This window comes from Autumnicola aciditolerans (assembly GCF_041679265.1).
Lineage (GTDB): Bacteria > Bacteroidota > Bacteroidia > Flavobacteriales > Flavobacteriaceae > Autumnicola.
In genome coordinates, this window is record NZ_JBGFSM010000009.1 from 1 (window position 1) to 57,671 (window position 57,671).

52 protein-coding genes and 1 tRNA gene (1 of these 53 running past the window's edge) are annotated in these 57,671 nt (G+C 40.6%); 19 read left to right on the forward strand and 34 right to left on the reverse strand.

What is annotated here, in order from left to right; translation table 11 throughout:
* Positions 1 to 120: 120 nt before the first annotated feature.
* Positions 121 to 933: a Rossmann-fold NAD(P)-binding domain-containing protein gene (locus AB8M93_RS11080; protein ID WP_373057653.1), complete on the reverse strand. Its 813-nt coding sequence runs from the start codon at positions 931 to 933 to the stop codon at positions 121 to 123.
* A 9-nt stretch (positions 934 to 942) separates the two neighbouring features.
* The gene (locus tag AB8M93_RS11085; protein WP_373057654.1) at positions 943 to 3,270 is read right to left on the reverse strand and encodes a M28 family peptidase; all 2,328 of its coding nucleotides are present in this window, start codon (positions 3,268 to 3,270) and stop codon (positions 943 to 945) included.
* Positions 3,271 to 3,408: 138 nt separating this feature from the next.
* Between AB8M93_RS11085 and AB8M93_RS11090 the strand changes: the two genes are divergently transcribed.
* Complete coding sequence (locus tag AB8M93_RS11090) at positions 3,409 to 3,876, forward strand: CBS domain-containing protein (RefSeq protein ID WP_373057655.1); 468 nt, start codon at positions 3,409 to 3,411, stop codon at positions 3,874 to 3,876.
* On the opposite strand, the gene AB8M93_RS11095 is transcribed toward AB8M93_RS11090, so the two are convergent.
* Positions 3,873 to 4,220, reverse strand: a complete 348-nt coding sequence (locus AB8M93_RS11095) for a hypothetical protein (RefSeq protein WP_373057656.1) — start codon at positions 4,218 to 4,220, stop codon at positions 3,873 to 3,875. The two genes, AB8M93_RS11090 and AB8M93_RS11095, sit on opposite strands and share 4 nt — an antisense overlap.
* 59 nt (positions 4,221 to 4,279) lie before the next feature.
* Positions 4,280 to 4,672, reverse strand: coding sequence for a DUF4174 domain-containing protein (locus AB8M93_RS11100; RefSeq protein WP_373057657.1), 393 nt, complete (start codon positions 4,670 to 4,672; stop codon positions 4,280 to 4,282).
* Positions 4,673 to 4,886: 214 nt separating this feature from the next.
* Between AB8M93_RS11100 and AB8M93_RS11105 the strand changes: the two genes are divergently transcribed.
* On the forward strand, positions 4,887 to 6,713 hold the full coding sequence (locus tag AB8M93_RS11105; protein ID WP_373057658.1) for a glycoside hydrolase family 2 protein: 1,827 nt from the start codon (positions 4,887 to 4,889) through the stop codon (positions 6,711 to 6,713).
* A 54-nt stretch (positions 6,714 to 6,767) separates the two neighbouring features.
* Here the strand turns inward: AB8M93_RS11105 and AB8M93_RS11110 are convergent, their stop codons facing one another.
* From AB8M93_RS11110 to AB8M93_RS11140, 7 genes are all read right to left on the reverse strand, one after another.
* Positions 6,768 to 8,099, reverse strand: coding sequence for a glucuronyl esterase domain-containing protein (locus tag AB8M93_RS11110; RefSeq protein WP_373057659.1), 1,332 nt, complete (start codon positions 8,097 to 8,099; stop codon positions 6,768 to 6,770).
* The gene (locus tag AB8M93_RS11115) at positions 8,092 to 10,620 is read right to left on the reverse strand and encodes a glycoside hydrolase family 9 protein (RefSeq protein WP_373057660.1); all 2,529 of its coding nucleotides are present in this window, start codon (positions 10,618 to 10,620) and stop codon (positions 8,092 to 8,094) included. Before AB8M93_RS11115 ends, AB8M93_RS11110 begins: the two co-directional genes overlap by 8 nt.
* A gap of 124 nt (positions 10,621 to 10,744) precedes the next feature.
* On the reverse strand, positions 10,745 to 11,896 hold the full coding sequence (locus tag AB8M93_RS11120) for an MFS transporter (protein WP_373057661.1): 1,152 nt from the start codon (positions 11,894 to 11,896) through the stop codon (positions 10,745 to 10,747).
* A gap of 71 nt (positions 11,897 to 11,967) precedes the next feature.
* The gene (locus AB8M93_RS11125) at positions 11,968 to 12,600 is read right to left on the reverse strand and encodes an HAD family hydrolase (protein WP_373057662.1); all 633 of its coding nucleotides are present in this window, start codon (positions 12,598 to 12,600) and stop codon (positions 11,968 to 11,970) included.
* 37 nt (positions 12,601 to 12,637) lie between these two features.
* Positions 12,638 to 13,699, reverse strand: coding sequence for an AmmeMemoRadiSam system protein B (gene amrB / locus AB8M93_RS11130; RefSeq protein ID WP_373057663.1), 1,062 nt, complete (start codon positions 13,697 to 13,699; stop codon positions 12,638 to 12,640).
* A 74-nt stretch (positions 13,700 to 13,773) separates the two neighbouring features.
* Positions 13,774 to 14,163 (reverse strand): hypothetical protein, encoded by a 390-nt coding sequence (locus AB8M93_RS11135; RefSeq protein WP_373057664.1) that lies wholly within the window; start codon positions 14,161 to 14,163, stop codon positions 13,774 to 13,776.
* Between the two features lie 33 nt (positions 14,164 to 14,196).
* Positions 14,197 to 14,592 (reverse strand): hypothetical protein, encoded by a 396-nt coding sequence (locus AB8M93_RS11140; RefSeq protein WP_373057665.1) that lies wholly within the window; start codon positions 14,590 to 14,592, stop codon positions 14,197 to 14,199.
* Between the two features lie 227 nt (positions 14,593 to 14,819).
* On the opposite strand from AB8M93_RS11140, the gene AB8M93_RS11145 reads away from it, so the two are divergent.
* Positions 14,820 to 15,152 (forward strand): single-stranded DNA-binding protein, encoded by a 333-nt coding sequence (locus AB8M93_RS11145; protein ID WP_373057666.1) that lies wholly within the window; start codon positions 14,820 to 14,822, stop codon positions 15,150 to 15,152.
* A gap of 137 nt (positions 15,153 to 15,289) precedes the next feature.
* Here the strand turns inward: AB8M93_RS11145 and AB8M93_RS11150 are convergent, their stop codons facing one another.
* The 7 genes from AB8M93_RS11150 to metG form a co-directional block, all read right to left on the reverse strand.
* Positions 15,290 to 15,448 carry a hypothetical protein gene (locus tag AB8M93_RS11150; RefSeq protein WP_373057667.1) on the reverse strand — a complete coding sequence of 53 codons (159 nt, stop codon included), beginning with the start codon at positions 15,446 to 15,448 and terminating at the stop codon, positions 15,290 to 15,292.
* Between the two features lie 118 nt (positions 15,449 to 15,566).
* Positions 15,567 to 17,339, reverse strand: a complete 1,773-nt coding sequence (locus AB8M93_RS11155) for a sodium:solute symporter family protein (protein WP_373057668.1) — start codon at positions 17,337 to 17,339, stop codon at positions 15,567 to 15,569.
* A 24-nt stretch (positions 17,340 to 17,363) separates the two neighbouring features.
* On the reverse strand, positions 17,364 to 17,633 hold the full coding sequence (locus AB8M93_RS11160; protein WP_373057669.1) for a DUF4212 domain-containing protein: 270 nt from the start codon (positions 17,631 to 17,633) through the stop codon (positions 17,364 to 17,366).
* Positions 17,634 to 17,769: 136 nt separating this feature from the next.
* Positions 17,770 to 19,536 (reverse strand): glycoside hydrolase family 9 protein, encoded by a 1,767-nt coding sequence (locus AB8M93_RS11165; protein WP_373057670.1) that lies wholly within the window; start codon positions 19,534 to 19,536, stop codon positions 17,770 to 17,772.
* A 116-nt stretch (positions 19,537 to 19,652) separates the two neighbouring features.
* On the reverse strand, positions 19,653 to 20,555 hold the full coding sequence (locus AB8M93_RS11170) for a histone deacetylase family protein (RefSeq protein ID WP_373057671.1): 903 nt from the start codon (positions 20,553 to 20,555) through the stop codon (positions 19,653 to 19,655).
* Between the two features lie 274 nt (positions 20,556 to 20,829).
* Positions 20,830 to 21,150 carry a GIY-YIG nuclease family protein gene (locus AB8M93_RS11175; protein ID WP_373057672.1) on the reverse strand — a complete coding sequence of 107 codons (321 nt, stop codon included), beginning with the start codon at positions 21,148 to 21,150 and terminating at the stop codon, positions 20,830 to 20,832.
* A 167-nt stretch (positions 21,151 to 21,317) separates the two neighbouring features.
* Complete coding sequence (metG, locus tag AB8M93_RS11180; protein WP_373057673.1) at positions 21,318 to 23,399, reverse strand: methionine--tRNA ligase; 2,082 nt, start codon at positions 23,397 to 23,399, stop codon at positions 21,318 to 21,320.
* 165 nt (positions 23,400 to 23,564) lie between these two features.
* Between metG and AB8M93_RS11185 the strand changes: the two genes are divergently transcribed.
* Together AB8M93_RS11185 and AB8M93_RS11190 are read left to right on the forward strand one after the other, a co-directional pair.
* Positions 23,565 to 24,140 carry a hypothetical protein gene (locus AB8M93_RS11185; RefSeq protein WP_373057674.1) on the forward strand — a complete coding sequence of 192 codons (576 nt, stop codon included), beginning with the start codon at positions 23,565 to 23,567 and terminating at the stop codon, positions 24,138 to 24,140.
* A gap of 69 nt (positions 24,141 to 24,209) precedes the next feature.
* A complete protein-coding gene (locus tag AB8M93_RS11190) occupies positions 24,210 to 24,569 on the forward strand; it encodes a YraN family protein (RefSeq protein WP_373057675.1) in 360 nt (119 codons plus the stop codon).
* An 80-nt stretch (positions 24,570 to 24,649) separates the two neighbouring features.
* Here AB8M93_RS11190 and AB8M93_RS11195 read toward each other — a convergent pair whose 3' ends face one another.
* The 3 genes from AB8M93_RS11195 to AB8M93_RS11205 all read right to left on the reverse strand — a co-directional run bounded on the left by AB8M93_RS11195 (position 24,650) and on the right by AB8M93_RS11205 (position 27,902).
* Entirely contained in the window at positions 24,650 to 26,716 is a 2,067-nt protein-coding gene (locus AB8M93_RS11195; protein WP_373057676.1) for a M13 family metallopeptidase, read from the reverse strand.
* A 93-nt stretch (positions 26,717 to 26,809) separates the two neighbouring features.
* Positions 26,810 to 27,313: a nuclear transport factor 2 family protein gene (locus tag AB8M93_RS11200; RefSeq protein ID WP_373057677.1), complete on the reverse strand. Its 504-nt coding sequence runs from the start codon at positions 27,311 to 27,313 to the stop codon at positions 26,810 to 26,812.
* A gap of 1 nt (position 27,314) precedes the next feature.
* Positions 27,315 to 27,902, reverse strand: a complete 588-nt coding sequence (locus tag AB8M93_RS11205) for a hypothetical protein (RefSeq protein WP_373057678.1) — start codon at positions 27,900 to 27,902, stop codon at positions 27,315 to 27,317.
* 205 nt (positions 27,903 to 28,107) lie between these two features.
* On the opposite strand from AB8M93_RS11205, the gene AB8M93_RS11210 reads away from it, so the two are divergent.
* On the forward strand, positions 28,108 to 29,082 hold the full coding sequence (locus AB8M93_RS11210) for an NAD-dependent epimerase/dehydratase family protein (RefSeq protein WP_373057679.1): 975 nt from the start codon (positions 28,108 to 28,110) through the stop codon (positions 29,080 to 29,082).
* Positions 29,083 to 29,155: 73 nt separating this feature from the next.
* On the opposite strand, the gene AB8M93_RS11215 is transcribed toward AB8M93_RS11210, so the two are convergent.
* From AB8M93_RS11215 to aspS, 4 genes are all read right to left on the reverse strand, one after another.
* Positions 29,156 to 29,350, reverse strand: coding sequence for a cold-shock protein (locus tag AB8M93_RS11215; protein ID WP_311501620.1), 195 nt, complete (start codon positions 29,348 to 29,350; stop codon positions 29,156 to 29,158).
* Between the two features lie 102 nt (positions 29,351 to 29,452).
* Positions 29,453 to 29,692 carry a hypothetical protein gene (locus AB8M93_RS11220; RefSeq protein ID WP_373057680.1) on the reverse strand — a complete coding sequence of 80 codons (240 nt, stop codon included), beginning with the start codon at positions 29,690 to 29,692 and terminating at the stop codon, positions 29,453 to 29,455.
* Between the two features lie 3 nt (positions 29,693 to 29,695).
* On the reverse strand, positions 29,696 to 31,486 hold the full coding sequence (locus AB8M93_RS11225; protein ID WP_373057681.1) for a chloride channel protein: 1,791 nt from the start codon (positions 31,484 to 31,486) through the stop codon (positions 29,696 to 29,698).
* 61 nt (positions 31,487 to 31,547) lie between these two features.
* A complete protein-coding gene (gene aspS, locus AB8M93_RS11230; RefSeq protein ID WP_373057682.1) occupies positions 31,548 to 33,296 on the reverse strand; it encodes an aspartate--tRNA ligase in 1,749 nt (582 codons plus the stop codon).
* A 231-nt stretch (positions 33,297 to 33,527) separates the two neighbouring features.
* Between aspS and AB8M93_RS11235 the strand changes: the two genes are divergently transcribed.
* Positions 33,528 to 33,887 (forward strand): toxin-antitoxin system YwqK family antitoxin, encoded by a 360-nt coding sequence (locus AB8M93_RS11235; protein WP_373057683.1) that lies wholly within the window; start codon positions 33,528 to 33,530, stop codon positions 33,885 to 33,887.
* A 225-nt stretch (positions 33,888 to 34,112) separates the two neighbouring features.
* On the opposite strand, the gene AB8M93_RS11240 is transcribed toward AB8M93_RS11235, so the two are convergent.
* Genes AB8M93_RS11240 through AB8M93_RS11255 form a run of 4 tightly spaced genes read right to left on the reverse strand, consistent with a single transcriptional unit; the run spans position 34,113 to position 40,896 of the window.
* Positions 34,113 to 37,589: an efflux RND transporter permease subunit gene (locus AB8M93_RS11240; RefSeq protein ID WP_373057684.1), complete on the reverse strand. Its 3,477-nt coding sequence runs from the start codon at positions 37,587 to 37,589 to the stop codon at positions 34,113 to 34,115.
* Positions 37,590 to 37,594: 5 nt separating this feature from the next.
* Entirely contained in the window at positions 37,595 to 38,788 is a 1,194-nt protein-coding gene (locus AB8M93_RS11245; RefSeq protein ID WP_373057685.1) for an efflux RND transporter periplasmic adaptor subunit, read from the reverse strand.
* Positions 38,778 to 40,220, reverse strand: a complete 1,443-nt coding sequence (locus AB8M93_RS11250) for a TolC family protein (protein WP_373057686.1) — start codon at positions 40,218 to 40,220, stop codon at positions 38,778 to 38,780. The genes AB8M93_RS11245 and AB8M93_RS11250 overlap by 11 nt, the downstream gene beginning before the upstream one ends.
* Entirely contained in the window at positions 40,204 to 40,896 is a 693-nt protein-coding gene (locus tag AB8M93_RS11255) for a TetR/AcrR family transcriptional regulator (protein WP_373057687.1), read from the reverse strand. Before AB8M93_RS11255 ends, AB8M93_RS11250 begins: the two co-directional genes overlap by 17 nt.
* A gap of 57 nt (positions 40,897 to 40,953) precedes the next feature.
* On the opposite strand from AB8M93_RS11255, the gene AB8M93_RS11260 reads away from it, so the two are divergent.
* The 3 genes from AB8M93_RS11260 (at position 40,954) to odhB (ending at position 46,217) form a co-directional block, all read left to right on the forward strand.
* Positions 40,954 to 41,928, forward strand: a complete 975-nt coding sequence (locus AB8M93_RS11260; protein ID WP_373057688.1) for a polyprenyl synthetase family protein — start codon at positions 40,954 to 40,956, stop codon at positions 41,926 to 41,928.
* Positions 41,929 to 42,112: 184 nt separating this feature from the next.
* A complete protein-coding gene (locus AB8M93_RS11265) occupies positions 42,113 to 44,887 on the forward strand; it encodes a 2-oxoglutarate dehydrogenase E1 component (protein ID WP_373057689.1) in 2,775 nt (924 codons plus the stop codon).
* Between the two features lie 58 nt (positions 44,888 to 44,945).
* Positions 44,946 to 46,217 (forward strand): 2-oxoglutarate dehydrogenase complex dihydrolipoyllysine-residue succinyltransferase, encoded by a 1,272-nt coding sequence (gene odhB, locus AB8M93_RS11270; RefSeq protein ID WP_373057690.1) that lies wholly within the window; start codon positions 44,946 to 44,948, stop codon positions 46,215 to 46,217.
* A gap of 248 nt (positions 46,218 to 46,465) precedes the next feature.
* Here odhB and AB8M93_RS11275 read toward each other — a convergent pair whose 3' ends face one another.
* On the reverse strand, positions 46,466 to 46,903 hold the full coding sequence (locus AB8M93_RS11275; protein WP_373057691.1) for a retropepsin-like aspartic protease: 438 nt from the start codon (positions 46,901 to 46,903) through the stop codon (positions 46,466 to 46,468).
* Between the two features lie 51 nt (positions 46,904 to 46,954).
* Here AB8M93_RS11275 and AB8M93_RS11280 point away from each other — a divergent pair, with 51 nt between their 5' ends.
* The 9 genes from AB8M93_RS11280 to AB8M93_RS11320 all read left to right on the forward strand — a co-directional run bounded on the left by AB8M93_RS11280 (position 46,955) and on the right by AB8M93_RS11320 (position 53,597).
* The gene (locus AB8M93_RS11280; RefSeq protein ID WP_373057692.1) at positions 46,955 to 47,722 is read left to right on the forward strand and encodes a TatD family hydrolase; all 768 of its coding nucleotides are present in this window, start codon (positions 46,955 to 46,957) and stop codon (positions 47,720 to 47,722) included.
* A 119-nt stretch (positions 47,723 to 47,841) separates the two neighbouring features.
* Positions 47,842 to 48,984 carry a 1-acyl-sn-glycerol-3-phosphate acyltransferase gene (locus tag AB8M93_RS11285; RefSeq protein ID WP_373057693.1) on the forward strand — a complete coding sequence of 381 codons (1,143 nt, stop codon included), beginning with the start codon at positions 47,842 to 47,844 and terminating at the stop codon, positions 48,982 to 48,984.
* Positions 48,968 to 49,996, forward strand: a complete 1,029-nt coding sequence (locus tag AB8M93_RS11290) for an asparaginase (RefSeq protein WP_373057694.1) — start codon at positions 48,968 to 48,970, stop codon at positions 49,994 to 49,996. Before AB8M93_RS11285 ends, AB8M93_RS11290 begins: the two co-directional genes overlap by 17 nt.
* A 71-nt stretch (positions 49,997 to 50,067) precedes the next feature.
* A tRNA-Ser gene (locus AB8M93_RS11295) sits at positions 50,068 to 50,155 on the forward strand.
* Between the two features lie 68 nt (positions 50,156 to 50,223).
* Complete coding sequence (locus AB8M93_RS11300; protein WP_373057695.1) at positions 50,224 to 51,033, forward strand: MotA/TolQ/ExbB proton channel family protein; 810 nt, start codon at positions 50,224 to 50,226, stop codon at positions 51,031 to 51,033.
* Positions 51,034 to 51,051: 18 nt separating this feature from the next.
* On the forward strand, positions 51,052 to 51,489 hold the full coding sequence (locus AB8M93_RS11305; RefSeq protein ID WP_373057696.1) for a hypothetical protein: 438 nt from the start codon (positions 51,052 to 51,054) through the stop codon (positions 51,487 to 51,489).
* A gap of 3 nt (positions 51,490 to 51,492) precedes the next feature.
* A complete protein-coding gene (locus AB8M93_RS11310; RefSeq protein ID WP_373057697.1) occupies positions 51,493 to 52,104 on the forward strand; it encodes an ExbD/TolR family protein in 612 nt (203 codons plus the stop codon).
* A gap of 47 nt (positions 52,105 to 52,151) precedes the next feature.
* Positions 52,152 to 52,631 carry an ExbD/TolR family protein gene (locus AB8M93_RS11315; protein WP_373057698.1) on the forward strand — a complete coding sequence of 160 codons (480 nt, stop codon included), beginning with the start codon at positions 52,152 to 52,154 and terminating at the stop codon, positions 52,629 to 52,631.
* A gap of 243 nt (positions 52,632 to 52,874) precedes the next feature.
* The gene (locus AB8M93_RS11320; protein ID WP_373057699.1) at positions 52,875 to 53,597 is read left to right on the forward strand and encodes a porin family protein; all 723 of its coding nucleotides are present in this window, start codon (positions 52,875 to 52,877) and stop codon (positions 53,595 to 53,597) included.
* Between the two features lie 68 nt (positions 53,598 to 53,665).
* Here the strand turns inward: AB8M93_RS11320 and AB8M93_RS11325 are convergent, their stop codons facing one another.
* From AB8M93_RS11325 to asnS, 4 genes are all read right to left on the reverse strand, one after another.
* The gene (locus AB8M93_RS11325; protein ID WP_373057700.1) at positions 53,666 to 54,271 is read right to left on the reverse strand and encodes a hypothetical protein; all 606 of its coding nucleotides are present in this window, start codon (positions 54,269 to 54,271) and stop codon (positions 53,666 to 53,668) included.
* On the reverse strand, positions 54,271 to 55,731 hold the full coding sequence (gene rpoN, locus AB8M93_RS11330) for an RNA polymerase factor sigma-54 (protein WP_373057701.1): 1,461 nt from the start codon (positions 55,729 to 55,731) through the stop codon (positions 54,271 to 54,273). The genes AB8M93_RS11325 and rpoN overlap by 1 nt, the downstream gene beginning before the upstream one ends.
* An 84-nt stretch (positions 55,732 to 55,815) precedes the next feature.
* Positions 55,816 to 56,682: an RluA family pseudouridine synthase gene (locus tag AB8M93_RS11335; RefSeq protein ID WP_373057702.1), complete on the reverse strand. Its 867-nt coding sequence runs from the start codon at positions 56,680 to 56,682 to the stop codon at positions 55,816 to 55,818.
* A 71-nt stretch (positions 56,683 to 56,753) separates the two neighbouring features.
* Positions 56,754 to 57,671, reverse strand: the 3' portion of a protein-coding gene (gene asnS / locus AB8M93_RS11340) for an asparagine--tRNA ligase (RefSeq protein WP_373057703.1). Its footprint extends 525 nt past the window's final position; the window shows 918 of its 1,443 coding nt (coding positions 526-1,443); its start codon lies beyond the right edge, outside the window — the gene reads right to left on this strand; its stop codon occupies positions 56,754 to 56,756.

Sequence of the window (57,671 nt, forward strand, 5' to 3'; positions counted from 1 at the left end):
GAGAAAAAACATAAAATCTTAGTTAAAACCGACACCAAATAAAAACCGCCTCATTTTGGTAAATGAGACGGCTTCTTATTTTTTCTATATTTTCAGAAAACCGCAAACCTCCGGCACAGATTAAATTTTATGCTGAAAGCTGAAATTCAGCATTTCCGCAAGCCGTTCAGATTTTATATGTTTTCCTTTTGAAGTTTTGTCATGATCATACTCCGGCAAAGCCAGTTGGTTTGCCGTAGCTTTTTCAGTATAATAAATTTCCTTGGCAGGGTGTTCGGGATAAGCGGCATTAAAAGTGGTTCCCCAGGCTTCTTTTTCAATGATTTTCCTGATAATTTCAATACCATCTTCCTGCTGAATGAGATTCACAGGGGCTTCAGGATTCGTGAGCCCGGTCCTGCCGGAAAGAAAATTCACAGGATGCCGGTCTTTGCCAATTAAGCCTCCAAATCTTAAAATGCTGGTCTCAAATTCAGAAGAAGCTTTTAATATTTTCTCTGCGGAAATAATCTCTTCAGCGGCCCTGGAAGAAGCATTTGCCGGCATATCTTCTGTATAAACCGGGAAATCTTCAGTATCTTCATAAACCGAAGTGGAGCTAATAAAAAGCACTTTTTTAATCCTGCTTTTCCTGAGATAGCCAAGCAGTATTTCTATTTTTCCGCTGAAATCTTTTTCCGGATCCTTTCTAAGGCCAGGAGGGATATCAATAATAAGAATTTCGGCATCAGAGAGGAAGGCACTTAGATCTCCCTGCACTCCTTCAGGCAATAATTTAATTTGATATGGGGTAATATTCTCCTCCCGTAGCTTTACAATTTTCTCCCTGGAAGTGGTAGAGCCTTTCACGCTATAGCCGTCTTCAATAAGCCTTTTGGCCAGGGGAAGTCCCAGCCAGCCACATCCTAAAATGGCGATATTGGTAATTTGCATCAGTTTGCTTTAATTTTTAATAGAGCTTTTTTCTTCTGAATTTTTATCCAAATTAATCCTTTTCCTAATGATCACGGCATCATTAACTACAAAAGGCCTCGGAATCATCCAGCTTTCCCGGGCAGGTACATGCAATTGCTTGTTGTCCAGAAGGTCATAACTGGATTCATATAAGGTAAATTCCGGAACTTGATCCTTTTCAAGGCTAAAATTTATCCTTAGGGTATCCCTGCTTCCTGAATGGTAAAGCAATAAACGCCCTTTCCGGCGAATATTTTGTGCCAGGTTAACAGGATCTGCGGTTTGTCCATTTACCTGAAATTCTTCAAAATCCAGGTCTTTTCCTGTAAAAAGTTCCATCCGGTTCACCTTCCGGTTAGGTGCGATTTTAAGGGAATATTGGCTGAGATTAGCAGAACTTACCGTTTTTTTCAACATAACATTGGGTTCTTTTAGCGCTACCGCAGGGGCAGGAGCCTTATAAGTAAATCTGCTCCCGTACTTGCTGTCAAAATTTGTGTTTTCGGCAGTTTCGGGTGGCGGATTTTTGCCAAAAAATTTACCTGTCCATTCGTCCAGGATATGATCGTAAGAATACCAGTAAGCGTTATTTTTATCGGCATCATAAAGGTAAATCAGGCTGTTTGGCTTTGGACGTTCCTCATTAAATCCGGAAGTAAGATGGGCTTTCACTAAAAAACATAGAAAAATGATAAAGCTTATTACGGCCAGCAGCCTGTTCCTTTTAAAATAGGCAAATACGGGGTACAAAAGTGCGAATAGCAGCACCGTTAAAATGGCAGAAACAAAGAGTATTTTTAATCCCAGTGCCACGGGAAAAGCATCTACAAAAGGCTGTAAAATAAATACCGCGGGTAAGGAAAGCAATGCCATGAGCAGCAGGTTTGGTCGGCTTTGTCTCATCATGACGAACAACTGAATAAGGCTGAAGAAGAACGGAATAAGAAAATATGCCGCTCCTTTTAAGTAAAACGAGGTAAGGCAGCAAATGAAAAGCCAGAAGCACATAGGGGCGACAAAAAAAGAAGCTTTTTCTTGGGAATAGGCAGATTTCCTGTAAGAAAAAAATGAAATGCCAAGGCCAAGAAAAATGGCGCCGTAAATGTAGGAATAGCCGTTATAAGGAAATCCCTGCTCAATCTCGGCATATTGCGGATAGATTATCAGGCAAAATTCCCAGAGCAGGTAAACGGCCAGCGCAGAGCCTAAAAGGCTAATTAGAAAAGGCACAAAACCTTTAAAAATAGATTTAAGATCCAGTCGATCTGAGGAAAGTCCGTAAATGAGTAAGGCGGCAAACAGCAGCAGGGACAGGATTAGCAGAGGGAAAATCCATGCAAAGGGATAACTTATTATTTTGCCGAAGGGCAGGTTGAAATATAGAACCTCTTCAGCAGCATCCAGCTGCAGGCTGGCATCTTTAAAATAATAGAGTAATGCCATAAGATAATTACCCTGCTGCGCCAGGCTTTCTTTATCTAAATTTTTAGGAAGATCTGTGGCGGTGTGGTAATTAAAATGCTCATCTATAAAGGCAAAATTAAAGCCGTTAATATTCCCCTGTTCCCTTAGCACGGTTAGATCGGTATCATTTGGAAGCATTTTATAAACACTGTAGGCCAGGGAGTTGGTAACAGGAAATTCGGGTGCGGCTGCTTTAAAAGCTTTTATTAAAGCTGAATTTGCAGTATTGGTTTCCAGCAGCATAAAAGAATTGCCCCCACTGCCTCGGGATTCAAAATTTAGCGCAAGTTGTACATCTTTGGCCCAGGGATGTTCTTTAATAAATAATTCTGCCCCGTTTAATCCCAGCTCTTCGGCGTCTGTAAACAGGAGAATTATGTCATTTTGATGAGGCACACTATCGGCAAGAAATGCCCGTATTCCTTCCAGAATTGTGGCAACGCCACTTCCGGCATCGCTGGCGCCGTAAGAAGAGTGGGGGTCACTGTCATAATGCGTCATCAAGGCCAAAGCCTGCCCGTCGCCTGTGCCTTCTATGCGGCATAATATGTTTTGCGGATGCGCCATTTCCCCGGCTTTATTAAGGCTGAAGCCCTCCTGGACCTGAACCTGTAAATTCATTTCCTGCAATTCCTTCACAATATAATTTCTAACCTCATTGTGAGCTTTGCTTCCTACATAATGCGGATCTTGGGCAATTTGCCGGACATGCCGGAAAGCCCGGCCGGTAGAAAATTGTGTAGCGGGCGCGTCTACAGGTTGTATTTGGTAAGGGGAATTGCCATAATAGCTTAGCCAAACAGCTGTAATTATAAGCAGGAAAGCGGGAAGCGCAGATAATTTCTTCGGCATAAAGGAGAAAGTATGGCAGTAATTATTTCATTTTAAAGTTAATTAAGTTTTAGCTGAAAAAAGAATATTTTAAGCTACAGATGAGAATAATTTAAAATTGGTTATATTTAAATTATTAATAATCAAAACTTTATAATTATGGCCGTGAAGAGTTTTCAAGGGAAACGTGCCGAGCCGGAGAAGCCTGCAGATCCCGCAATGTTGGTTGAAGATTACATGAGTACATCACTAATCACTTTTAGAAAAGAGGAAAAAGTGGTGGATGTAATTGAAAAACTTATTGAAAATAATATTTCAGGAGGACCTGTGGTAAATGAAAATAATGAATTGCTGGGCATAATTTCTGAAGGGGACTGCCTGAAACAGATTTCTGACAGCCGTTATTATAATATGCCTATGGAAGATCTCACGGTAGAAAAACATATGACTTGTAATGTGCAAACCATAGACGGCAAAATGAATGTGTTAGATGCCGCTAAAAAGTTTATTGAGCTAAAGCGCAGGCGTTTTCCTATTCTGGAAGACGGGAAACTGGTGGGGCAAATAAGTCAGCGGGATGTTTTAAGGGCTGCTTTGCGGTTAAAAGGAGATACCTGGTGGGGCTAATTTTTCTTTACCAGGGCATAGAAATCATTATCTAATGGGAGATAGCCCTGGTCATATACAAAATAATAAACGGTCCCGGTTTTGGTTGTGTAGATGCTGGTAATGAGGTTAAAGCTAAAGCCTTTTTCCAGTAATCTGGCCTTACTGGTTTTACCTTTGTTTTCCGGGTTTAATTCCTGCAGGATCTTATAATTTTTCCGCAACTGGTTGTTAACATTTCTAACCAGTATATTTTCGTTGCGGTTTGCCTTATTATGGTGAGCGTTACGGCAATAATCACTGCAGAATTTTTTATCCTCACGGCCAACCAGTTTTTCTCCACATTCCAGGCAATTTTTCTGCATAAATTAAAGATAAGTAAAAAAGTTAATGCAGTTGCACCAGTTTTTCCAATTCAAAATAATCATTTCCTGTTTTTTCGCATTTCTGCTTGTCGCATGGGCATGACATCTATGGTAGAAAAAAGCTGTTCTATGCTTAGCAAATCTGTTTTTGTAAGCTTGGTGCCGCCATCAAGGCCTATAAGCTGAACTTCAAAATTAGCATTTGTGCGCTTGAGCTCCTGGTAAAGTTTGCTGCTATTCTTCCATTCCTCATCATCCTTAAGTCCGTTTTTATAAGCTTCAGGAGAAATTTTGAAAATAATGAGTTTTCTTTCTTGAAGTCCCTCTTCATTTTTTTGTAGTTCCTGTATTTGCTCTTTAAAAACGGAATTTTCAGGATTGGGAGTAAAAATTAATAGCAACCGGTTACTCCATTGATAAGTGGAAAGATCCTGTGCATTGATAGTCTTCATACCAAACAATAATAAAAAAAGCAGAAGTAGTTTTTTCAAGCTCATGCCTTAAATTACGAAAATAAGGCTTTTGCTTCTTTGAAATGCAGAAATAGTTTCAAATGAAAACATAAGCCAGGAAGATCAAAACCCGGGATATTAATATAATTATCTATAACTTAACAGCCCTTTCATTTCTGGTGGAAGGGCTTTACTATTACTAAATTTTTGATCTATGAATATGCGTACCCTTTTTAGTTACCTGTTTTTGCTGGGCTTAATTCTGAATTTACCTTCCATTGCTTTTTCCCAGGAACTTATCCAAAACCTTCCGGGAAGGGAAACGATTAGCCTTAACGGACGCTGGAATTATATTGTTGATCCATATCAAATGGGATATCTGGATTACCGGCAGCAACCTTTTGATCAAAGCGAGTCCGGCAAGGGTGGATTTTATGATAATATTACAGCTGAAGATATAGATTCATCCCAACGCGTGGAGTACGATTTTAGCCAGTCCCCAACATTAAAAGTACCCGGAGACTGGAACTCCCAGGAGGAAAAACTGGAATTATATGAAGGTACACTGTGGTATAAAAGAGACTTCCGTGTAGACCTTCAGGAGAGTAAGCGTTATTTTCTTCATTTTGGGGCAGTGAATTATGAAGCCCATGTGTATTTAAATGGGGAAAAATTAGGAGTGCATAAAGGTGGTTTTACGCCTTTTCAGTTTGAAGTGACCAGCAATTTAAGAGACGGGAAAAACTTTGTAGTGGTTATGGTGGATAATACCCGAAAAAAAGATGAGGTTCCAACCGTAAATACCGATTGGTGGAACTATGGCGGAATCACCCGGGATGTGGATTTAATCATTACTCCTAAAAATTTTATCCGGGATTATAAGGTACAACTGGCAGATAATGATATGAAAATGATTTCAGGATTTGTTCAATTGGATGGCAATCAAAAACAACGACAAATTAAAGTTGAAATTCCGGAACTTAAAATTTCCAAGACCATCAGTGTAAACAATTCAGGGAAAGTGGATTTTGATATCCCGGTGAAGAATGTAGATTACTGGTCGCCAAAGAACCCAAAATTATATGAGGTTAAAATATCTACTGAAAATGATGAAATTCAGGATGAGATTGGTTTTAGAACAATAGAAACAAAAGGCCAGGATATTCTATTAAACCAGCAGTCAGTTTTCCTGAAGGGAATATCCATACATGATGAAAATCCTTTTACAGAAGGTAGGCTGCGCAATGAGGGCGATATGAGAATGATGTTGAGCTGGGCTAAAGAACTTGGTTGTAATTTTGTTCGGCTGGCACATTACACCCATAATGAGAAAATGCTTCGCCTGGCAGATGAAATGGGCCTTATGGTATGGGCAGAGATTCCTGTGTACTGGACCATATCCTGGGAAAATATGGAAACTTATGAAAATGCTGAAAATCAATTGGCCTCTGGTATTATAAGAGACAAAAATAGGGCAAGTATTATTATATGGTCTGTGGGAAATGAAACCCCGGTTACCGAAGCACGAAATGATTTTATGGGAAAATTAATCGCTAAAGCAAGGCAACTTGATGACACCCGGTTAATAGCTGCTGCACTGGAGGTGGAAACAGAAGGTAATGTGGCGGTTGTTAACGATCCTTTGGGTGAAAAACTGGATTTGGCAAGTTTCAATGAATACGCAGGCTGGTATTGGGGAGAACCGGAAAATATGTCTCAATATACGTTCGATATTAAATATAATAAACCTGTGGTAATAACCGAATTTGGAGGAGGTGCACTTGGAGGTTTTCATGCAGATAACACCACGATGTGGAGCGAGGAGCATCAGGAATATCTTTATGAACAACAATTAAAAATGCTGGATAAAATAGAAGGCCTTAGGGGAATGACGCCGTGGATACTTGTAGATTTTAAATCGCCAAGAAGAAATCATCCGGTTTATCAGAATTTCTGGAATAGGAAAGGACTTATTTCTGAAACCGGGGAAAAGAAAAAAGCCTTTTATATACTTCAGGATTATTACCAGAATATGAATTAAAATTTTCAGAAGTGAATAGTTTTTAAAAACCTGCTCACTTCTGAAATTTCTGCTTTATTCGAGATATTTTTCAGCATAGTCTATAAAATAAGGCCAGTTTGGGATTACAGTATGGCCTCCCTCATGCTTGCGGAAAGCAATTTCCCCTTCTGTAATGGCTTCATGACCTTCAGGATAAGTTGAAGTGCCGAGACCTTTTTTCCCTAGTAGTTCATAAACAGGACCCGCATGAAGCCCACCTAAAAACATCCCTTTGGCATCTATCCATTTCCCTTCAACATCAGGGTCGCCAGAACTTATAAAAACAGGCCTTGGTGCGGCCATGGCAATTAATTCATGCGCATCAACAGGAAGGTCATTAGGAGTTAAAGGCCCGGCATATTTAATGAAATTTGGCGCAAACCAATGATATTCTGCAGACGAGGCGAGATTTTCTACCTGTTCCCCATATTCCCTTCTCAGGATTTTTGTCCCTCCTGCGCCGGAAGAACCTATAAAACCAATTGCGAACCTTGGTTCGTAAGCCATTGCTACAATAGCGGCTTTACCGTAGCGGGACAAACCTTCAATTCCAACTTTATCAGCATTCACATCGGGATTTGTCTCAAAATAATCCAGTGCGCGGCTGGCGCCCCAGGCCCATGCGCGAAGCGCCCCCCAGTCATCAACTTTTCTTGGTTCACCTTTATTTACTAAACCTATTATTCCCTGCCGTAGCCCGGCACCATTATCTGCCTGATAGCTGGTGGGAATCAAGATCGCATAACCCCAGCCTTTTTCAAGGAGCTGTTCCTGCCATGGAGTGCCTTCAGGTTCCGGCCTTTTGAAATTTGCCGGCCAGTTCCATCCAAATTCCATCATTACGGGAACAGGTTTTTCAGGATTTTTAGGAACTGTAAGCGTAAGGTCAATATTTACTTCAATTTCAGGGTAGGAAGAGTTATCTACATGCCCCTGCAATTTCTTGAGGTTAACGGGTATATTTCCTATTACAGAATCTGTTTGATTTAGCACCTCCCAGGTCACTCCGGGAACATTTTCCGGTACCCGGCCATAGATCTCGCGGTCAAAATCTTCTTTTATTTCAGCTCTTCTTTTTTTCCAATCTTCAGCAGAAGTCACTTTAGAACCATCTTTAAAAGTTAGCGGGTTCGGCAGGCTATCATAAGGAGAAGCCTTGGATTCATCAGCATTTGCGGCGTTGGGATCATTGGGATTGCCTGAAGGTCCCGTCCTTAATTCCTCAATTCCCAGCTTTTGCATCATCAGCTGGTGATCTTCATAGCTTAATTTATTAATACTGTCCCTGTCTTTTTGAGAAAACTGGGCAAAACAAGTTGTGCTGGCGGCTACTGAAAAAAGCAGTATTAAAAATATTTTATTCATCGAGCAAAGATTTTACAGCGTTTACCAGGTAAATATACCTGGCTCCAACATTTATTACATATTCATTTTCTCCCCATAAAAAAGGCCAGTCTTCCCGGTTTTCAGGAAAATCAGGTTTCAGGATCAAAACTCCGGGAACAATTCCGCCGGCGATAAAAGAGAAGTCGGTGCGATTCATTCCATAAGCCACCTTCTTGGATTTTGTTCCCACACCGGAGACAAATGAAATTGAAGAATCTGGATGAGTGCCGTAAATATAATTCAGGCCCTTGAATATGTATTCTTTATCAATGAGTTCGGGAAAAGCAGTATGCAACAAATAATTATTCATCGCGAAGCTGATTATCTGACCGTTACCTGCCCATCCTCCACGGCCAATAGGTACGCCAAAGGGATTTTCAGCAGAAAAGGAATCGAGTTCGGTTTTATATGCTTCTGTTCTAGCTCTTAATTTTTCTTTGAATGAATTATTCATATATGGCAATGCTTTTACGGCCAAACCTGCATGGGAAGCGAAATTGCTGTCAATTACAGGCCACATTTCCTCAAGTCTTTCAGCATATTTTTTATCACCGGTAGCCAAAAGAAGCTCTACCGCCGCTTTTATTTCTTCATCTTCAAGGTTTCCGCCGGTAGTATTTCCATGATGAAAAAGATCTGGTTCTTTAGAATGTTCTTCCTTCCATACTTTTTCCGCAGTATCTAATGACTCGATAGAAAGAGTATCATTATACCCGCTCAAAATCCTGCTTGCTGCAGCGAGCGCGGCGATGGATCCATAATTTAAAGCTGTGGATTTACTGGTAAAGGCCCAGCGATCATCAAATTTGCCACTTTTATAACCATTGGATTCCAGCGAATCCATAGATTCATCATAAATTAGGTTATCGGTCATTGTAAGTCCGTCTCCAAGATGAGTGTACTGCGAAATATCCGGAACAATAATTCCCGGAATGGCGTGCCCAACGGCACGGTATTGTGCAATAAGTGCCAGGGTCCCGTGTTCAACTTGCTGAAGTACATCGGGTTTTCCATCTGGGGTATGGAGATCTACATATTTAGCATCATAATCTACCAGTGTCTGATCACGGTCAATATTGAAATCTTCATAAGCATGAACAAGGTTTAAAACCACATCATACTGGGTTTGCGTCCTAATATCGTAGTCTCCCGCATCGTACCATCCTCCAATATTAAGGCCGGGGATATGTTCACCGGGTTCATATTGGGTATCTGTGGTGGGACCCTGCGCATAAAGGTCAAAATGTTCATGATCTACAGGCGCCTGCAAGGCATCATCAAGATGCGAGGCCCCATGCCAAACCCGATAAGCTTCATTAATAAGCATATGATCCATTTGAACAGGGAAATACACATCATTGGTAGGATACCAGGCTTTGTTGTAAACATCTTCTGCAATTCTGAAAGGAGTGGAAGTTTCTCCACCGTAGCTTATAGTATACGTTCCCGGTTCTTTTACTTCTGAAAAATCAAAAATGATATAGTTGTACCGGGTATAGTTTCCCCAGTCTTTTAGATTCCCATTTTTCACTTCAACCTCTTCCCCGGAGGGAGTTATTTTCTTTAGTGTAGCGGTGGTTTCAGGGACTGAATTATCATCCAGTTCTATTATCGCAACTTTATTTTGTGCCGGATGATAGCCTACCTGGGAATGGGCTATTACAGGTTTACGGCTCCAGTTGGGAATGGCATTTGGAGCAACAAACCATTCCAGTACTTTTCCTGTTTTTCCTGCAGGTAAAAGGCTGCGAACCACATACCATCCATTTTGGGCTTTATCGCGCCCGTCATGGAGCATAAGCGGAAGATTCTCTGAAGTAATCGTCACCCTGCGTTCAGGATCTCCGGGAGCCAGAACCAGTTTATGGCCTTTGGCAAAAGGTTTGGGAGCAGTATTTCCAGCAGCATCCCGCTCCATATCGCTGCTGGGATACATCGGGAAAAGGCCACTTTTGTTATCCATAAAATATGTTTTTTCCCAATAAGCGGAAGGAACAAATTCCAGGTTGAAACCGGCTTTCCCTACCAGGTCTTCAGGTAAAGGATTTTCAAGATGCACGCTTAGGAGTACCCCGTCATCCTTAGCTTCTGCCCGAATCATGTAATTAAAATCGTAGTCAGGGTAAGATTGATAAGTGTCTACACGGCCGGTAGCTTTATCTACCTTACGCTCTGTAAAAGTTGGTATAGCGTCCCACTGCTCGGGAGTGGCATGCAATCGCACATCTCCGTTAGTAGCAGTACGTTCGCCATGGTGAATAATCTCGATCCCGCTGATTTTGGAATCACTAAAAAGCCCGTTATACCAGTTGTTAAAGGGCAGAATATTTACCCCGGGAGTTTCAAAATACTCTTCCTCATTTAGGCTGAACTTTGTGCCTTGCGCAAAAACAGAATTACCAAAGACAATGCTAATTATGATGGAGAGAGCAAATTTTTGAAAGCGTAATGGTGAAAGTAACTTAAATTTTTCAGCAGATGGAAAATAATTTTGCTTCATGGGAACTTGTAAATAGAGTTATAGATTATCTAATCAGGACTCTAATTTACGCAATCGGTTTCGTAAATGCTGGTAATTTTTGAAAAAACTGTCAGCAATTGCAGCTATTTCCAGGGAATAGCGGCTATAAATTAATTTCAAGCTTCTTCTTATATCTGAAAAACAATTGAGAAACCGGGATTAACATTAAGCCGGTAAAGATGAATAGCAGAAAAGATAATTTTAAACTGAAGGCATCGGCTAAATAACCAATTAAAGGTGGTCCCAGTAACATTCCCACAATTCCATAAGTGGCAATAATAGAAATGGCCATTCCTGCAGAATATTTTGGAGAAGTTCCCGCCAGGGTAAAAGTCATGGGTATAATTGCGGCCACTCCAAGGCCTACCATGCTAAAGCCAATAATAGCGGGCCAGAAGTAGGGAAAAATTACAACGGTTAATATTCCCAACGCCACAAGCAGAGAGCTAATAATGTATGTTCTTTCCATGCCAATTTTCTCAATAATAAAGTCTGAAAAAAACCTGGAGAGCGCCATAAAGATCATAAAGATGAAGTAGCCTAAAGTAAAAATTTCTTCCCCAATAACTTCTTTAAAATAAACACCACTCCAATCGAACATACCGCCTTCACATAAAGCAGCGAAAAATACCAGGAGTCCCAGATATAAAATGAATTTATCAGGTTTTCCCAGTTTTAATTTATTTCCTCCTGGTGCACGGTCATTCTCCAATAAAAAAGGGTAGGCAGCAATTGCCAGAATTAAGGTGAGTACGGCTACTATTAAAAGATGCTGTGGCATTGATACATTTAACTTCAGCATAAGGGTGGAAAATCCCACTCCGGTTAAGCCGCCGGTGCTCCATAAACCATGAAAAGAGCCGTTAATTTTCTTGCCAAATTTGTTTTGCAGCGTTACTGCCTGGGTATTCATGGCAATATTTAATATTCTCATGCAAAACGAGAATATACAAATGGAGGTTACAAGAAGGACCAAATTGCCGGAGCTTCCAATTAAATACAAAGCCAATGCGAAGAAAACAGAGGCAATTGCCAGGGGGCCGCGGCTGTTAAACCGGGAGACCAGCCAGCCGGAAACGGGTAAACCTATAAGGCTGCTCACCGGCATGGCCAAAAGTAGACTGCCCAGTTCTGCTTCGTTAAAATCAAAAAGGGTCTTTATTGTAGGTATCCGTGAGGCCCAGGTGGAAAAACAGAAGCCCGCCAGGAAAAAATATATACTAAGGGAAATGCGTTGCTTCTTTTTGGTTTCCATGTTACTTGTGAAAAATGCAAATATCTATGGTTATTCCTTAATAGAAAAACCAACTTAATTTATTTTCCGTTTTATTCTAAAAGAGTTTCCAGGGCAGAGAAATCTTCGATATAAAAATTGGCAAATTTGCTCCTGGGCTGGTTTAATTTCGCGACCTGTATGGTAGTCATTCCCAACTGGTATCCCGCCTTTAATTCCGCTTCGGCTTTGTCGCCAATAACATACATGTCTTGAGGTTTTATTTTCTTGTTGTGAAGAACTTCTTTCAGGATATCTCTTTTAGAAGGCCTTGAGGCGTATAATGTATTGCTTATATGCATTTCAGAAAATATTGTTTCCAGCTTCAGGGCGCGTATTTTTGCTTCCTGAAGTTCTTTAAATCCTTCTGAAACCAAAACTTTTTCATGAGGGAGCTTGTTTACAAGCTGAAAATCATCAAAGCTTTCCAGCTTTAGCTGAAAAGTACTTTTCCTGAAATTAGAGGCAAACGCTTCTTTGACTTCTGTGGTTACATTAAATTTTTCAAAAACCGAAGCGAATGAATTTCTTTTTAATTCTTCCAGGATTTTGCTGGTGGTTTCTTCAGAATAATAGCAGGCGGCGGTTTCAGCAAAAATATTCAGTAGTTCCCGTACTTTTTCTTTAGGAATACTGGCTGAAGGAAAAATAGTGTTGTCCAGGTCAAAAATCAGTAGTTTTTCCATTTCCGCTTTATTACTTCTGCGTGCATATGTGCTAATTTTATTCGTACGCCATTCCCACATAACCTACCCAATGCTGTGTATTGGCCGGTGCGGTGGTTCCCATACCTATATCTTTTACTTCTATATGGGTGTTGTGAATACTGCTTCGGTAATCTATTTTCTTTCCATAAAGCGGATTTCCATCGAGGAGCAGGTTGAGGTTATTAGCCAGAAGTAATCCAAAGGGAACAGAGTACCTGCCGCACCAGGTCCATTTGTATTCTTTATAATCTTTTTCCTGAACAGTGGCTTTGGTGAAATCTCTTATTTTTTCATTATCGATTGTTCCGCTAAGGAATTCGTTGCTAATATCAAGATCCTTTTGCCTGGCTTTTGCAGTTCCTAAAATGTCCGTTCCGTAAGGAGCAAGGTTACTTCCTCCCCAATCCTCATCTCCATAATGTATGGCATCTGTAGATATCACCACCGCGACGTCTTTCCCGTACTGCAAATTTTCTTCCTTCATAATTTGATATAGTGCGCCTGCCAAATCCCCTGAAAACTTTCGCATATCTGTGTACTTCATATAGGGAACCAGTAATGGAATTATTGTTGTTTTGGGGTTGTTCTTTTTAAGAAATGGCGTGATGGCCTCCAGGGAATGTTCGGTCTGCATCATACTGTCGTGTACTATGAAATCCTGTGAAGGCAATTTTTGAATTAATTTGTCCCGAATTGGTGAAACTTCAATGTTTCCATAAGGGCTTTTCCATTGCTGATATGAACCAAAAACAATTTTATCCTGTAGTTTAAAATTACGTGCTTTATGCGCCACTCCAACCAAAATAATGGTCTGCGCCTTAATGCCCGCCAGGGTTTTATTATAAAGTCCTGCGGCATAAGCATAATCGTCATGTGGGGAAATTACTGCTTTATAAACTTCAGGGGTTACTGTTTTATCTTCAGCATCCATTCGCGCCATGATGCTGTCCATTTGCCATTCATATTGCGCGAAACCAACAGTATCTTTTTGGTTCCTTATCTTTTGGGCAATCAGGTTAAAAGATGAGAAAATAATTATAAGTTTTGGAAGCAAAAGGGCACAATATCTTATTTTCATTGGGAATAGAGATGGTTAATATTCTGGTCTTGACTGCATTTAAGGTACTTAATTAAAAGAGAAAAGATAAAGTTTTAGTCCTTTTTCAAAACAACAATTTTTCCCTGAGGCCTTGTCATAATAGAAAAGATTCCATTGTTCTCAAAATTAATAGCTTCAATATAAACACAAACAGAAGCTCCTCTATCTCTATCAGTTTCTTTTAGAAAAAAATTATCGTGCTGGAGTTTTTCACCATCACATTCCTTTACAATTTCATATTTACCAGTGGATCTTAAAACCTCTGCATGGTATCGCTTTACAGTGCCATCTTCAAAGTAAATGATTTTATCCTGACTGGAATTTTCATAATGCCAGGATCCGATAATTTCTTTTTCTAACTCCGCTTTTGATTGTTGATTCTGGGCAGAAAGTTGTTTTGTAGTTAAAAGAAATAGAAAAAGAACTTTGAGAGATTTCATCATATTAATTTAAATTGAGGGATTAAATTTTAGAATTTATTTTGCAGACTGTGTTATGGTAACGGCATCAAAATAATTACCACTTTGCAGGCCTATTATCAATATTCTTTCAGAAGCTGTGGTATTCTGCGACATTTCTATATAAAGTTCCTTAGCACTTCTTCTTTCTACAAGAAATTCATCTTCATTAATAAAAAATTCACCATCTGAATTTTCAGTTTGTTCATAATCTGAATTTCCATTCAAAGACACCTGGGTAATCCACCAGCCTTCTTTTCCAGTATTCAAAATAACAGAATTTTCTGATGCTGAAAATTGTATCTCTTTCCGGGATAGTTCGATGTTATCATCCCAATCTCCTTCTTTTTTGGGAGAACAGGAAAATAGTACAGCTGTAGTTACAAGAAATAAAATAAAATTTGAATTTTTCATGGTTGATTTTATAGGGTATTTAAAGTAAGAATTTTTTTTGGAAGTATAGAGGGCTGCTGGATATCCTTAAAAATTCAGCAAAACCAAGGTAATCTCCATTTTTAAGCGTTTATAAACGAATATAAGCGTAAGCAAATAATTGCCAGACGATTCCTGCTGAAGTGCTGCCGTATGTTTGTCCTGTTGAAATGAACTAATGATTTTCAACTGCAATAAATTCTATAGTTATGAGCACTCTAAGAAACAAAGTACAATTGATTGGCCACGTAGGCAACAATCCTGAAATCGTTAATCTTGAATCAGGTAAAAAACTGGCAAAATTCTCTATTGCCACAAATGAGAGTTATAAAAATTCCAAAGGAGAAAAAATTACCGATACGCAGTGGCACAATATCGTGGCCTGGGGCAAAACTGCGGAACTGGTTGAGAATTATGTTCCAAAAGGCAAAGAAATAGGGATTGAAGGCAAGTTGACCAGCAGGAGCTACGAAGATAAAGACGGACAGAAAAAGTATATAACCGAAGTGATTTGTAATGAACTTCTGCTAATTGGAAAATAAAATTCAGTCTTAGTGAGAATGAATACTAAAAGCCTTCCTGTCTGAAATTCTCAGGCAGGAAAGCTTTTATTGTAAAAAAAGAAACAAAAACTGTCTCTAAGCGTTCCAAATTAATCAAATTCTACACCTTTTTTAGCCTAAAACCACTGCCGCTTATCGTCTATAAAACTAATAGCCGAGATGGGAGTGTCGCAAATGGCCAAGGCAATTTCCAGAAGTTCGTTAAGGTCCGCATCCGGCTCAGTATCTAAAATCTTATAATCCAGTAACTCCTGTAGGCGTTCTTCTTCATTCATTTCTGGGGCCTTGAAACGGGTAAAATAAAACTTTTGCTAAAATCAGGAAAAAGGAATAAGAACAGAAAAGCACCATTTTTTGATGCTATTCGAGTGTATCATCTTTTATTTTGACGTTCTAATGCTCTTCTGCTTTCCCTGCACTACTGGGTATCCTTATATTTTCAACTATTTCCTGAACGTCTTCCGGCGGAGCCGCGGTAAATCTTGAAATAATTATGGAAATAAAAATGTTTACAAACATGGCTATGGCGCCAAAACCTTCAGGAGAAATCCCGAACCACCATTCTGAAGAAGGTAAAGGTTCCAGTATACCTATTAACCCGGTTTTAAACCGAACCATGTAAAAGAGCATCAGAGTTATTCCCACTACCATTCCGGCAACAGCACCTTCCTTGTTCATCCTCTTATCGAAAATTCCCAAAACAATGGCGGGGAAGAAGGAAGCGGCGGCAAGCCCAAAAGCGAGGGCCACCACGGCGGCAACAAATCCCGGCGGATAAATTCCGAAGAGACCTGCAATAAGCACGGCAACAAGAATGCTTATTCTCGCGGCCATAAGTTCCTGCTTGTCGGTAATATCAGGTTTTAGTTGTTTCTTAAGCAGATCATGGGAAATAGACGTTGAAATTACCAGTAATAGTCCTGCTGCAGTAGATAAAGCGGCTGCTAATCCCCCTGCGGCCACCAGGCCAATCACCCAGTTGGGGAGCTGTGCAATTTCAGGATTTGCCAGCACCATGATGTCGCGATCCACATAAAGTTCATTTTCATTATCTGTGGAATTGCTAATAAGTCTCTGGCCATAAGCGCCGCGTTCTTCAGTATACACTGGTTTTTCGTCAACTGCTTCGCCTTTTACATACTGGATCTTTCCGTCGTTATTTTTATCGGTCCAGGCGATAAGGCCTGTGTTTTCCCAGTTTTTAAACCATTCCGGTATCTCTTCATAAGATGTTTCACTAACGGTTTCTATTAAATTTGTACGTGCAAAAACAGCAACAGCAGGTGCCGTGGTATATAGAATAGCGATAAGTAACAGCGCCCATCCCGCAGATTTCCTGGCATCCCGAACTTTAGGCACGGTAAAAAACCTTACAATTACATGCGGTAACCCTGAAGTTCCGGCCATGAGCGCCAATGTAATTGCAAAGACATCCCAGGTAGATTTTGCTCCGGAAGTATATTCATTAAAGCCAAGCATGGTATGCAGGTTGTCCAGCTTTTCCAGCAGAAAGGTACCGTCTTCAACCCGGCTGCCCATCCCTATCTGCGGCAGGGGATTGCCCGTCATCTGGATGGAAATAAAAATTGCCGGCACCATAAAGGCAAAAATCAGCACGCAGTATTGGGCTACCTGGGTATAGGTGATGCCTTTCATTCCGCCTAAAAAAGCGAAAACCAGCACTACCACCATTCCTATAATCACGCCCCAGGTTATATCTACCTGCAGGAATTGTGAAAAAACAATTCCAACTCCGCGCATTTGTCCCGCCACGTAAGTAAAAGAAACTATCAGGGCACATACAATTGCAACTGTTCTCGCTGTATTGGAGTAGTACCGGTCTCCTATAAAATCCGGAACGGTGAATTTGCCAAATTTCCGAAGATAAGGAGCAAGTAACAATGCGAGTAAAACATAACCACCGGTCCAGCCCATGAGATAAACAGAACCATCGTAACCGCTGAAGGAAATAATCCCGGCCATAGAGATAAAAGAGGCCGCGCTCATCCAGTCGGCAGCCGTGGCCATCCCGTTGGCTAAGGGTGAAACTCCCCCACCGGCAACATAAAAATCTTTTGTAGATCCTGCCCGCGCCCAGATAGCGATTCCAAAATAAAGTGCAAAACTAATCCCGACGAGCAGCCAGGTCCAAACCTGAATGCTCATAAGTCGTGATGAAATTTAATAGAGTTAATTGGTGTCGTCTTCACTATAGCCAAATTTTTTGTCAAGGGAATTCATTAATCGCACGTATATAAATATTAAAATAACAAACACATAGATAGAACCCTGTTGCGCAAACCAGAAACCGAGTTTAAAACCTCCCAAGTGAAAAGTATTCAGGTAATCTTTAAAAAGGATTCCTGCACCAAAGGAAACAATGAACCAGATACATAAAAGAGTAAGCAGGTACTTTTTATTCTTCTTCCAGTAAATATGGGCATTTTGGTGTTGATCCATTTTATTTAAAAGATATTTTATAAATATATAATTAAAATGTTAAAAATGAATCATAATATCAAAAACGCATAATAAGTATTGCTCAATATTATTTTTCGAAGCTTTTTTTAATTATTGTCGCGGCAGAGGTAATATGCTACTCCCTAATTGCTTCAATCGCATTGGCCAGGTAAACAAAGGGAGCATTCCAGTTGATAGCTATTTCATTGCTTGCATAACTACAACTTTCGTCAATATATGATGTAGCGGGATAATTATGCTTTTCAGTATATAAATTATCACAGCCGGCTTTATCCTGCTGGCCGGGGTTAGGCCCTCCTGCCAGTAAACCAGGAACAGGATCTTCAATGTTATCAGATTCAGAAGGACGGTGGTGGGGATGTCTGGTAGATTTTTCTCCAAAGCCTGTTAGGAAAGAATAGCCGGTGGCATTTCTCCCCAACAGGTAATCCAGGTTTGCAGTTGCGGCATCCAAATATTTCTCCTCTTGAGTAAGAAGGTAAGCCTGGATAAGCAAAATGCCCTGGTTGGCAGTTTCCGAATTACTGCCCCAGGCAAAATCAGAATTTTTTACTCCCATAGGCACCCCGTATGCTGATGTTTTGGAATACTCTACTAATTCGTCTGCCATTGCTAAAATATGCTTCTGGATGGTATTTGTGTTTACAAAATTTTGATCTTCGTATTTCTCCCGATTTCTGAGAAGGGAATATAGTGCCAGCGTATTTACATTTGGCCAGGAGGGAATTTGAAAGGAATTTAAATCTTCTTCTATGGAAGCTTCATCATAATATCTGGCATTTCCGGTGGTAATGAAAAGTTCTGTCGCCGCCCATTGAAATTCATCTTTAACATTGCGGTCGCCATAAGCGCCGGTACTTACTGCAGGATCTTTAAGTTCCCGCTGATTGTAATATTTCCCGGGATGTTCTTTAGCCCACTGGTAGGCATTCTTGCTCATCACCAAAAGAGAGTCAGAAAGCCCGGGAAGTTCTTTTTCATATTTTTTAAAAATCCTGGAAGCCTGCGCGCTTACCGCAGCAAAATCGAGTGTGGCTGCTGTACTTTTTTGCACTACCCACCGCTGCTGCTTTGCTTCAGCAGGCATTACCATAGGATGAAAATTGGCACTGGTAAGCTTGTGATATACGCCTCCATCTTCATCCTGCATGCTCATCATCCAGCGCAAATTCCATAGCGTTTCATCAAGAATATCGGGAAGCTGGTTATCACTTTCAGGAATGTTAAGCCTGAGGTTTTTCATGTATTCCGGGAAATCTTCAAAAAGAGAAAACAAAGTGCCCATGGTAATTCCGCTGTTCACTACATACTTGCCGTAATCCCCGGCATCATACCAGCCTTTTGGACTGGATATTAAAGACCCCGCAGGCCTTGTTGCTGTAGCTGCAGAGTTATGTACTTTCACTTTATTATCTGGATGGCCTGCCATTCTTGCCCATTTCCCGGCGTATTTCTCCGGCAGGTCGGTAGATGCCCTCTGATAATAAAAAGCTTTTAAACTGGCTTTTGCAGGTTCTTTAAGTGCATGATTTTCAATGCTGAAGGGATAGCTGTTTCCCGTGCCGGGAACGTGAAGCAAATACTTTCCAGGAGTGGTGTATGCACTAAAATCTGCCTGTTTAACTGTCTCGCCACTATACGGCCATTCTTTTGCTGCACTTAAATTTCCTGAAAAGACTTTCTTATGATCCCCGGCCCTGATTATCTCGAAAGTCTGGGCCTTAGGATTTACAATTACAGCGGTTTTTGGGCCTTCAGGATAAAAACCTACCTGATTGAGCCTGATGGAATCTGAGGCTTTTTCTGAACTCCTATTTTGACCTGAAGCTGTAATAAATGATGATAATAGAACTAAAAAGAATAGTGTTTTTAAGTTTTGCATGTGCTGCTGTTTTATCTGAAAAGGTATAACCTAAAGATAAACTTATTCAGCATTTTAGAAAGGGGATGAGATCTTTAAATAGTTAAAGCGCAAATCATTTAATTAAAATGTTCAGCTTAAAAATAAATCTGCTGTGCCTGCCGGTAAGTGTTGGCATGTGCGTCCAGAATTATCCTGATATCAGCAGAATAGCCGCCCCCCATACTGCATTGTACAGGAATTTTTAAATCGTGACAGGTTTGCAATACGTACCGGTCCCGTTCTTTGCAGCCTTCAATACTGCAGGATAATTTTCCCAGTTTGTCACTTTCTAAAATATCCACGCCGCTGAGGTAAAAAATAAAATCCGGTTTTTGCTGTTCGATGAGCTTTGGTAAAGTTTTCTTCAAAATTTTTAGATATTCATGATCTCCTGTGCCATCGGGAATTTCAATATCAAGATCTGACTTCTCCTTTTTGAAAGGGTAATTGCCTTTGCCATGCATGGAAAAAGTAAAAACAGAAGGGTCGTTCTGAAAAATTTCGGCGGTGCCATTTCCCTGGTGTACGTCCAGGTCTACAATGAGTATTTTTTCAGCTAAATTTTTATGCTGAAGATAGCGTGCGGCAATGGCCTGGTCGTTTAGAAGGCAGAATGCTTCCCCGCGATGGGAATAGGCGTGATGGGTGCCGCCGGCGATATTGAAAGAAATCCCATTTTCCAGGGCGAAATGGCAGCATTTCATCGTACCGTCTGCAATAATGATTTCTCTTTCGTATAATGCTTTTGAAAGCGGAAATCCGGTTTTTCTTACCTCATGCGGACTCAGCTCCTGGTTCTTTAACCGGAAATAATATTCTTTATCATGAACGGCAAGAATATATTCCTCCTGCGGGATTTCAGGTTGAAAGAAATTTTCTTCCGTACAGGTGCCTTCATGAAGCAGTTGTTTTGGCAATAGCTCATACTTTTCCATCGGGAAACGGTGGCCTTCGGGCAGAGGATGTTTGTAGATGGGGTGGTAGGCTATTTTAAGCATTAAATACTTCTATATGGGAGGGCAAAATTAGAAATCTCATTTGTCATAACCAACCCCTCGACTGCGCTCGGGGAGACACCAAATGCGATGTTTGTTTCAATAAATGTAATTTAGGTAGAAAGAAAGCTCAATATCTTAAATCTAATTGTGTACAAATTTTTTAATACAGCGTTGCATGATGGTAGGTCAACATGCATTGTAAATTTTTCAGTTCGAGCCTGCCTGAGCGGCAGAAAGGCGCAGTCGGTTTTGTCAGTTCGAGCGCAGTCGAGAACTAATCATCTTTAGGCCTATATTTAAAATGGGTTGCATTCCTACATTCGGAAAGGATTTGCAATAGATCAAAATCGCCATTTGCCAATGCTTTCTTCTTTTGTGCACTCCATTTTTTTATCTTCTTTTCGAAAGATATCGCCTGACTAACTTCATTGAATTCCTGATAAAAAATTAACTCCACAGGCCTTCTTTTGTAAGTAAAACTATTTTTGTTTTGATCTGAATTGTGTTCAGCCAACCTTCGTGATATATTATTTGTTATTCCTGTGTATAGTATTTTATCACTGCATTCGACTATATAGACATAATACGATTTCATTAAAATACCATTGGTTAAATAACCCCTCGACTACGCTCGGGGAGACACCCATTTTTTTTAGTTCTTTAACTGAATTGTTTAGGTGCAAAATCTGTGTCTTCAGATTTTAACTAATTTCTGTTTAGTTAGTTCGAGCCTGCCTGAGTGGCAGACAGGCATGTTGGGAACTAATTAATCATACTTCCATTATCCACCCCGGCTTCGTCAGGATTTACAAAAACAAGTTTTCCTTCGGCAGTTTCTGTCATCAAAATCATGCCTTCGCTTTCTACGCCACGTAATTTCCTGGGGGCAAGGTTGGCCAGAACGGTTACTTTTTTGCCCACGATTTCATCCGCGTCGAAATGCTCGGCAATGCCGGAAACCACGGTTCTTTTATCAAGGCCGGTATCGACTTTTAGAACCATCAGTTTTTTGGTTTTTGGCATTTTATGGGCTTCGATAATGGTTCCCACCCTAAGGTCCATTTTGGTAAAATCTTCAAAAGTGGCAATTTCCTTCTGGGGTTCCACTTTGCGGTTTTCGGCTTCGTTAAGAGATTTGGTTGCTTCCAATTTTGCTAACTGTTTTTCTATTTCTGAATCTTCTATTTTGCTGAAGAGCAATTCAGCTTTACCAATTTGATGGCCTGCTTCCAGTAAGGATTTTTTAGTTGCAATCCTGTCCCACTGGGCTTCTTCCCCTTGAACTACAGGTTCTTCTGAAATTTTTAAAATTTCCCGCAGTTTGGCTGAAGTAAACGGCAAAAATGGTTCGCTTAATGTTGCTAATGCCGAAGCGATTTGTAAGGCAATATACATCACGGTTTTTACGCGCTCTTCATCTGTTTTTATCAGCTTCCACGGCTCTTCATCGGCAAGGTATTTATTGCCAAGGCGGGCAAGGTTCATCAATTCTGCCTGGGCTTCGCGGAAACGGTATTTTTCAATAGAACTGGCAATTACCGCAGGGTAGGCTTTGAGTTCGGCAATTGTAGCTTCGTCAACTTCAGAATATTCATTAGGCCCGGGAACAATTCCGTTGTAATATTTATTGGTTAAAACCACAACGCGATTGATAAAATTGCCAAAAATGGCCACCAGCTCGTTGTTGTTTCTGGCCTGGAAATCTTTCCAGGTAAAATCATTATCCTTTGTTTCTGGGGCATTTGCAGTGAGCGCATACCGCAGCACATCCTGCTGATTTGGAAAGTCTTCCAGGTATTCATGCAGCCAGACCGCCCAGTTCTTCGAGGTGGAGAGTTTTTTGCCTTCCAGATTTAGAAATTCATTTGCAGGCACATTGTCCGGCAAAATAAAGTCGCCGTGGGCTTTCAGCATAACCGGGAAAATAATACAATGAAAAACGATATTATCTTTCCCTATAAAATGGACAAGTTTGGTGTTTTTATCTTTCCAGTACGGCTCCCAGTCTTTTCCTTCCCTTTCTGCCCATTCTTTGGTTGAAGAGATGTAACCAATGGGGGCATCAAACCATACATAAAGTACTTTTCCTTCAGCGCCTTCCACAGGAACAGGAATTCCCCAGTCCAAATCGCGGGTCACGGCACGGGCGCGCAGCCCATCGTCTATCCATGATTTTACCTGCCCGTAAACATTCGTTTTCCAGTCGGCTTTGTGGCCTTCCAGGATCCATTCCTTGAGCCAGTTTTCATACTGGTCCAGAGGTAAAAACCAGTGTTTGGTTTCTTTTAAAGCAGGGATGGCGCCGGTAATGGCAGATTTTGGGTTGATGAGGTCTGTGGCATTTAGCGAAGTTCCGCAGTTTTCACACTGGTCGCCATAAGCTTCTTCATTTCCACATTTTGGGCAGGTACCGGTTACAAACCTGTCGGCAAGAAACTGGCCTGCTTCTTCATCATAAAGCTGCCTGGTGGTTTCTTCAATAAATTTACCGTTTTCGTACATCTTTTTAAAAAATTCCGAAGCGGTATCATGATGAACTTTGGCAGTGGTACGCGAATAATTATCGAAAGAAATTCCAAAATCTTGAAAAGACTTCCTGATGATTCCATCGTATTTATCCACAATATCCTGGGGAGTAACGCCTTCTTTTTTCGCTTTTATGGTAATAGGCACCCCATGCTCATCACTGCCGCACACAAAAGCAACCTCCTGGCCATGCATTCTTAAATAACGTGCATAAATATCTGCTGGTATGTAAACCCCTGCAAGATGGCCAATATGTATAGGGCCGTTAGTATAGGGCAGGGCAGCGGTGATGGTGTATCTCTCTGGAGAATTATTCATTTATCTTGTAATATTTTAAGCGTGTAAAGGTAAGCAACTACCCTATATTACGCGTTAAATTCTTGTAAAAGACCTTTTTGATCAGGGAATACTTTCTACATTTATTCCTTTAAATTCCTCCTGGGAGGAGCCGGAAATTTTAATTTTCGGCGCAAAATTTTAATTATGAAAAAATTACTGTTAGCACTTCTTATTCCAATTCTTTTTTCCTGCAACAGCACAAAAAAAGTAACTTCCAACACTTCTGACAAATTTGTTGCTGAAAATCTTCTTAATAATTCCAAAGCAGAAATAAAAGAAAAATACGCCGGGGCTAATATGGAAGAGGGGAGCGGCATGTTTGAAGAAGGAACCGTAGAACGTTCTTATACCATCCTGTATCCTGAAACCAGCGATGAAGTCCTTATTACCTGGGCAGCTGATGATTCCGGGATTTACGAAATACGCTTTTCTGAAGAAGGGAAATGGAAAACTGCTTCAGGTATAAAAGTGGGGACTACTTACGAAGAGTTGAACAGGCTGAATGGCAAGCCGGTTTCCTTCTATGGTTTTGGCTGGGATTACAGCGGGGCGGTGGTATGGAATGGAGGAAAGCTGGAAAATTCTAACCTCAATATTTTTCTTGGGCCTCAAAATGAACCTGCCGAAAAATTTTACGGAGATCAAATTGTAAAAGCCTCTCCCGGGGAGATTAAAAATTTGGATCTTAAAGTACAGGCGGTTATTCTGAAAAAATCCTGAAAGATAAGTATGTAGCCTGTTAAAAATCAGCAGAATAATCTATATCTTCATTATATAAATTCTGTTGAAATGGCAAAGCATAATTTGCTTGGAAAAAGCGGGGAAGATCTGGCCGCAGAATTTCTTCAGCGAAATGGGTACACTATTCTTACCCGAAATTTCAGGTATCAAAAGGCGGAAGTAGATATTATTGCCCGTACCGATAAAGAATTGATAGCCGTAGAAGTGAAAACCAGAAGTACACCAGACTTTGGAGACCCCCAGGAATTTGTAAAGCAGAAGCAGATCCAGCAGTTATTAAAAGCGGTAGACCATTTTGTAGAAGAACAGGAACTGGATCTTGAGGTGCGGTTTGATATCGTGGCAATCATTAAAAATAAAGCGGGAACTAAAATTGAGCACCTTAAAGACGCCTTTTATCATTTTTAAGCTAATTTCATTCTATATGTTTTTAATAAAAAAACCGCCCCATTTTTGAAATGAGACGGTTTAGGAATGCTTCAACTGTATTACCAGATCTTCACCCGGTCTTCAGGTTTAAGGTACATTTTATCTCCTTCAGAAATATTAAAAGCTTCATAAAAAGCATCAATATTTTGAAGAGGCACATAAGCACGGTACATGCCCGGAGAGTGAGGATCTGTTTTAATCCTGTTTTTCAGTGCTTCGTCCCTCATTTTGGTACGCCAAACGGTGGCCCATGAAAGGAAGAAACGTTGTTCTGGAGTATAACCGTCTATTTTTCCGGGATCCCCATGTTCTTTTAAATGAATTTGAAGCCCATCGTAAGCGGCATTAACCCCTCCTAAATCTCCAATGTTTTCACCTAAGGTAAATTTACCATTAATGTAAACGCTGTCCAGCACTTCAATGTTGCTGTACTGGTCTGCCAGGGCACCTCCAAGATCTTCAAATTGTTCTAAATCTTCATCTGTCCACCAGTTGTTCAGGTTTCCTTCAGCGTCAAAACGTGCGCCACTATCATCAAAACCGTGGGAGATTTCATGGCCGATTACGGCACCAATTCCGCCGTAATTTACCGCAGCATCGGCTTTATAATCATAGAACGGCGGTTGCAATATAGCAGCCGGGAACACAATTTCGTTAAAACTTGGGTTGTAATAAGCATTAACGGTTTGAGGAGGCATGTACCATTCAGATTTATCTACAGGTTCTCCAAGATCGGCCATATTTTCTGCAACTCCCCATTTTTGCGCATTCATCATGTTTTCAAAATAGGAACCACCTTCTTCAGGAGATTTTACCACCATTCCTTCATAATCTTCCCATTTGTCAGGATAACCAACTTTTACATTGAAACTGCTCAATTTTTCAAGCGCTTTTTTCTTGGTATCTTCGCTCATCCAGGGTAATTGCTGTATCCTGTTTTCATAAGCTTTAATGATGTTTCCAATCATTTCCTGGGCTTTTTCTTTAGCTTCAGGCGGGAAATTTTCATCAACATACAATTTACCCAAAGCCTGGCCTACTGTGCCATTTACCGTGGCAAGTGCGCGTTCGTTTCTTGGGCGCTGTTCCTGTGCTCCCTGTAAAGTTTTGTCGTAAAACTCCCAGTTTTCACGTTCCAGGTCTGTGCTTAGAAACGGAGCGGCATCATTAAACATATTCCATTTTAAATAAGCTTTCCAGTCTTCAACAGAATTTTGAGCAAGAACATTTTGAAGCGCTTCCATGTATTGTGGCTGGGTCACTACTATAGTATCCAAATCTTTGGCGCCAATGCCTTCAAAATACCTGTTCCACTCCATAGCGGGAACTGTTTTCTGAAGCTCATTAACCGTCATTGGGTTGTAGGTTTTTCTGGCATCACGCCTTTCTACCTTGTCCATTTGCGGTTTGGCCAGGCTGGTTTCAAAAGCAAGAATGGTTTCTGCTTCCTGTGCCGCCTCTTCTTGAGAATAATCAAGGTACTGGAGCATTTTGGTAATGTATTCCTTATACTTTTCCCTTTTCTCTTTAGAATCGGCATCATCGCCTACATAATAATCCCTGTCTGGCAAGCCTAAACCTGAAGGGTTAAGATAAGCCACATTCATATTACTGTCTTTACGGTCTGCCCTTACTCTAAAAGAGAAAAAGCCGGCACTTCCGTAATCGCTCATCTCTACCAGGAAATTCTGGAGATCTTCTTTCGACTGAATAGAATCAATTTTGGCAAGATATGGCTTTATGGGAGCGATACCCATTTTATTCCTGGAAACGGTATCCATGATGCTTTTGTAAAGCGCCACGGCCTTGGCCTGGTCTTCGGCTAAATTGGCATCAGGATTGGAAGCAGATTCTTCCAGGATCTTTAATGCATCATTATCGGTTTCCTGGCGCAGCTCCATAAAACTTCCCCAGGTAGTCCTGTCACTTGGGATTTCTGTGGAATCCAGCCATTTTCCATTTACATATCTGAAGAAATTGTCTTTAGGGCTGCTTGTGGTATCCATATAAGCCAGATTGATCCCGTGGATTTCTTCTTCTTTGGTCGATTTATCTTCATCCTGGCAGCCGGTCAAAAGTGCTGAACCCAGGGCAGAAAATAAAAGGACATTTTTAAGTGTTTTCATGTTTGTATTTAAAATTATTGACGTGCTAAAGTAACAAAAACCAAAATATGGTTTAAAAAAATATTGCTGTTCATAATTGCGCAAAAAAGATGCCTAATTTCCTAGTTTTAAGCGGAGTCTGGTATCAAAACTTTTCTTGAGGCGGGTAACTTCCTCTACATTTTCGTTGGGAATGCTAATGGAAAGCACGTAATGTTTGATCTTCCATTCTCCATTGTTGTTTTCAAGAACCCCGGAGCCGCGGCAAATTCCCATTTGTGTGTCCAGGAGTTCATCAAACCAGGAATATTTTCCATTTTCTCCTAAGTAAATATTGCGTTCCAAAACTTTAAAATCCCAGGCTTTGCCTTTATCGAAGTAAGGTTTGGAAAATTTCCTGAACTCTTCATTTTGCCAGTTTTCGCTAGCATCTGTGCCAATAAACACAGCGTCTTTGGTCATCAAATTAAAATACGCATCAAAATTTGCGGTTGCGGCAGCTTTATGCCACTGGTTAAGGGTGTGATTGATCTCCTTTTTAACTGAATTACCGGAAGACAGATCCTGGGCATTGCCGGTAATGCTTACTGCCAGGAATAGCAGAAAAAAATTTTTCATTTTATTGCTGATTTTCATTCTGGTTTTGCTGCTGAAGCTTTGCTATGGAATCGTTTTGTGCTTCCAGGTTCTCCTCTTCCATTACATCCAGTTCCTTCTCAAAATCCTCAAGGCTTTTCAGGAAAATTTCATTTAGCTGAATCTTCAGGTTATTGAATTCCGTAGGAATTTCTTCCGAAATATCTTTTATTTCCTCAGGGTCCGGATCTCTTTTTGAAGCGGCAAACTGCAGCAGCCTGGATTTGGTGGTAAGAACATTAAGCCTTGCTTCAACGGCATTGGTACGCAAAGAATGTGGCAGGGAAGTTTGGAGGGAATGCATAATTTCTGCCAGGGGAGAAGCATTCTCCATTACGTCTCTTAAACTCGCGTCCTGGAATTTTTGAATCTCATTCTGGGCGGTAATATATTCAATCCACTGGCCGGCGTATTCCCTTGCTTCCGGAACCAATTGTACCTGCTGGGTGGTAACGGCTATTTCCTTTCCAAAAGCGGTGGTATCTACTTCATCATCAGTAGCGGTCTCAGCATCTTTTTCTTTACAGGAAAATAAGATCAAGATTCCTAAAAAAAGCACGGTTTTTTTCATGTGGTTATTTTGCAGGGATGGAAGTTGTTTTTCTGCGATATAAATTTAGGTTAATTCCGCAGGAAATAAAACCTGTAAAAGAAGGATTTTATTGTGCTGCCTTTTCGAGATCAAATTGAAAGATGTTTAAAAATAAGATAGTTTTAAGGCTTTTCGTTGGAGAAAGCCTTGCGAAAATAGATATCTTTGCGGAAAATTTAATACGATGGCTGGAAAAATTCTCATTATTGGCGCAAGCGGACAGATAGGAACCGAGCTTTGCCTGAAGTTAAGGGAAATTCATGGTAATAAAAATGTGATTGCAAGTGATATAAAAGAGGGGAATGAGGAGTTGATGCACTCCGGCCCTTTTGAAGTGGCCAATGCCATGGACGGCGAATTGATTGCCCGGCTGGTGGAGAAACATAATGTTGCTGAGGTTTATCTTATGGCTGCAATGTTAAGCGGTACTGCTGAAAAAGCGCCAATGAAAGCCTGGGCTTTGAATATGGATTCTCTTTTTAACGTTTTGAACCTTGCCCGTGATAAAAAGATTGAAAAAGTTTTCTGGCCTTCCAGTATCGCTGTTTTTGGGCCAAGTACCCCAAAGGAGCAAACGCCGCAGGCTACTGTAATGGAACCTACCACTGTTTACGGCATAAGCAAACAAACCGGGGAACGCTGGTGTGAATATTTTCACAGGATTTATGGTGTGGATGTGAGAAGTATTAGATACCCGGGGATTATAAGTTATAGAACTCTTCCAGGTGGCGGAACTACAGATTATGCCGTGGAAATTTTTCATGAAGCTGTAAGAAAGGGATCCTACACTTCTTTTTTAAGTGAAAATACCTCGCTGCCCATGATGTTTATGGAAGATGCTATTAAAGCCACTATAGATATTATGGCTGCTCCGGCTGAAAAGATAAAGGTGAGGTCTTCTTATAATCTTTCAGCGATGAGCTTTACTCCCAAAATTCTCGCGGAAGAAATAAAGAAGAAAATGCCGGATTTCAGTATAGATTACAAGCCCGATTTTCGTCAGAAAATAGCCGATTCCTGGCCATCAAGCATAGATGATTCTCAAGCCAGAAAAGATTGGGGCTGGCAGCATAAATTCGGGTTAGAAAGCCTAACGAAAGAAATGCTTAAAGGCGTGGAAGCGCAGTTTCAAAAAACCAGTTCTGCCAATCCCGGGTAACTGGTAATATAAAATAACAGGAATAAAAAAAGCCGCTTTAATAGCGGCTTTGAAGATAAAATAGAAACTTATATTATTCTATAACGCGCACTTGGCTAGCGTTTACTCCTTTTCTTCCTTCAACTTCAACATACTCTACTTTGTCACCCTCGTTTAGGGTTTCGCCGTCAAGTCCTGTAATGTGAACAAAGATGTCTCTTCCGGTTTCGTCGTTGGTAATGAATCCATAACCTTTAGACTCATTGAAAAATTTTACTGTACCTTCCATTGTAAAAAAATAAATAATTATTAAAGTACAAACTTAGCATAATATCTTTGACATGGATGTACGATTTTAAAATTTATTTTAAAAATTCTCTGAATCAGGGTTTTAATCCTGCCCCTTTTCCTGCATCCTTCTAATATTCTTGTTGGAGAGGGTATAATCTTCAAGTCTTTTTCCTTTCCACCTCACATACAGGAAGATGGGCATAAGGATAAAGGCACTTGCCAGAACAGCAATTCCTATTAAACGGTCCCCTAAAAGAATATTGTCCTGTGTTCTAAAATAGAATCCTACTCCAATTGCAATCAAGATAGCAATACCCAAAACTTTCATTACAGTATTCATATTTTATACGGTTGCTTCAATTAATTTTTTGCGGTAAGCGGTAAGTAATTTGGATTTGGAAATAAATCCCTGGTAAACTTCATCTTTTACCACCGGAAGGTTCCAGGCGTTACTATCCTGGAATTTACGCATAATTTCTTTCATTCTGTCATTACGGATGTCTATAATCTCCGGCGCCCTTTGCATGATCTCACTTACCTTTACCTCATCATACAATTTCTGGTCAAACATAATTGGCCTTATATCATCCAACAGAATGATTCCCAATAACGTGCCATTCTCTTCTACTACGGGAAAAATGTTTCGGGAAGATTTTACCACCCCTTCTTTCAGCACCTCTCCTAAGGTCATTTGGGGATGCAATGAAATAAAGTTCTTTTCAATTAGGCGGTTAATGTTCATAAGGGTTAATACCATCTGGTCCTTATTATGGGTAAGCAATTCTCCCCTTGCTGCCAGTTCCATGGTATAAACGGAGTGTGGCTGGAACTGGGCAGTAATCATAAAAGAAATTGCAGCCGTAATCATTAATGGGATAAAAAGCTCATAGCCATGCGTGAGCTCTGCAATAAGGAAGATGGCGGTAAGCGGCGCGTGCAAGACTCCTGCCATTAACCCGGCCATTCCCACAAGCGTAAAATTACTCACTGAAATAGGGTTTTTCAGAATATTAAGATGATTAAGCACCAGGGCATAGCAATGGCCCAAAGCGCTTCCCATAAAAAGCACCGGTGCAAAAATACCTCCCACGCCGCCTGCGGCAAAAGTTAAGGAAGAAGCAATAATCTTAAAAACCACCAGGCCAAGGAGCAAAATAATGACCACCCAAAAATTCTCCAGATAAGCATTAAAGAAATTGGTGCCCAAAGCTTCCAGATAATTTTCCTGTAATAAATTGTTAATCACGCTGTAGCCCTCCCCGTATAGCGGCGGAATAAAATAGATGAGAATACCTAAACCTGCGCCACATATCAAAAGGCGCAAGAGGGGAGAATTAGTTTTTTCAAAAAGTTTATGAACACTAAAATAAACTTTTGAAAAGTAAATTGAAACCAATGAAGCCAGAATTCCCAGCAATACATAATAAGGAACTTCAGAAATAATAAACTTGTCCTTGAGCTCAAATGGCAGAATAAGCTGGCTTCCGAAGAAAAAATATGAAGTTAAAATTGCTGAAACCGAGGCAAGCAGCAGTGGCAGCAGAGAAGAAAGCGTAAGGTCCAGGCTAAAAACTTCTATGGCAAAAATAATTGCCGCAATGGGAGCTTTAAAAATGGAAGACATTGCTCCTGCAGCGGCACAGCCTATAAGCAGGGTTCGGGATGCCTGGTTAAGTAAAAACATCCTTGAAATGTTGGACCCCAAAGATGCTCCTGTGGCCACCGTAGGGCCTTCCAGCCCAACAGATCCTCCAAAACCTACTGTTATAGGAGCAGTTATAAGAGAAGCGTACATCTGGAACCTGGTCATGATTCCCTTCTTCTGGGAAATGGCGTGCAGTGTGGTTGGAATCCCATGGCCAACATTTTTCCTGAAAATAAGGCGAACTATGGCCATAGTTAATGCCAGGCCAATCATTGGAAAAATAAAGTAAAAGGCGTCATGATAGTTCGCGATAAACTCTCCTTCCAGAAGTGTTTGAATAAAATGGGTAAGGTTCTTAATGGCCACGGCACCCAGGCCGGCAATAAAACCTATTATGGCACTTAGCAGCATTAAAAACTGCTGGTGGGTGAGATGCTTTGTTTTCCAGTCCAGGAACCTGTGCAATAAAGACTTACTGAATTTTGACACTCAAAAGATATTTAAATTACTGAAGCTAAAAAATCCCGCCTCATGGCAGGATTTGAAAATATTATATTTTAACCTGAAGATGCAGCTCTTTTAGTTGTTCTTCATCTAGTCTTGCAGGGGCATCTATCATTACATCGCGGCCTGCATTATTTTTGGGGAATGCAATATAATCCCGAATGGTTTCCTGTCCTCCCAGGATTGCCACAAGGCGATCAAAGCCAAAAGCAATTCCCCCGTGGGGTGGAGCTCCGTACTGGAAGGCATCCATAAGAAAGCCAAACTGTTCTTTAGCCTCTTCTTCAGAAAAGCCTAAATAGTGGAACATCCTGGACTGGGTTTTTTTATCGTGTATCCTAATGGAACCACCGCCAATTTCATTTCCGTTTAGTACAAGGTCGTAAGCATTAGCCCTTACGTCCCCGGGACTGGTTTCCAGTAACGGGATGTCTTCCTTTTTAGGTGAAGTGAATGGATGGTGCATGGCATGATAACGCCCGGTTTCTTCATCCCATTCCAAAAGTGGGAAATCCAGCACCCATAGCGGGGCAAATTCATCTGGCTTTCTAAGGCCAAGTTCATTGCCCAAAAACATCCTTAATGCGCTTAGTTGGGTTCTTGTTTTGGTGGTTTCACCTGCCATAACTAAAATAAGGTCACCGGGATTGGCTCCTGTTTTCTCTGCCCATGCCTTTAGGTCTTCTTCAGCATAAAATTTATCTACTGAAGATTTAAAGCTGCCGTCTTCATTATATTTTGCCCAAACCAGGCCATTAGCGCCAATTTGAGGTCGCTTAACCCAGGCAATGAGATTGTCTATTTCTTTCCTGGTATAAGAAGCAGCGCCTGGAACGGCAATTCCCACCACGAGTTCCTGCTGATCGAAAACGTTGAATCCTTTATCCTTCGCAACTTCGTTTAAATTGGCAAATTCCATCCCAAACCTAATGTCTGGTTTGTCATTACCGTACTTTTCCATGGCTTCAGCATAAGTCATCCTTGGAAAATCCTCAATTTCAATTCCGTTTACTTCTTTAAGGAGATGGCGGGTAAGACCTTCAAAGGTGTTCAGGATGTCTTCCTGTTCCACAAAAGCCATTTCGCAGTCAATCTGGGTAAATTCCGGCTGGCGGTCGGCACGCAAATCTTCGTCCCTGAAGCATTTCACAATCTGGAAATATTTGTCCATTCCGCCTACCATAAGCAACTGCTTGAAAGTTTGGGGGGATTGTGGCAAGGCGTAAAACTGCCCTTCATTCATCCTGCTGGGTACTACAAAATCACGGGCACCCTCAGGAGTGGATTTTATAAGATAAGGGGTTTCCACTTCAATAAAACCGGCGCCGGAAAGATAGTTTCTTACCTGCATGCCAACTTTATGCCTGAAAACGAGCTTGTTTTTAACCGGATTCCTGCGGATGTCCAGGTAGCGGTATTTCATTCTTAAATCTTCCCCTCCGTCTGTCTCTTCTTCAATAGTAAAAGGCGGGGTAAGGGAAGTGTTTAGAATAGTTAATTCTGAAACCATAACCTCAACATGGCCGGTGGGCATATTTGGGTTTTTCGACTCCCTTTCTATAACCTCTCCTTTTACCTGGATAACAAATTCCCGGCCTAATTTTTCGGCTTTCTGCATCAGGTCTTTAGAGGAACGTTCTTCGTCAAACATTAGCTGGGTAATCCCGTAGCGATCCCTGAGATCTACCCAAATCATAAAGCCCTTATTCCTAATTTTCTGAACCCAACCGGAGAGTTGCACTTGCTCCGCCGTATTTGCCATATTCAGTTCCCCGCAGGTATGACTTCTGTACATATCTTCCTAAGATTTAAAAGTGGGGCAAAAGTAATAAGTTCTTAGGGTTTTAGATAATATATGCTGTATAAAAAAACAGGTTTATAGAAACCTATTTTAAATAAAAAAACATACTTACATGTTTAGTAATCAGTTAACTAATATTTCAATGTTAATTTAATGTTACGTAATTATTGCTTTATTGTAAATAATTAAATATATTTGTAAAGCAAACATTAAAAGATACAGGAGATGAAGAAGTTAAAATATATGCTGATTGGCGCTGCCTTAATTTTTACAGGGGCTGTTTCAGCACAGGAAAAGAAGCCCGATTTTGAGAAACAGGGCGATTTAATTAAAGGAACGTTTTATTATGAAGATGGAAGTGTTAGACAGGAAGGTACGTACAAGGAAGGGGAGCTCCACGGGGAGTGGATTTCTTACAATAAAGAAGGTGAAAAGACAGCAGTCGGTCAATACAACATGGGTGAAAAAACTGGCAAATGGTTTTTTTGGAACGAGGACAAATTAACAGAAGTTGATTACAAAAACAGCCAGATTGCATCCGTAAATAGTTGGAAAAGTGACAGAAATGCCGTGACCAGTAATTAAAAATTTATACTATATAAATGAAGAAACCTGAAGTTTTGCTTCGGGTTTTTTTATGGAAAATAATTACTTCCTCCGGAGGTTTAGAAAGTCCCTGAAATTGGTTTTAAGGTGTTTAAACTGCTGTGAATTACATGCTGAATATTGCAGTAGGACAATGCTTTTGCGGAATAAAAATGTAACCCGAAGTTTTTGGCTTCGGGTTATCTAATTTTAATCGGAAAGCTGTTATGCAGAAACCTGTTGTTTCCTTTCTTTTCTTGCCAATCGTTTGTCTCTTGTTTTTACTTTCGCCCTGTTTACCAGGTAGAACATTACCGGTACTACAATAAGGGTAAGGAAGGTGGCAAAAACAAGCCCAAAGATTACCGTCCAGGCCAAAGGCCCCCAAAAGATCACGTTATCTCCTCCTATATAAATCCCTGGATTGTAATCTATAAACAGCCCAAAGAAGTCGATATTTAGTCCCACCGCCAGTGGGATAAGCCCAAGTACGGTAGTGATTGCCGTTAATAATACGGGACGTAACCTGGATTTTCCACCCCGCACGATACAGTCGAAATATTCAGCGCGGGTAAGCAATTCGTCATCTTCATATCCAAGTGCGGCTTTTTTCCGGTCAATAAGAATTTGTGTGTAATCTATAAGCACAATGGCATTGTTTACCACAATTCCCGCCAGGGAGATAATTCCCATCATCGTCATGATAATGATAAAATCCATCTGGAAAATAATGAGTCCAAGAAATACTCCAACCAGGCTTAGTACCACTGCCATTACTATAATAATTGGTTTGGAGACCGAATTAAACTGCGCCACAAGAATAAGCAGGATCCCGCCAATTGCAATAAGAAGCGCTTTTATAAGGAAGTTCATATTTTCAGCCTGCTTCTCCTGCTCTCCGGTAAATTCAAAGCTCATATCTTCTGGTAAATCATAGTTGTTGAGTTGCGTTTTAAGCTGCTCAACAATTTCATTTCCATTATAGCCTTCCAAAACATTGGAGTAAATGGTAATTACTCTTTTAAGGTCTTTCCTTTTTATGGAGCTGAAAGAGGAAGCCACATTGGTTTCTACCAAAGATGAGATTGGCACCTGTACAATTTCGCCATTATTCTGGTTCTTGAAGGTGATGGGCTGGTTGAAAAGCACATTTTCATCGTACCTGTACTTATCGTCAAAACGCACATTTACCTCGTAATCGTCATCACCTTCTTTATAGGTGGATACTTCTTCTCCATAAATGGCCCTTCTTAAAGTCTGCCCTACAGTAGATGTGGAAACTCCCAGCTGCCCCGCTTTTTGCCGGTCTACCCGCACATCAAGCTCAGGTTTAGACTTGTTTACATCTATTTTTAATTCTTCTATCCCCGGAATGCTGAGATTTTGAATATAAGACCTTAAATCTTCTGCCTGGGCGAGCATTTGTTCATAATCTTCACCTTTTAGTTCTATGTTAATAGGATAACCTGAAGGTGGCCCGGCGGCATCTTTTTCCACAATTATGGAAGCACCTGGAAATCCCTGCACGGCATCCCGAACTTCAGAGAGCACCTGGCTGCTCTCTACCCCGCGGCGTTTTTTGAACTCCCGCATTACAAGGGTTACCTTACCTTTGTGGGGCATGGAGTTTTGCTGCCCACCATCGGTTTGGGGGTTTCCTGCCCCTTCCCCCACCTGGGAAATCATAGATTCCACCATAAAGTTATAGCCATCTTCATCTTCATATTTGTCTATAACATCAAAGATGCGCTCTTCTACTTTTTTGGTGAGTTCATTGGTTTTTTTAATATCGGTTCCTTCCGGATATTCTATATAAGTAATAATTTGCTTTGGCTGGTTTTCAGGGAAAAACAGAACTTCCGGCTGTACCAGGCCTATCAGTACAAAAGACAGCACGAGGAGCAGTAAGGTTCCGAAGAAAAAGCCGTAGGCCTTTCTTCCTCTCAAGGCATATTTTAAGGTGCGTTCATAATTGTTTTCCAGTTTTTTTAAAGCCTTAAACTGGAAGTAATCCACAGCCCCTGATAACACGTATTTATAAAACCAAAGTAATAAAACCGCGAGAATCGAAAGATTTCCAATGGCACGTAAGACTCCTGCGTCAACAACATATCCTGCAATAAGGGAAATGACTCCTAATCCACCAAGGATGATGCTGATGCGGATGAGTTTCTTTTTAGAAATCTTTCCTTCTTCTGTTTCCATGAACTGGGAAGTAAGCATAGAGTTTATAATAAGTGCCACAAATAATGAGGAACCTAATACAATAGAAAGTGTAATGGGAAAAATCATCATGAATTTACCAATGGTTCCTGGCCACAGGCCTAGCGGGAAAAAGGCCATAAGGGTAGTGGCAGTGGAGGCTATAATTGGCCAGGCGATTTCTCCCAGTCCCTGTTTGGCTGCTTTTATCCTGGGCATACCTTCAGCCATAAGGCTATAGACATTTTCCACCACTACAATCCCGTTATCCACCAGCATTCCCAGCCCCATTACCAGTGCAAAAAGCACCATGGTATTAAGGGTATAGCCAAGGCTGGAAAGCACGATGTAGGACAGGAACATGGAAAGCGGAATCGCCAGCCCTACAAAAAGGGCATTCCTGAAACCAAGGAAAAACATGAGTACCAGTACCACGAGGATTACCCCAAAAATAATATTGTTTACCAGGTCATCCACCTGGTTTCGGGTATCTGTGGAAAGGTCGTTCGTTAGGGTAATTTCCAGGCCTTCCGGCAAATACTCTTCCTGTGCTGTATTAACCAGTTCTTTAATCTGGTCTACGGCTTCAATCATATTTTTACCGCTTCGTTTTTTTACATCCAGCATTACCACCGGTTCTCCATATTCCCTGGCAAAGGTGGTAGGGTCTTTTTCATGAAATCGTATCGTGGCGATATCTCTTAAAAAGATATTTCCCCCATCGCGCTTAACCACGACATCTTCCAGTTCTGAAGGTTCTTCAATTTCACCTATTATCCTGATGTTTTTTTGAACTCCGCTGGTGATCACATTTCCTCCCGAGATGGTGCGGTTTTCCATACTTACCGCATTTATAATGTCACTGAAGCTTACCTGGGCAGCCGTCATTTTATAAATATCAACGGCAATTTCAACCTCCATTTCTTCAGCGCCACGAATACTGGCTTCTTTTATTTGCGGAAGCAGTTCTATTTTCTCCTGAAGATATTCAGCATAATCCTTTAGCTGCTGTACGGGATAATTTCCTGTAAGGTTGATATTGAGAATAGGCTGTGCTTCAGAAAAGTTAAGGTCAAAAACATGGGGTTCCACCTTTGCACCATTGTCCATAGTAGGCCAGGTGGTTTCGGCTTTAACCATGTCTACCTTATCCTTGACCTTTTGCTTGGCAACCTCTACGTCTATATCGTCTTCAAATTCAACAATTACCAGGGAGTAATCCTGAAGGGTGGTGGAGGTGATCTCTTTTATGCCGCCCACATCGCTAAATTCTTCTTCCAGCGGCTCCGTGATAAATTTCTCTACATCTTCTGCCGAGTTTCCCGGGTTTACAGAACTTACATAAATCTTGGTTTCTATAATCTCGGGAAAAGATTCCCGGGGCATATTGTAGTAAGAAATCAATCCGCCAATCATGATAATCGCAATAATGACGTATACCGTCATCTTATTATCTATGGCCCACGAAGAGAGTTTAAATTCCTTATCTATGTTTTTCATTTTTTCTAATTTCTGAATTTTACCTCCTGCCCGTCGCGCAGGTCTTTTGAGCCTTCTACAATAATGGTCTGGCCGGCTTCCAACCCGCTTGTAATCTCAATTGAATCTCCGGAAACATATCCAGTCTCCACAATTATCTTTTTGGCTACCCCGATGTTTTCCGATTCGTTCCTGTCTTCAAGAACATACACCAGGCTTTCTCCCATCGCATTTTTTTGCACGGTACTCTCAGGAACAATAATGGCCTCCTCAGCAGTATAGTCGTTAAGCTTTAAGGTGGCAATCTGGTTTGGTTTTATAAGCCCTTCTTCATTAGGAACCGAAACTTTAACCTGGAAGGTCCTGTTGCTGGGATTTATGGTATTGCTTACCTGGCTTACCTCACCTTCAAATTCTTTAGAGGCTATTTGTACTTTAACCTCTGTTCCTTTCTGGATTTGCCCTAAATAGGTTTCCGGAACATCAGCTTGCACATACATATTGCTGAGGTTTACCAACCTGAACAAAGGAGACTGGCCAGGATTTACCACTTCTCCCTGCTCTGTAATCACTTCGTCAATAATCCCGCTGAAAGGAGCTCTTACCACGGTTTTCGCGATCTGGGATTTTAACCTTTCTACTGAGCTTTGCATAGACTCATAATTTGTTTTTGCCTCCAGGTATTGCATTTCTGAACCAATATTCTGGTCCCAAAGCCGCTTTTGGCGTTCAAAGGTAGTTTTTGCCAGGCTTGCCTGGGCTTCCAGTTGCGCAAGTTCGCTGGAAAGGCCACCATCATCTATGGTGGCTAAAACTTCTCCTTTATTTACACGGTTTCCTTCACTTACCCTCACGTTACTGAGAATTCCGGAAAATTCAGGAAAGATCACAATATTCTGGTCTGTGGCAACATCTCCCTGTACCTGTGCATAATGCCTGAAAACGGTATCATTTACAGCTTCTATGGTCACCAGGTTAAGGCGTTTATTCTTGTCCAGCCTGTTAATGGCTTCATCCAGCCGGTCAATTTTGGAAGCCAGTTCGCTTTGTTGCTTACTGAGTTCAGTTTTTGTTTCCCGAATTTCCTCCAGGTTATTGGATGCTATTACGTCTTCTACAGATTTTTCGGAATTTCCCCCGCAGGCAAAAAGCAGCGATGAAATACTAAACAGGACAGCTATTTTTCTCATGGGTGAAAGGATATGGTTTTTAGTCTTCATTATTGTAAGTTGTGGTGTCTAACAAATTTTCCAGTTCTACTTTAGCGGTAATTACGTTAAACATGGATTGTAAATAGTTTTGTTGCGCGGTGTATAATTGCCTTTGCGCCTCGCTTAGCTCGAAACTGCTGGCAATACCTTCAAAAAATTTCACCTGGTTTTTTTCTTCTATACGCTCTGCCAGTTCCAGATTGCGTTGCTGATTCTGGTAATTTTCTATGCTGAAGAGGTATTCAGATTTAGCGGAATTGATCTGATTTTTTACCTCATTTCTGGTTCTTTCAAGATCTACTAAAGCCTGTTCATAGGCGATTTTTTTCTGCTGGGTCCTGGCGCTTCGCATCCCACTGCTAAAAATTGGAATATTCAGGCTTAAGCCCATAATGGATTGATCAAAATAATCCTGATCACTGCTAAAAAATGTAAAATCATCACTGTAGCCCTGGAGGCCGTAATTAAGAAAACCTGAAAGTCTTGGCAGGGCCTTCGCTTTTTCCAGCCTTACCTGTATTTGTGCAGACTCAGCAGTATTTTGGGCAATACGGTAATCTATATTTTCTTCTACGGGAATGTTCTTTTCCAACAGTTGAAGGTCTACATATTCCCGGGTTACCTGGTCCAGGTCTTCAGTTAAATTAACTTCAGCTTCCACGGGAATCCCAAGAGTGAGGTTAAGCATTTCATGAGCGATATTAAGCATGCGTTCACTTCGGTTTAAATTGTTTTGCAATCCCAGAAGCGTAATTTCCAGTTGTTCCACATCTTCCTGTTCTGCCATTCCGTTTTCATAGATCTGGCTGGTTTCGTCGTAATTTTTCTGAACAGTAGCTACATTGTTTTTAAGAATATCAACACTTTCCCTGGCAAGAAGAACATTTCCGTAGGCATTAATCACCGCTTCCTTTACCTGTTGATTGGTTTTGGTTTTGGCATTTTCAGAAATCTGAAGAAGGGTTTTGGCAGATTGTATGCCCACGATATAAGAGCCATCAAAAATAAGCTGATTCCAGGTAGCCGTCCCGTTAAGGCTTTGTTTTGTACCAAACTGAACGGGGATAAAACCTTCCGGGGCATTTACGGGAACATCATTCCTTTGAACATTTTCAAAATAGTCCTGAATGATATTTATGGTGCTTTGGGTATTATCAAAAGCAGCAGCAGGAAGTAAAGTTACGGGCTGTTTCAGGAAGTTTTGATAATCTACATTAGCGCCAATTTGCGGTAAACCCTGGGCGATGATTTCCCATTTTTGTTTCAGGGCTATTTGGATATCTTTTTGCGCATTTATAACCGCATAATTGTTTTCCATAGCCATGGCTACGGCCTCATCCAGGCTAAGATTGTATTCGGTGTTTGCGTTTTCCTGTGAAAAGCCTAAAAGGGGGAGCAGGAAAATTAAAAAGGACAGTTTGTTTTTACTTATTATTCTCATGGGTACCTATAAATTCTTCAAGTGTTTTAATTCCTTTTGGCGTGCAAATAGCACGAAGGTGATAATGCAAAAATTCTTCGGTTAAATCCTGTTCACTAAATTCATCTATTGGAAAAATATCTTTATCTTTTACTCCCATCATGCCCACAAAATGTATTCTGCATACAAAAGGAATATTTATCTGGTCGCGATAATCCCCGGAATCAATCCCCCGCTGTATATTTTTTGAAACACAATTTTGTAACACATCAAATTGCTCTCGAATAAGATTTTGAAAGATCTTAGGGTAGTATTTTTTTAGCTGAAAATGCGGAGAGGTTTTCTCTCCCTTAAGGTGCTGATTTACAAAATGTTTAATTTCAAAGTTTTCTACAACGGGATTAAGGTTTTTGGCACGAATCTCTTCAATTCCTTTCGAGATATAGCATAACAAATGAGAACTGGTTGCCTCCACCAGTTTGGTTTTAGTGGAAAAATGCGTGTAAATGGTTTTTTTCGATATTCCCAGTTTTTCCGCAATATCGTCCATAGTGACACTTTTAAAACCATAAGTCAGAAACATTTCTGAAGCAGCCATTAAAATCTTTTCTCTCACCTTTTCGAAATTTCGTGCAAAAATACATAAGGAAACTTTTAAAACAAGAAAAGTTTCCAAAGTTTTACTGATATTTAACATCTGCTTAAAATTTGAAATACTTTCAATTATGGTATTTTAGCATAAAAAAATTCCTGCATGCTTTCTATCCCTGAGTACAGAGAAGCCATTACCAACTATTTACACGAAAAAGTACAGGTAAAAGAACCTGTAAATTTGTATGAACCCATGCTTTATATACTTAAACAGGGAGGGAAACGGCTACGTCCTGTTCTTGTTCTTATGGCAACCGAAATTTTTAACGGCGATTACAGAAAAGCCCTGGATGCGGCCCTGGCTATAGAGATCTTTCATAATTTTTCTCTTGTTCATGATGATATTATGGATGCGGCACCTATTAGAAGAGGGAAGGAAACCGTGCATGAGAAATGGGATATTAATACCGGCATACTTTCAGGAGATGCCATGCTGATAAATGCTTATCAGCTTTTTGAGAGTTATGAAGGTGAAGTATTTAAAGAGCTTGCCCGGCTTTTTACCAAAACTGCCATCGAGGTATGCGAAGGCCAGCAATATGATATTGATTTTGAGACGCGCGAAGATGTAAGTATTGAAGAGTACCTTAAGATGATAGAGTATAAAACAGCAGTTCTTGTGGGCGCATCATTACGAATGGGTGCCATTATTGCGGGAGAAACTAAAGAATGCAAGGAAGCCATTTATCAATACGGGCGATTACTGGGAATTGCTTTCCAGCTGCAGGATGACTATCTGGATGCTTTTGGAGATCCGGAAACTTTTGGCAAGCAACCGGGTGGGGATATTATCGAAAATAAAAAGACCTTTCTTTATTTAAAAGCCAAAGAAGCCTCGGGCAAAAGGGAGGCCATGCACCTGGAGCATCTGTACTCCATTACCCCAGGAGAGAATTCAGAAAAAATTGAAGCGGTAAAACACATCTTTGAGGCCAGTGGAGCAGCAGAGCTTACCCGCAGAGAAATTGAAAGATATACTAATATGGCTTTTGGTATCCTGGATAAACTCATTATCTCTGAGGAGAAAAAGGAACCTTTAAGGAGGTTTGGGCAATCTTTAATGGAGCGGGAAGTTTAAGAGCCTTTGTATTTTCTATTGTCAAATTAGGAGGAGCAGCAAATTTTTACTGAATATTATACTTTCTGCTATGTTAAAATTCTTATAATGCATAACATAAATATATTATATGCGGCAAAGTCTTTTTTTTAAAAATTGTACTTTTGCTGTGTTTTACACTTAAAAGAAACATTAGTTTCAAATTATGGATAGATTTTCATTTCTAAATGCCGCACATACCGCTTATTTCGCAGAACTTTATGATCAATATTTACAGTATCCTGATAGCGTAGAGCCAAGTTGGCGCGCGTTCTTTCAGGGTTTTGATTTTGGATTGCAACAGGATGGTATCTCCCGGGAAGTACTGGAAGAAGCACCCGCAGGTTTTGAAGAAGGTGAAGTTCCGGAACATGTAGTTAAGGAATTTCAGGTAATAAGGCTGATTGACGGATACCGCACCAGAGGGCATTTATTTACAAAAACAAACCCGGTAAGGGAAAGAAGACAATATGCTCCTACTTTAGATATAGAGAACTTTGGTCTTTCTAAACAAGACCTGGATACTATTTTTAATGCCGGAGAAGTTCTTGGTATTGGACCTAAAAGTCTTCAGGAGATCATCAACCACCTTGAACATATTTATTGTGAATCCATTGGGGTGGAATATATGTTTATTAGGAAGCCGGAAGAGATCGAGTGGATTCAGAAAAAACTGAACATTAATGAAAACCATCCCAAATTTGAGGTGGCTCAGAAAAAGCAAATTCTTAGAAAACTAAACGAGGCGGTTTCCTTTGAAGGCTTTTTACATACCAAATATGTAGGGCAAAAACGCTTTTCGCTGGAAGGAGGGGAGAGTTTAATTCCCGCTCTGGACGCGCTTATTGAAAAAGCCGCTGAACACGGGATTAAAGATTTTGTGATGGGAATGGCGCATCGCGGTCGCTTAAATACCCTTACCAACATTTTTGGAAAAAGCGCCAAAGATATCTTTAGTGAGTTTGACGGGAAAGATTATGAACAGGATATTTTTGACGGGGATGTAAAATATCATCTGGGCTGGACCTCCTGCCGCACTACAGATAATGGCAACGACATTAACATTAATATTGCTCCTAACCCCTCACACCTGGAAACTGTGGGAGCTGTGGTAGAAGGAATTGCCAGGGCTAAAAAGGACCGGCATTATAACGGAGACAGTTCTAAGGTGCTTCCTATTCTTGTACATGGCGATGCGGCAATAGCCGCGCAGGGCGTAGTGTATGAAGTTATACAAATGGCCCAGCTGGATGGGTACAGCAATGGCGGTACAATCCATATTGTAGTGAATAACCAGATTGGTTTTACCACAAATTATCTGGATGCAAGGTCTTCTACGTATTGTACAGATGTTGCCAAGGTTACCCTTTCTCCGGTACTTCATGTTAATGCTGATGATGCCGAGGCTGTGGTACATTCTATTCTTTTTGCACTGGAATTCCGGATGAAGTTCCATCGCGATGTTTTTATAGATTTACTTGGCTATCGTAAATATGGCCATAACGAAGGGGATGAGCCAAGATTTACCCAGCCTAAGCTTTATAAAGCTATTGCAAAACATCAAAACGCCCGAGATATATATGCTGAAAAGCTTAAAAAAGAAGGCGTTATAGATGACAGCTTCCTGCAGAAGCTGGAAGACGATTACAAAGCCAGCCTGGAAGAAAGCCTTGAAGATTCGCGAAAAGAAGAAAAAACCAGGATCACTCCTTTTATGCAGGATGAGTGGGAAGGTTTTGATAATGCCCAGGAGGATAAGATGATGGAAGAAGTAGATACCACCTATGCCATTGAAAAACTGGACAAGGTGGCTGAGGCTGTTTCCAAATTGCCGGAAGGAAAGAAGTTTATGCGTAAGATCGATAAACTGGTGAACCTGCGGCATAAAATGTATTTTGAAGACAATAAGCTGGACTGGTCTATGGCAGAGCATTTGGCTTACGGGTCTCTTATGAAGGAAGGTTACCATATTCGAATAAGCGGGCAGGACAGTGAAAGAGGTACCTTCTCACATCGGCATGCGGTATTAAAAGTAGAAGATAGTGAAGAAGAAATTATTCTTCATAATAATATAGAAGGAAGAACAGGTGAATTTTTCATCTATAATTCGCCGCTTTCTGAATATGGGGTGGTTGGATTCGATTATGGTTATGCCATGGCCAGCCCAAATACCCTTACCATCTGGGAAGCACAGTTTGGGGATTTTGTGAACGGCGCGCAAATTATGATAGACCAGTATATTTCTGCGGCAGAAGATAAATGGAAGTTGCAGAACGGGCTGGTAATGTTCCTGCCTCATGGCTATGAAGGCCAGGGAGCAGAACACTCGTCAGGAAGGATGGAACGTTTCCTTCAGCTTTGTGCTAAGGATAATATGTATGTGGCTGATATTACCACACCGGCGAATATGTTTCATTTGTTAAGAAGGCAGATGAAGGTTGGTTTTAGAAAACCACTTATTGTTTTTACACCTAAAAGTTTGCTTAGACATCCAAAGGTAATTTCTACCAAAGAAGAATTTGCAAATGGTAGTTTTCAGCCTTTAATCGACGCCGGAAATGCCAAACCTGATAAAGTGAAGAGCCTCGTGTTCTGTACAGGGAAATTTTACTATGACCTTTTGGAATTTAAGGAAGAAAACAACCGGGAAGATGTGGCACTGGTAAGAATAGAGCAATTGTTCCCTTTGCCGGTAAAACAGATGAAAGAAACCATTAGTAAATATAAAAATGCAGACGACCTGGTTTGGGCACAGGAAGAACCAAGGAATATGGGTGCCTATGGACATTTATTGCTGCATTTTGATGACGCCCGGAGTATGAGGGTTTGCAGCAGGAAGTTTTACGGAGCACCGGCCGCAGGTAGTTCTGTACGTTATAAAAAACGCCATCAAAGAGTAATTGCAGGAGTTTTTGATAAATCCTTACAGGAATCAGTTTAATAAATAAAAAGAATAACCTTTCTGCCAAGGCAGAAGACCAAAAATAAAAATTAAGATCATGGCCTTAGAAATGAAAGTTCCTTCTCCAGGGGAATCCATCACAGAAGTTGAAATTGCACAGTGGTTAGTGGAAGATGGAGAATACGTAGAAAAAGATCAGGCAATTGCCGAAGTGGACAGCGATAAAGCTACCCTTGAACTTCCGGCAGAAGCCAGTGGAATTATTACCTTAAAAGCTGAAGAAGGTGATGCCGTAGCCGTTGGGGAAGTAGTGTGCCTAATAGATACCGATGCCCCAAAACCCGGAGGCGACAATAAAAAAGATGAATCTGCCGAAGAGGAGGTGACAGAACAGGAGGAAGAAACTTCAACTAAAGCCGATAGTAAAAAGGCTGAACCTAAAGAAGAAAAACCTTCCAAATCTACTACTCCAGAGCAAAAGCAGGATACTTATGCTTCCGGAAGTCCTTCTCCCGCGGCCAAAAAAATCCTTGACGAAAAAGGAATGGATTCTAAATCTGTAAAAGGAACCGGCAGGGACGGCAGGATTACCAAAGAAGATGCCGTACAGGCCAAAGCTTCTATGGGAACTCCGGGAACCGGAAAACGAGGAGAATCCCGTAAAAAGATGTCTATGCTTCGCCGCAAAGTTGCAGAAAGGCTGGTAAGCGCAAAGACCGAGACCGCCATGTTAACTACTTTTAATGAGGTAGACATGTCTCCAATTTTTGCGCTTCGTAAAAAATATAAAGAAGAATTTAAGGATAAACACGGGGTGAGCCTAGGGTTTATGTCCTTCTTTACTTTGGCTGTAACCCGCGCTTTAGATCTTTTTCCTGATGTAAACTCTATGATAGATGGAGATTATAAAGTTAGCTACGATTATAAAGATATTAGTATTGCCGTTTCCGGCCCTAAAGGATTGATGGTGCCGGTAATTAGAAATGCTGAAAACCTTAGCTTTAGAGGAGTTGAAGAAGAAGTGAAGCGACTGGCCTTAAAAGCAAGGGATGGAAATATTACTGTAGACGATATGACTGGCGGAACATTTACCATCACCAATGGTGGAGTTTTTGGTTCTATGTTGTCTACTCCAATCATTAACCCTCCGCAAAGTGCCATTCTTGGAATGCACAATATTGTGGAACGTCCTGTGGCGATAGATGGCCATGTTGAAATCAGGCCAATTATGTATGTGGCCCTTTCTTACGACCATAGGATTATTGACGGTAAAGAATCTGTAGGCTTCCTTGTTGCTGTGAAAGAGGCCTTAGAAAATCCGGAAGAATTACTAATGGATAACGATGTGAAGAGAGCCCTGGAACTGTAATGTTCTCAGATAAATAAATAAAAAGCCGCACGTTGATGCGGCTTTTTTGATTTTGCTAATCAAAATTAAAATAAGAAGTAAAGGTTTAAAAAATTCAGAAATAAGACCCCCACTATAAAAATAGTCAGGATAATGAGTGAGGCCGGTTCTAAACTTCTTTTTTTAATAATAGACATGTTTCTAACATTAACTTCTTCAAAGATAAGTTTCTCTGCTGCTCCTGTCAAAGGGGAAAAATCCCCTAAATATTATTTTAAGTACAAGGCTTTTTTGCCATAATCTATAACCGCTTTACCCTTTTTTAGCAGATCGGCACCAATAATGCCGTGCACTTTTTCAGCATCATGATTAATAAGCGCCTCATTTACATGCCGAAGGTCAAAAAGCACCAGGTCTACCTTTTTCTTCTTCCAGCCTTTAATCTGGATCAGGTTCTTCTGGGCAATTTGAGTAAGCATGTTAGTGGCTCCCGCTCCTGCCGCTTTTACATCACTATCTTCAGCAATTAGTTCAAAATGTTTTACGGCTTCCATGCCCACACAGGTGCTGGAGGCGCCGGTGTCTAAAATAAAATTGCCTTCAATATTATTGATTTTCGCAACTATTTCTATATGATTGGTTTTAGTGTATTTAAATTTTATACGCTGATATCCTTTTTCTTTCAGCAATTTTCTTAGAGATGACATTCTTTCTTTTTTCACAAAGATAGGTCTTCAAAATAAATTATTTTTGTGTTTATGATTTTAACAGACACTCACACGCATTTATACAGCGAAGCTTTTAATGAAGATAGAAAAGAAGCCATTTCCAAAGCCATAGATGCCGGGATTGAACGCTTTTTTATCCCCGCTATAGATTCAGAATATGTGCCGGGAATGTATAAACTGCAGGAAGATTATCCTGAAAATGTTTTTTTGATGATGGGGCTGCATCCCACGCATGTTAAAGAAAACTTTGAAGAAGAACTTGCCAATGTGGAAACCCAGTTTAAAAAGAATAGTTTTTATGCCGTTGGCGAAATTGGAATAGATTTGTACTGGGATAAAAGCACACTTTCTATACAACAGGAAGCTTTTAAAAGACAGATCCGCCTGGCTAAAAATCACGGTTTACCTATTGTTATTCACTGCCGGGAGGCTTTTGATGAGGTTTTTGAGGTGCTGGAAAGTGAAAAGGGAGAAGAGCTCTTCGGGATTTTTCACTGCTTCACAGGAAACCTGGAACAGGCCAAAAAGGCCCTTTCCTATAATATGAAACTGGGGATTGGAGGGGTGGTGACCTTTAAAAATGGTAAAATTGATCGTTTTCTTGACCAGGTTTCCATTGAAGATATTGTGCTGGAAACAGACGCGCCTTATCTGGCGCCAACCCCCTTCCGCGGGAAAAGAAACGATCCGGTTTATCTTCTAAAAGTAGCTGAAAAAGTAGCTGAAATCTATAATTTAAAGCTTGAAGAGGTGGCCAGGATTACTACTGCCAATTCTCAGGCTGTTTTTGGGGTATAAAGAGGAATTTTTGTATTTTCTTGAGTAACTGCGGCATTCTGTTGAAGGAGTTTTGTTTATATTGCCCTTTAAATACAATTGAATTAATACAAGCTGTTGAAGCCTAGATAAAAAAATTAGTGAGCAATTTTGAAGATATAAGATTTTACAAAGATGAGGAAGTGGAGCAAGCCCTGCGGGAATATGTAAGGCATCCTATGGTTAAGGCGCTGCTTCAGTTTACATTCCCGGAAAAGGAATATTCTGAAATTGAGGAATTGGTGGTGGCATGCCGCTCCATTAGGGATTTCCAGACAAAAGTAATCTATCATTCCGTAGAGAAAGTTCTGGAAAAAACCACTGAAGGCCTTACTTATAGCGGCTTTGATAAGTTGAAGGAGGATGAGTCTTATTTTTACATCTCCAATCATCGAGATATTATCCTGGATACATCTTTGCTGAACTACACCCTTTATGATCATAATCTCGTCATGACTGCTTCGGCTATTGGGGATAACCTGGTGAAAAAGAATTTTCTACTTGCGCTTTCACGGCTTAACCGGAATTTCCTGGTGCTGCGGGGACTTGGGCCAAGGCAAATGCTGAAGAGTTCCATGAAACTTTCAGAATATATTCGCAAACTTCTATTCGAAGATAACAGGTCTGTATGGATGGCACAGCGGGAAGGCCGCACCAAAGACGGCAGTGACCATACCCAGCAGGGGGTTTTAAAAATGCTCGCCATGGCGAAAGGGGATTTAAGCCTGGCGGAATATTTTACCAAATTAAAGATGGTGCCGGTGGCCATGTCTTACGAATTTGACCCTACAGATATTCTTAAAATGCCTGAACTTATGGCTAAGCGAATGCAGGAAACTTATGTGAAATCTGCAAATGAGGATTTTAATTCTATCATGCAGGGCGCGTTGGGACAAAAAGGGAGAATTCATATTAGCGCCTGCGGAGTTCTGGATGAACAGGTTTTTGCTGAAATTGAAAATAATGCCGGCTCTGTAAATGATCAGCTAAAGGCAGTGGCAGAAAAGATTGACCAGAAAATATATGAAAACTATAAATTATGGCCCGCCAATTACATTGCCTGTGATTTGGTAAATAATAATGAAAAATACGCTTCTAAATATACCGATAAGGAAAAGCGGCAGTTTGAAAGGAGGCTTACCAGGAGAGTTGGGTATAAAAATGCGCTGGAGCTTAACAGTTATCTGCTTATGTATGCAAATCCTGTGATCAACAAAGAAAGCATGTATGAGAAAAAGCGCTAAGATCCTGCTCGTCTATACCGGTGGTACCATTGGAATGATTAAGGATTATGAGACAGGAGCGTTAAAGGCTTTTAATTTTGATGAGTTACTTCAGAATATACCTGAACTTAAAATTCTGGAACATGAAATTCATACCCTAAGCTTTGAAAATCCTATAGATTCATCCAATATGAATCCCGGTTACTGGCTTAAAATCGCTGAGACTATAGCAAAAAATTATGAAGATTACGATGGCTTTGTAGTGCTTCACGGGAGTGATACCATGTCTTATACCGCTTCTGCACTAAGTTTTATGTTTGAAAATCTACATAAACCCATCATATTTACAGGTTCACAGTTGCCCATTGGAGATTTAAGAACAGATGCAAAAGAAAATTTAATTACCAGTATCCAGATTGCCGGACTTCAAAAAAACGGGAGGCCTGTTTTATCTGAAGTAGGGCTATATTTTGAATATAAATTGTACCGGGCAAACCGTACCACCAAGATTAATGCAGAGCATTTCCAGGCTTTCGCTTCGCCTAATTATATACCTTTGGCAGAATCTGGGGTATATCTTTCAGTGAATGAGCAGGCAATATGGAAATCAGATAAAAAACAAAAGATGAAGCTGCACCGGGAGTTGTGCCGTGATATTCTTATCCTGAAAATATTTCCGGGAATTACAGAAGATGCTATGGAATATCTTCTTTCTAAAAAAGATTTGAAAGGAGTGGTCCTGGAAACTTATGGAAGTGGCAATGCTCCAAACGACAGATGGTTTTTAAATATTCTGAAGGAAAAAATTTCTTCGGGATTAAAAATAGTAAATGTTACCCAGTGCATAGGTGGAAGCGTGGTCATGGGGAATTATGAAACCAGTACCGGCCTGAAAAACATAGGAGTAGTGTCTGGAAAAAATATTACCACAGAAGCGGCAGTTGGAAAACTAATGTATTTATTGGAAAAAGATTTATCTCCCAAAGTATTTAAAACTATCTTTGAAACATCATTAAGGGGCGAAATGTCATAAAAATTAACGCATCATGCTTGACGATGTATTATTTTTTTTGTTATTTGCCGCACCGTTTTAAACATTTGAATAGAGAGGTGGCCGAGTGGTCGAAGGCGCACGCCTGGAAAGTGTGTATACGCCACAAGCGTATCGAGGGTTCGAATCCCTTCCTCTCTGCTAAGTGTTTTATTGAAAAATTATTTTTATATTTAACCCTTTAACTAATTAAATTAAGACAAACAGTAATGAAAAGATTATTTTCTATTTTGGTAATCGCCGCGATTATGGTGCTTGGAGCCGGTAATCTCAATGCGGCAAACAATGTGAAAACATTGCCGAGCACATCCATCGTAAACTTTGTGCAACAAGATGAGGATGCCGCAGCTGCTGACCAGGTGGGTGACGAAGAATCGGCTGGTTTTCATCAGGAATTAAAAAGACGTTTCATAGAAGGTGGTCCTGGATTTATGGGGATTGTTCTTTTGTGTCTGATTCTTGGTTTGGCTATTGCCATAGAGAGAATTATCTACTTAAACCTGGCTACAACAAACACTAAAAAACTTGCTCAGGACGTGGAAGACGCACTTAAAAGCGGTGGGGTTGAAGCTGCTAAAGAAGTTTGCCGAAACACACGTGGTCCTGTTGCATCTATTTACTACCAGGGGCTTGACCGTGCAGATGAGAGCATTGAAGCTGCGGAAAAAGCGGTGGTTGCCTACGGTGGAGTTCAAATGGGACAGCTCGAAAAGAACGTATCTTGGGTGTCTCTATTTATTGCACTTGCTCCAATGCTTGGGTTCATGGGTACGGTAATTGGTATGATCCAGGCTTTTGATAGAATTGAAGCAGCCGGCGATATGCAACCTTCACTTGTTGCAGGGGGTATTAAAGTAGCACTTTTAACAACGGTATTCGGTCTGATTGTTGCTATTATCCTTCAGATATTCTACAACTATATCATTGCAAAAATTGACAGTATCGTGAATGATATGGAAGACGCATCAATTCTTTTAATTGATATGTTGGTAGATTACAAAAACAGAAAAAGAGTTTAAGACCAGAATAAAATAATTATGACCTTACATAAAATATTAAAATATCTGGCTATTGTCATCGGCGTAATTGGGCTTATCCTTTTGGGTAGGATCATTGCGGCAGGGGATGATGCCATAGACGCTTCGGCCGATCTGCAAACCAGCCTTCTGGTACCATTTATGTGGGTAGCCTACATAGTACTGGGAGTGGTTATAATATTGGTTGGAATTTTTGTGATTGCAGGACTGTTCAGGGGAAATATTAAGAATACACTTATTTCTATTGGGGCCTTTGCAATCATAGTAATTGTTGCTTATCTTGTAACTGACGGGTCTGAAGTGATTTTGAAAGACGGCGGAACATTGTCTGCTAACGGCTCTCACTGGGTAGGTGCTGGCTTGGTAACTTTCTATATCCTTGCAGCCATCGCGGTAGGAGCAATGATTGTTTCAGGAGTGAGAAAATTAATAAAATAAATTATGGCTAGAAGATCATCACCAGAAGTTAATGCGGGTTCTATGGCAGATATTGCTTTCCTGCTCTTAATCTTCTTCCTGGTTACCACAACCATCGAGACAGATAAAGGGATTAGCAGGAAACTTCCGCCATGGCAGGATGAAGATGTGGAACCGCCAACATTAAAAATGCGTAACGTTTACGAGGTTATTATTAATAGTAATAACGATTTGTTGGTGGAAGATGAAGAGATGGAGCTTAGTGAGCTTCGCGAAGCTGCAATAGAATTTTTGGATAATGGAGGAGGTACCGGTGATGAGGCATGTAGTTTTTGCCAGGGTTCTAAGGATCCGGACCTTTCAGTAAATCCTCAAAAGGCCGTTATCGCATTGCAGAACAACCGGGGTACGGAGTATGGTACTTATATCGCGGTTCAGAATGAACTGGTTGCTGCCTACAATTTCTTAAGAAACAGGGAGGCTAAGCGACTTTATAACGTTAGTTTTAACGAAATGGAGGCCGCCTATAACGATCCCAATTATACTGGCGATAAAGACGCGCTGGAAGAGAAGATTGGGGTAATAAAAGATATGATTCCGCAGAAGTTGTCTGAAGCAGAACCAAAGGGAAGCTAAAACCTTAGTTATGGTATTCCTTAATTAATAATTTAAATTGACCATTTATGTCTAAATTTAAAAAGAAGAAATCCGGAGAGTTGCCTGCTATTAGTACGGCTTCTTTACCAGATATTGTATTTATGCTGCTTTTCTTCTTTATGGTGGCTACCACAATGAGGGAAACTACTCTGATGGTGCAAAATAAACTACCTTTTGCAGACCAGGTTGAAAAGCTGGATAAAAAGGATTTGGTGATGTATATTTATGCAGGAAAACCAAGCCAGAGATATCAGGATAAGTTTGGTACAGAAGCCCGTATCCAGTTAAATGATAAATTTGCCAGGGTGGAAGAAGTACAGCAATTTATCTTCCAGGAAAGGGAAACCAAAAGAGAAGAGCTGGTTCCCTATTTAACCACAGCCTTAAAGGTGGATGAAGAGACCAATATGGGACTTGTTTCCGATATTAAGCAGGAATTGAGAAAAGCGGAAGCTTTAAAAATTAATTATACTACCGTGGTGGGAGATCCTACCCAGAATTTGTAGGATTTACTTTTAACAAAGAAGTTAAAATACTAACATCCTGTCTAAGTTTTAGGCAGGATGTTTTTATATTTAGAGGGTCTATGTATTATATTGGAGCTGGCATTTTAATTTTCATTCTAAAGTAGAAGGAAGTATAGAATGACTTCTGGAATATTAATTAATATAAGTCAATTGCTATTTTTTGTTGTTCCGCAATCCATACTATTCTGTTTTTGCGGTAAGTAATTCATGTTTTCCTGTTTTATGAAAGATTTTAAAGCCTTGTTTGTTGTTCTTGTATTTTTTGGAAGCAGCCTTGCTATGGCACAGGAACAAGATCTTACTTTCAAAATTGGCGACACTATTCCTATGGTAGTAGATAGCCTTTACCGGGAAGATCAATTTTATGTGGGTTTTACTTTTAATCTTCTTACCAATAAACCAGATGAAATTTCCCAATCTGGGTTTTCAGGTGGTTTTCAGGCTGGTTTTACCCGGGATTTTCCGCTGAATAAAAGAAGGAATGTCGCAATTGGTGCCGGTCTGGGATGGGCCATAAACAGTTATGGGCAGAATTTATTTATAGGGGAAGAGGAATCTGGAGAAAGTATTTTTAGAGCATTAGACGAAGATATATCATATGACACCAATCGTTTTACCACCCAGGCTGTGGAAGCTCCTTTGGAGTTCCGATGGCGCACATCCACCGCTACCACATATCGATTCTGGAGAATTTATACCGGTGTAAGGCTAGGATATATCTACCACTTTCGCTCGAATTTTGTCCAGAATAATAATCAGGTGAAACAGACGGAAGTGCCGGAATTAGAGCGGTTTCGGTTGGGAGCAACCTTTACCTTTGGTTATAACACCTTTAACTTTCACTTTTATTACAGCCTCAATCCTTTCTTTGCAGATGCTTCCCTTCAGGATCAAAACGTGGGACTCTCAACCCTTAAAATGGGGCTGATGTTCTATATTTTATAATTTTAAAATCCTGGTGATTTCTTTTCTATTAATTCGTGGGAAACTCATAATGCTTTTAAATGAAGCTTTTAGAGCCAGTAATTCAATACTATAATTTGCGGAATCAAACCTATAAAAAGGCCCAGAATAAGTTCTATGGGAGTATGGGCTTTATAGAATAGGCGGGAAGAAGCGGTAAGGCCCAGAGCAGTTACAAGAAAGGCAATACTATAGATAAGATTTAAATGGAAGTGTGCGCCAAGGGCAATAAGAAACATTGTAAATCCTGAGAGACCAACCAGGTGCAGGCTAATCTTAAAATGCAGAAAAGCCAGGATGAGGCAGGTGAGCCCTGAAAAAAGAATACCTACAAAATAGAAATATAAAGCCGGATAATTGTAAACATTCAGGATCTGGTGCAGGACCATTAGGGTGAGAAACACATAGAAAAGAAGTGGCCATCTTCTTTCCTTTACGTCAGGCAGAAAAGGAGAATTTGCCTTTCCCAGGTTTTTCAGCAAAAAATAAAATACCACTGGTATAAAGAGTGTAATAATGGCAATTGCCAGCAATTTTGCTTTTATTAATTCTATTGGGAAAAACCGTGGGGTCAAAATAAAATAAAGAAGGCTTCCTGCAAATGGCATCCATAAGGGGTGAAAAATATAGGAGGCGCTTTTTAAAAGAAATTTCATTAAATCTGTTTACGTAATCTTGCAACGGGAATATCTAGCTGCTCCCTGTATTTTGCCACTGTCCTGCGGGCGATTGGGTAACCTTTATCCTTAAGTACTTTGGCCAGTTTTTCATCGGTTAGCGGCCTTCTTTTGTCTTCTTCTTCAATAGAAATTTCCAGAATCTTTTTGATTTCCCGGGTAGAAACATCTTCTCCCTGGTCATTTTTCATAGATTCTGAAAAGAATTCTTTTATTAGTTTCGTGCCATAAGGAGTATCAACGTATTTACTATTGGCTACCCTGGAGACGGTAGAAACGTCCATTTCTATCTCATCAGCAATATCCTTCAGGATCATTGGCCGCAGGTTTCTTTCATCGCCGGTGAGGAAATATTCTTTTTGGTAGTTCATTATGGAGCTCATGGTTACCATAAGCGTTTGCTGCCGTTGTTTGATGGCTTCAATAAACCATTTTGCAGCGTCCAGCTTTTGTTTAATAAACATTACGGCATCCTTCTGCTCTTTGGTTTTTTTCTTGCTTTCCTTGTAGCCCTTAAGCATGTTGCTGTAATCGCGTGAAACATGCATTTCAGGAGCATTTCGCCCATTAAGGCTTAGCTCCAGTTCGCCATCTACTATTTTTATGGTAAAATCCGGAATTACATGTTCCACCACTCGGGTGTTGCCTGAATAAGCCCCACCGGGTTTTGGGTTAAGATGTTCAATAACTTCTATGGCGTCCCGTAGCTGGTCTTCTGATATATCGTGCCGCGTAAGTAGTTTTGAATAATGCTTTTTGCTGAAGTGATCAAAGGATTTTTCCAGCAGGTCGTAGGCCAGTTCAACGGCTTCTGTATCTTCCTTTCGTTTTAGCTGAATAAGAAGGCATTCCTGTAAAGATCTTGCGCCTACCCCGGCAGGATCAAGCTTTTGTACCCGCTGAAGCACTTTTTCAACAGTTTCTTCATCAGTGTAAACGTTTTGGGTAAAGGCAAGGTCATCCACAATATCCTGGATGCTCCTGCGAATGTAGCCGCTTTCATCTACACTACCTACCAGGAATTCTGCTATTTCCTGTTCAGTTTCATTAAAGCGGAAGGTGTTGAGTTGCGATTTTAAATGCTGTGTAAAAGAGGTTCCGGCAGCGTAGGGAACTCTCTTTTCTTCATCATCTGCACTGTAATTATTAGCGTTTAGCCGGTAGCTGGGAATCTCATCATCGCTAAGGTAATCATCCACGTTAAAATCTTCCAGAGCTTCATCATAATTATCCTCCTCCGGTTCATTCTCATTGGAAAAATCATCTTCAAACTCATCCCGCACTTCTTCCCTGCCATCTTCCAAAGCAGGGTTTTCCTCTATTTCCTGCTTGAGCCGTTGTTCAAATGCCTGTGTGGGCAATTGGATTAACTTCATCAACTGGATTTGCTGAGGAGATAGTTTTTGAGAAAGTTTAAAGTTTAATTGTTGCTTAAGCATATAATACCTTTTGCTTTACTACAAAAATAAGGAAAACAATGCTATACTAGCTTTGGCATGGAAGATGTTTGTGGTAAAATTTTGTTAAGGGCGTCGGAGGTATTTTTCCGCTTTTAAGAATTTCTGCGGAACAGGAATTTCAAAATTCAGGAATTCATTTGTAAAGGGATGGTGAAAAATTAGCCCAACAGCAGCTAGAAAAATTCCTTTTTTCTGCTGAATTTCAATTCCGCCGTATTTTGTATCTCCTAATATTGAAAAACCCTTACCGGATAAATGTATCCTAATTTGATGCGTGCGGCCGGTATGGGGAAATACTTTAATCAGGGAAAATTCCTGATTATTGGCGTGAAACGATTTAATTCTTTCAATATGGGTTAGGGCCTTTTTTTCATCAATATCGTCATCAAAAATTGCCTTTTCCGGAACATTGCCGCTGCAAAGTGCGATATATGTTTTTTGAACTTTTCTTTCTTTAAATTTTTTCTGAAGCGCCACCAGGGACGGCCGTGTTTTGGCGCAGATAAGCAAACCACTCGTGGGATTGTCTAACCTGTGTACCGGCAATGGGAAAGCTAAAGCAGAAATTTTTGCAGATTTCTTAAGGTTAAAAGACAGGGCATTTTCTACAGTTTTAAAGTAGTTGCCGCTGGTAGGGATGCCTGAAGGTTTTTTTACCACAGCAAGGTCATCATCTTCAAAAAGCACTTCCAGTTTTAACCGGTAAGCCTTTCTTTTACCTTCTATAGGCTGCAGCAGCTCTATCTTCTGGCCTTCTGCGATCCAGTTGGCGGTTTTGGCAGGTTTGCCGTTCAGGAGAATTTCCCCGCGTTTAATGGCTTTTTTAACACCGCTGCGGGTAGGAATGGTTTTAAAAATAGAAACGGCATATTCCTGCAACCTGATTTTTTCATCAATAGCCGGAACAATATGGGTTTCTATTATTTTCATTTATAAAATTAAAAACCTCACAGAATTTAAGAAGCTGTGAGGTTTGTTGTTATTGTATAAGTAAAATTATTTTAAAATTCAGCATTTTGAGGTGTCCTTGGGAAAGGAATAACATCCCTTATGTTGCCCATCCCGGTAGAGAACTGCACCAGCCTTTCAAAACCAAGGCCAAAACCGCTGTGCACGCAGGTCCCAAATTTCCGGGTGTCCAGGTACCACCAAAGCTCTTTTTCGTCTATATTAAGCACCTTCATCTTGTCCTTGAGAACTTCCAGGCGTTCTTCTCTTTGAGATCCTCCCACAATTTCACCAATTCCGGGAAAGAGGATATCCATTGCCCTAACTGTTTTTCCGTCTTCATTAAGGCGCATGTAAAAGGCTTTAATATTGGCAGGATAATCAAAAAGGATCACCGGGGATTTAAAATGTTTTTCTACCAGGTAACGCTCATGTTCGCTTTGCAGGTCGGCGCCCCATTCTTCAATAAGGTACTGGAATTTCTTCTTTTTATTCGGCTTGCAATCCTTCAGGATTTCGATAGCTTCGGTATAACTTACTCTCTTAAAATTATTATCAAGCACAAAATGAAGCTTTTCCAGGAGGCCCATGTCGCTGCGTTCCGCTTTGGGCTTCGCTTTGTCTTCATTTGCCAGGCGCTGATCTAAAAATTCGAGGTCATCTTTGCAGTTTTCCAGAATATATTTCAGCACATATTTAATAAAATCTTCAGCCAAGTCCATATTCCCGTCCAGGTCACAAAAGGCTACTTCAGGCTCTATCATCCAGAATTCGGCAAGATGGCGTGAGGTGTTGGAATTTTCAGCTCTAAAAGTTGGGCCAAAAGTATAGATTTGTCCTAATCCCATCGCGAAAGTTTCTCCTTCCAACTGCCCTGAAACGGTGAGATTGGTCTCTTTTCCGAAGAAATCCTTTTTATAGTCGATGCTGCCATCTTCATTTTTGGGAGGGTTCTTCAGGTCCAGGTTAGT

Excerpts from the sequence above, each read along its gene's own strand:
- AB8M93_RS11080 (WP_373057653.1), bottom strand. The coding sequence starts at position 933 with ATGCAAATTACCAATATCGCCATTTTAGGATGTGGCTGGCTGGGACTT.
- AB8M93_RS11085 (WP_373057654.1), bottom strand. The coding sequence starts at position 3,270 with ATGCCGAAGAAATTATCTGCGCTTCCCGCTTTCCTGCTTATAATTACA.
- AB8M93_RS11090 (WP_373057655.1), top strand. The coding sequence starts at position 3,409 with ATGGCCGTGAAGAGTTTTCAAGGGAAACGTGCCGAGCCGGAGAAGCCT.
- AB8M93_RS11095 (WP_373057656.1), bottom strand. The coding sequence starts at position 4,220 with ATGCAGAAAAATTGCCTGGAATGTGGAGAAAAACTGGTTGGCCGTGAG.
- AB8M93_RS11100 (WP_373057657.1), bottom strand. The coding sequence starts at position 4,672 with ATGAAGACTATCAATGCACAGGATCTTTCCACTTATCAATGGAGTAAC.
- AB8M93_RS11105 (WP_373057658.1), top strand. The coding sequence starts at position 4,887 with ATGAATATGCGTACCCTTTTTAGTTACCTGTTTTTGCTGGGCTTAATT.
- AB8M93_RS11110 (WP_373057659.1), bottom strand. The coding sequence starts at position 8,099 with ATGAATAAAATATTTTTAATACTGCTTTTTTCAGTAGCCGCCAGCACA.
- AB8M93_RS11115 (WP_373057660.1), bottom strand. The coding sequence starts at position 10,620 with ATGAAGCAAAATTATTTTCCATCTGCTGAAAAATTTAAGTTACTTTCA.
- AB8M93_RS11120 (WP_373057661.1), bottom strand. The coding sequence starts at position 11,896 with ATGGAAACCAAAAAGAAGCAACGCATTTCCCTTAGTATATATTTTTTC.
- AB8M93_RS11125 (WP_373057662.1), bottom strand. The coding sequence starts at position 12,600 with ATGGAAAAACTACTGATTTTTGACCTGGACAACACTATTTTTCCTTCA.
- amrB (WP_373057663.1), bottom strand. The coding sequence starts at position 13,699 with ATGAAAATAAGATATTGTGCCCTTTTGCTTCCAAAACTTATAATTATT.
- AB8M93_RS11135 (WP_373057664.1), bottom strand. The coding sequence starts at position 14,163 with ATGATGAAATCTCTCAAAGTTCTTTTTCTATTTCTTTTAACTACAAAA.
- AB8M93_RS11140 (WP_373057665.1), bottom strand. The coding sequence starts at position 14,592 with ATGAAAAATTCAAATTTTATTTTATTTCTTGTAACTACAGCTGTACTA.
- AB8M93_RS11145 (WP_373057666.1), top strand. The coding sequence starts at position 14,820 with ATGAGCACTCTAAGAAACAAAGTACAATTGATTGGCCACGTAGGCAAC.
- AB8M93_RS11150 (WP_373057667.1), bottom strand. The coding sequence starts at position 15,448 with ATGAATGAAGAAGAACGCCTACAGGAGTTACTGGATTATAAGATTTTA.
- AB8M93_RS11155 (WP_373057668.1), bottom strand. The coding sequence starts at position 17,339 with ATGAGCATTCAGGTTTGGACCTGGCTGCTCGTCGGGATTAGTTTTGCA.
- AB8M93_RS11160 (WP_373057669.1), bottom strand. The coding sequence starts at position 17,633 with ATGGATCAACACCAAAATGCCCATATTTACTGGAAGAAGAATAAAAAG.
- AB8M93_RS11165 (WP_373057670.1), bottom strand. The coding sequence starts at position 19,536 with ATGCAAAACTTAAAAACACTATTCTTTTTAGTTCTATTATCATCATTT.
- AB8M93_RS11170 (WP_373057671.1), bottom strand. The coding sequence starts at position 20,555 with ATGCTTAAAATAGCCTACCACCCCATCTACAAACATCCTCTGCCCGAA.
- AB8M93_RS11175 (WP_373057672.1), bottom strand. The coding sequence starts at position 21,150 with ATGAAATCGTATTATGTCTATATAGTCGAATGCAGTGATAAAATACTA.
- metG (WP_373057673.1), bottom strand. The coding sequence starts at position 23,399 with ATGAATAATTCTCCAGAGAGATACACCATCACCGCTGCCCTGCCCTAT.
- AB8M93_RS11185 (WP_373057674.1), top strand. The coding sequence starts at position 23,565 with ATGAAAAAATTACTGTTAGCACTTCTTATTCCAATTCTTTTTTCCTGC.
- AB8M93_RS11190 (WP_373057675.1), top strand. The coding sequence starts at position 24,210 with ATGGCAAAGCATAATTTGCTTGGAAAAAGCGGGGAAGATCTGGCCGCA.
- AB8M93_RS11195 (WP_373057676.1), bottom strand. The coding sequence starts at position 26,716 with ATGAAAACACTTAAAAATGTCCTTTTATTTTCTGCCCTGGGTTCAGCA.
- AB8M93_RS11200 (WP_373057677.1), bottom strand. The coding sequence starts at position 27,313 with ATGAAAAATTTTTTTCTGCTATTCCTGGCAGTAAGCATTACCGGCAAT.
- AB8M93_RS11205 (WP_373057678.1), bottom strand. The coding sequence starts at position 27,902 with ATGAAAAAAACCGTGCTTTTTTTAGGAATCTTGATCTTATTTTCCTGT.
- AB8M93_RS11210 (WP_373057679.1), top strand. The coding sequence starts at position 28,108 with ATGGCTGGAAAAATTCTCATTATTGGCGCAAGCGGACAGATAGGAACC.
- AB8M93_RS11215 (WP_311501620.1), bottom strand. The coding sequence starts at position 29,350 with ATGGAAGGTACAGTAAAATTTTTCAATGAGTCTAAAGGTTATGGATTC.
- AB8M93_RS11220 (WP_373057680.1), bottom strand. The coding sequence starts at position 29,692 with ATGAATACTGTAATGAAAGTTTTGGGTATTGCTATCTTGATTGCAATT.
- aspS (WP_373057682.1), bottom strand. The coding sequence starts at position 33,296 with ATGTACAGAAGTCATACCTGCGGGGAACTGAATATGGCAAATACGGCG.
- AB8M93_RS11235 (WP_373057683.1), top strand. The coding sequence starts at position 33,528 with ATGAAGAAGTTAAAATATATGCTGATTGGCGCTGCCTTAATTTTTACA.
- AB8M93_RS11240 (WP_373057684.1), bottom strand. The coding sequence starts at position 37,589 with ATGAAAAACATAGATAAGGAATTTAAACTCTCTTCGTGGGCCATAGAT.
- AB8M93_RS11245 (WP_373057685.1), bottom strand. The coding sequence starts at position 38,788 with ATGAAGACTAAAAACCATATCCTTTCACCCATGAGAAAAATAGCTGTC.
- AB8M93_RS11250 (WP_373057686.1), bottom strand. The coding sequence starts at position 40,220 with ATGAGAATAATAAGTAAAAACAAACTGTCCTTTTTAATTTTCCTGCTC.
- AB8M93_RS11255 (WP_373057687.1), bottom strand. The coding sequence starts at position 40,896 with ATGTTAAATATCAGTAAAACTTTGGAAACTTTTCTTGTTTTAAAAGTT.
- AB8M93_RS11260 (WP_373057688.1), top strand. The coding sequence starts at position 40,954 with ATGCTTTCTATCCCTGAGTACAGAGAAGCCATTACCAACTATTTACAC.
- AB8M93_RS11265 (WP_373057689.1), top strand. The coding sequence starts at position 42,113 with ATGGATAGATTTTCATTTCTAAATGCCGCACATACCGCTTATTTCGCA.
- odhB (WP_373057690.1), top strand. The coding sequence starts at position 44,946 with ATGGCCTTAGAAATGAAAGTTCCTTCTCCAGGGGAATCCATCACAGAA.
- AB8M93_RS11275 (WP_373057691.1), bottom strand. The coding sequence starts at position 46,903 with ATGTCATCTCTAAGAAAATTGCTGAAAGAAAAAGGATATCAGCGTATA.
- AB8M93_RS11280 (WP_373057692.1), top strand. The coding sequence starts at position 46,955 with ATGATTTTAACAGACACTCACACGCATTTATACAGCGAAGCTTTTAAT.
- AB8M93_RS11290 (WP_373057694.1), top strand. The coding sequence starts at position 48,968 with ATGAGAAAAAGCGCTAAGATCCTGCTCGTCTATACCGGTGGTACCATT.
- AB8M93_RS11300 (WP_373057695.1), top strand. The coding sequence starts at position 50,224 with ATGAAAAGATTATTTTCTATTTTGGTAATCGCCGCGATTATGGTGCTT.
- AB8M93_RS11305 (WP_373057696.1), top strand. The coding sequence starts at position 51,052 with ATGACCTTACATAAAATATTAAAATATCTGGCTATTGTCATCGGCGTA.
- AB8M93_RS11310 (WP_373057697.1), top strand. The coding sequence starts at position 51,493 with ATGGCTAGAAGATCATCACCAGAAGTTAATGCGGGTTCTATGGCAGAT.
- AB8M93_RS11315 (WP_373057698.1), top strand. The coding sequence starts at position 52,152 with ATGTCTAAATTTAAAAAGAAGAAATCCGGAGAGTTGCCTGCTATTAGT.
- AB8M93_RS11320 (WP_373057699.1), top strand. The coding sequence starts at position 52,875 with ATGAAAGATTTTAAAGCCTTGTTTGTTGTTCTTGTATTTTTTGGAAGC.
- AB8M93_RS11325 (WP_373057700.1), bottom strand. The coding sequence starts at position 54,271 with ATGAAATTTCTTTTAAAAAGCGCCTCCTATATTTTTCACCCCTTATGG.
- rpoN (WP_373057701.1), bottom strand. The coding sequence starts at position 55,731 with ATGCTTAAGCAACAATTAAACTTTAAACTTTCTCAAAAACTATCTCCT.
- AB8M93_RS11335 (WP_373057702.1), bottom strand. The coding sequence starts at position 56,682 with ATGAAAATAATAGAAACCCATATTGTTCCGGCTATTGATGAAAAAATC.